Source organism: Streptomyces sp. NPDC041713 (genome assembly GCF_055591085.1).
This window is the reverse complement of the sequence record NZ_JBVIZY010000012.1, coordinates 1-57671: the sequence shown is the minus strand read 5'-3', so window position 1 is coordinate 57671 and position 57671 is coordinate 1. Positions and strand designations below refer to the sequence as shown.

Here is a 57671-nt window from a genome sequence, read left to right as displayed (position 1 = left end):
CCGCTGTACCTCTCCCGCATCGACGTCCACTCGGCGGTCGTCACCACCGCCCTCCTCGACCTGGTCCCCGGCGTCACCGAGCGCGCCGGCTACCACCCCAACGCCCCACTGACGGCCGACGCCCACCACGGGGTGCGCGCCGCCGCCCTCGCCGCGATCACCCCGCTGCAGCGCACCGAGGCCCAGCGCGCCGCGCTCGGGCACGCCGCCTCGCTCGGCATCGGCTCGGTGCACGAGTGCGCGGGCCCGGAGATCTCCGACGAGGACGACTTCACCGGGCTGCTGCGGCTCGCCGCCGAGGAGCCGGGGCCGCGCGTCGTCGGCTACTGGGCCGAACAGAATGTCGAGCGGGCCAGGGAGCTCGGCGCGGCCGGCGCCGCCGGGGACCTCTTCGTCGACGGCGCCCTCGGCTCGCACACCGCCTGCCTGCACGAGCCGTACGCGGACGCCGCGCACACCGGCACCGCCCACCTGGACGCCGCCGCCGTCGCCGCGCACGTCGTGGCGTGCACGGAGGCGGGCCTCCAGGCGGGCTTCCACGCCATCGGGGACGCCGCGGTGGCCTCCGTGGCCGACGGGATGCGCCAAGCCGCCGAGAAGGTCGGCCCGGCCCGCGTCCGCGCCGCGCGCCACCGCGTCGAGCACGCCGAGATGCTCACCCCCGAAACCATCGCCGCCTTCGCCGAGTTCGGCCTCACCGCCTCCGTGCAGCCCGCCTTCGACGCGCTGTGGGGCGGCGAGGACGGCATGTACGTCCAGCGCCTGGGCGCCGAACGCGCCCGCACCCTCAACCCGTTCGCGGCCCTGCTGCGCACCGGCGTGCCCCTCGCCTTCGGCTCCGACAGCCCCGTCACCCCGCTCGACCCCTGGGGCACCGTCCGCGCGGCCGCCTTCCACCGGACCCCGGAGCACCGGGTCTCCGTGCGCGCCGCGTTCACCGCCCACACCCGCGGCGGCTGGCGGGCCGTCGGCCGCGACGACGCCGGCGTCCTGGTGCCGGGCGCGCCCGCGGACTACGCCGTGTGGCGCACCTCCGATCTGGTGGTCCAGGCCCCGGACGACCGCGTGGCCCGCTGGTCGACCGACCCGCGCTCCGGCACGCCGGGCCTGCCCGACCTGTCGCCGGGCGCCGAACTCCCCGTCTGCCTGCGGACGGTGGTGGGCGGCCGGTCGGTGTTCGTGCGGCCACAAGAGTGATGTACCGGCGGTGCGCGGCGCGGATCGCGGCCGGTCACGGGCTCGTACGACCTGGGAATCCTCGGCACTGACCTGGCGGTCCGTGAAGGAGCCGCAGCTCAGCGGGGTATTGACAGAGAGCCGCCGTGGGCCGGTAGGTTCGGCCGGGTCCACCACAGGACGTCCGAGAGGCGAACCTCCACGCGGTCGTCGAACGTCGCTGGGTCACGGGTGGTGTGCCGCACCGGCGCACCACCACTGGGAGCCAGGTCCAGCGCCCGCGACGCGGAGGCGAGGGAACGTATCAGCCGATCGGCAGGTGTGACCCGGGTGGGGCCCGGACGCTCAGTAGACAACGGCTCTCGGTCGACCCGCAGCCAGCGGGTCCCAGGTCGGCCCGAAGGGTGCCGGGCCCCGATCCGCAGTACGTCCGGTACGCCCGACGTCCCCGCCGCCCGGCGGGCCGGCGGGCGGTACCTGGCCGGTACATCCGCCCCTGACCTCCGTGCCGCCGCTGCACCGCAGGCCGGGGCCACTATGGTGGTCCTCTGCGTACGAACGAAGGGGCAGTAGTGAACGACGGCGGTCGGGTCTCCGAAGCAGGGGACCAGGGGAGGCAGTTCGGCTCGCTCGGCACGGCCTTGGTGATCATTCCGACCTACGACGAGGCGGAGAACATCCAGTCCATCGTCGGCCGGGTGCGGGCCTCCGTACCGGACGCGCACATCCTGGTCGCCGACGACAACAGCCCCGACGGCACCGGCAAGATCGCCGATGAGCTCGCGGCCGGCGACGACCACGTCCACGTGCTGCACCGCAAGGGCAAGGAAGGGCTCGGCGCCGCCTACCTCGCGGGCTTCCGCTGGGGCCTCGAGCAGGGCTACGGCGTGCTCGTCGAGATGGACGCCGACGGCTCCCACCAGCCGGAGGAGCTGCCCCGGCTGCTCACCGCGCTGAAGGGCGCCGACCTCGTGCTCGGTTCGCGCTGGGTGCCGGGCGGACGGGTCGTCAACTGGCCCAAGCACCGCGAGTTCATCTCCCGCGGCGGCAGCACGTACTCCCGGCTGCTGCTCGACGTGCCGATCCGCGACGTGACGGGCGGTTACCGCGCCTTCCGCCGCGAGACCCTCGAAGGCCTCGGCCTCGGCGAGGTGGAGTCGCAGGGCTACTGCTTCCAGGTCGACCTGGCGCGCCGCGCGGTCAAGGCGGGCTACCACGTCGTCGAGGTGCCCATCACCTTCGTCGAGCGCGAGCTCGGGGACAGCAAGATGAGCCAGAACATCGTCGTCGAGGCGCTGTGGCGGGTCACCGCCTGGGGTGTGGGGGAGCGCGTCGGCAAGGTCATGGGGCGCAAGCAACCCTGAGCCGGGCCGAGGGCGTTACGCCTTTGCGCCGGGCGGCGATCCCGGGCGGCGCCGTCCGGCGGCCGTCTTGATCATCCCCTTATGCCGGACTGAGGCGCGTCCAGGCACACTGGGACCATGACGAACGGCGCAACGCTCCTCCGCCCCGCCCGGCCCCGGCGCTCCGGCCCCCTCAGGTATCTGCCGCTGGGCATCGCCGCGTGGCTGGTCCTGGAAGTCTGGCTGCTCACCGTCGTGGCGGGCGCCACGAGCGGGCTCGTGGTCTTCCTGCTCCTGGTGGGCGGCCTGGTGCTCGGATCCGCGGTGATCAAGCGTGCGGGCCGCCGTGCCTTCCGCAAGCTCCAGGAGGCGGTGCAACAGCAGCAGAGCGGTGTGACGCCGGAGCGGGAGAGCGGGGGCGGCGGCGCCCTGACGATGCTGGGCGGGCTCCTGATCATCCTGCCCGGGCTGATCTCGGACGCCCTGGGCCTGCTCCTGCTCGTCCCGCCGGTCCAGAAGGCCCTGGGGCGGTACGCGGAGCGGACCTTCGAGCGCAAGGTGCGCGAGGCGACGCCGGGCGGCCTCGGGGACGCCTACCAGCAGGCGCGCATGCACCGCCCCGACGGCAAGGTCGTCCCGGGCGAGGTCATCAGGGACGACGCACCGCACACCCCGCGCCCGGACGACCCGCAGCTGCCCCGCTGAGTCCGCGGGGGCCAGCGCGCGACGAAACGCGACGAAAACCGCACAGGGGTGCGGACGGACACGCAAAGGGCCGGGGCCACTGCTGAGCAGTGGCCCCGGCCCTCTGTGCTGCGTCGTGCGGTGCGGGTGAGCGCGGAAGGTCGCCGTCAGGCGGACTTCCGGCTGTCCCGCGGGTGCACCGCGATGTTCATGGCGCCCGACCGGAGGACCGCGAGACGCTCCTCCAGGACCTCTTCGAGTTCCTCTCGGGTACGGCGCTCCATGAGCATGTCCCAGTGCGTACGCGCCGGCTTGCCCTTCTTCTCCTCAGGTCCGTCGCCGTCTACCAGGAGTGCCTGGGCCCCGCAGACCTTGCACTCCCACTCCGGCGGGATCTCCGCCTCGACCGAGAACGGCATCTCGAAACGATGTCCGTTCTGGCATGCGTACTCCACGGCCTGGCGCGGAGCCAGGTCGATGCCGCGGTCGGTCTCGTAGCTTGTCACCACGAGACGCGTGCCGCGAAGAGCTCGCTCACTCATGAATCGTGCCTCCCGGGCTTGTCGCCCACAGGACAGGTGTCGCTGTCGTCGTCATCCGGTCAACGTCCGGTCGGCGGTAAAGATTCCCGTTCAGGGTCATGCGTCGCCGTCGTATGCCGCCCCTTGTTGTACCCACCAGCGCCCGGTTTGTCACATCTAGTAGCAGATGTCACCCAGCGGTTCTGATTCTTCAGCTCGCAGTAACGGTCCGCCTGGCAGGCCAAACGCGTACACTACCGGCCTTTGGCCTCAGTTGCTAAATCCGATCGGGTACGGGATTGCCCGCGTCGCGCACCGCGCTTCGTACAGGTACCCGCAAAAGCAGGATGAAACCCACCAAAAAGAACGCGACGAGCGAGACGATCGCGTCCCGGTAGCTCCCGGTGAGCTGATAGGTCAGGCCGAAGATCAACGGTCCGAGCCAGGCCATGCCCCGGTCGCTGATCTCGTACGCGGAGAAGTACTCGGCCTCCTTGCCGCTCGGCACCATGTGCGAGAAGAGCGAACGGGAGAGCGCCTGCGTGCCGCCGAGCACCAGGCCGATGCCCGCGGCCAGCACGAAGAACCAGGCGGGTGCGCCCGCGGGCAGGAAGTAGCCGGCCCCGATCGTGACCGCCCAGGCCACCAGCGAGCCGAGTACCACCCGCCGGGCCCCGTACGTCCGGGCGAGCCGCCCCATGGCGAGCGCGCCGGCGACGGCGAGCAGCTGGACGAGCAGCACCGCGACGATCAGCGTGGACTGGCCGAGCCCCAGCTCCTCGGAGCCGTAGACGGAGGCCTGCGAGATCACCGTCTGGACCCCGTCGTTGTAGAGGAGGTACGCCAGCAGGAACGCCAGCGTGTGCGGATGGCGGCGCATGTCCCGCAGCGTCTCCCGCATCTGCCGCCCGCCCCCGCGCGCAGCCGCGTCCGCCGACGGCGGCGTCCCCCGGTCCCGCAGCCGCTTCAGGGGTACGAGGGTGAAGGCGCCCCACCACACGCCCGCCGAGGCCAGACAGATGCGGACCGCGGTCGCCTCCGAGACGCCGAAGCTGTCGTGGGCGAGGAAGAGGACGAGGTTCAGGACCAGGACGAGCGCGCCGGCCGCGTAGCCGAAGGCCCAGCCGCGCGAGGAGACCGCGTCGCGCTCGTGAGGGGGAGCGATCTGCGGCAGATAGGAGTTGTAGAGCACCATCGACACGGCGAGCGAGGCGTTGGCGACGATCAGCAGCAGGCCGCCGAGGAGATAGCGGTCGCCGGACAGGAAGAACATGCCCGCCGTCGCGGCCGCCCCCAGGTACGCGGAGACCGCGAGGAGCGGCTTCTTGCGGCCCGAGCGGTCGGCGGCCGCCGCCGCGAGCGGCATCACGAAGACCGACAGGATCACGGACACGGACACCGTGTACGCGAAGAAGGAACCGGCGCGGACCGAGATGCCCAGCGGGTGCACATAGCCGTCCGGGTCCGCGGCCGTCTTGGCGATCTCCGTGAGATAGGGCCCGAGGAACACGGTCAGGACGCTCGTCGAGTAGACCGAGCACGCCCAGTCGTAGAAGTACCAGCCCCGCTGCTCGTGCCGTCGCGCGGCGGCCGTGTCGTCGGCCGCCGCCTTCAGGGTGTCGGTGCCCACCCGTGACCTCGCTGTTCCCCGTGGTGCGACGCCGTCCCAGGCCGTCAGACCCAGGTCCCCCGGTCCTTCAGCACCCCGCGCAGCGTCTCGATGTGATCGGAAACTATGCCATCCACGCCGAGGTCGAGGAGAGCGCTCATCCGCTCGGCGTCGTTGACGGTCCAGACGTGGACCTGCAGCCCGCGCGCGTGGGCCGCGCGTACGAAGCGGCGGTCGACCACGCGGAGCCTGCCGTGCTTCTCGGGCACCTGGGCGCAGACCGCGGAGCGGCGCAGGGCGGCGGGACCGCCGTAGGAGCGCAGCCGCAGCGCCGCCACACCCCGCGTGCCCAGCGAGGTGGCCAGGCGCGGGCCCGCGAGCCGCTGGGCCCTGGCCACCCGGGCCTCGGAGAACGAACCGACGCAGACGCGGTCCCAGGCGTCGGTGCGGCGGATCAGGTCGAGCAGCGGCCGGAGCGCGGGCTCCGCCTTGACGTCCACGTTCCAGCGCACCTCGGGGAACGCCTCCAGGAGCTCGTCGAAGAGCGGCACCGGTTCGCTGCCCGCCACGCGCGCGCGGCGCACCTTGCTCCACGGCAGGTCGACGATGCGTCCCGCCGCGTCCGTCACGCGGTCCAGCGTCGCGTCGTGGAAGGCGACGAGGCGGCCGTCGGCCGTGGCGTGCACATCGGTCTCGATGTAGCGGTAGCCGAGGCCGACGGCGCGCCGGAAGGCCGCGGCGGTGTTCTCCAGACCGTCCGCCGCGCCGCCGCGGTGGGCGAGGGCGAGGGGGCCGGGGTGGTCGAGATAGGGGTGGCGTACGGGGAGGGTCACCGCTGAAGTATCGCCTGCTCCGAGGGTCCGCCGGAGGCCACGACGGTGGCGGTGCCGGTGGCGGGTGCGGCGGCGGCTTCGGGCGCGGGCAGGGCGAAGAGCCGCAGGAAGAGCTGGGCCAGCGGGCCGATGGCCAGGGCGTAGACGACGGTGCCGATGCCCACGGTGCCGCCGAGCACGAATCCGGTGGCGACCACCACGACTTCGATGAGGGTCCGCATCAACCGCACGGAGCGGCCGGTGCGCTGGTGCAGGCCCGTCATGAGGCCGTCGCGGGGGCCGGGGCCGAAGACGGCCGCGATGTAGAGGCCGGTGGCCGCGCCGTTCAGGAGGATCCCGGCCACCATGAGGGGGACCCGTGCGAGCAGGCCGTGCGCGTCGGGGAGCAGCGCGAGCGCGGCGTCCATGGCGAGGCCGACGACGAAGACGTTCGAGACCGTGCCGAGCCCCGGGCGCTGCCTGAGCGGGATCCACAGCAGCAGGACCGCGGCGCCCACGATGATGGAGACGGCGCCGATCGACAGGCCGCTGAGCTCCGCGAGCCCCTGATGCAGCACGTTCCACGGCTCCAGGCCGAGGCCCGAGACCACCAGGAGCGCGGAGCTCACGCCGTACAGAGTGAGGCCCGCGTACAGCTGTACCAGCCTGCGGGGCAGGTGCCGATGGAGGCGCCGCCGTGGCGTCTCGGGTGTCGTCCTGGACAAGTGGTGCCCCCTGCTGTGGTGGTAGTGGCCTGGTGCGTGACACTCTGTGGCGTGCACGGCGTGGCCAACCATGGCCAATTCAGGGAAGGTGGACCGGTAATCGTGGCCCAGTGGACTTCGGCGATGGGTTCGACGCAGCTCGCCCGTCTTCTCGCCTCACAGCAGGACCGCCCCGCGGGCACCGGCACCCGCCGCCCGCCCGCCTACCGCGCCCTCGCCGACGGCATCCGGCTGCTCGTGCTGGAGGGCCGGGTCCCGGTCGCCGCCCGCCTGCCCGCCGAGCGCGAGCTCGCCCTCGCCCTCGCCGTCAGCCGCACCACCGTCGCCGCCGCCTACGAGGCGCTGCGCACCGAGGGGTTCCTGGAGTCCCGCAGGGGCGCGGGCAGCTGGACCGCCGTACCGGCAGGCAACCCGCTGCCCGCGCGCGGGCTCGAACCGCTGCCGCCCGAGGCACTCGGCTCCATGATCGACCTGGGCTGCGCGGCGCTGCCGGCCCCCGAGCCCTGGCTCACCCGTTCCGTCCAGGGCGCCCTCGAAGCCCTGCCGCCGTACGCCCACACACACGGCGACTATCCCGCGGGCCTGCCCGCCCTGCGCGAGATGCTCGCCGAGCGCTACACCGCGCGCGGCATCCCCACCATGCCCGAACAGATCATGGTGACCACCGGCGCGATGGGCGCCATCGACGCGATCTGCCACCTCTTCGCGGGCCGGGGCGAACGCATCGCCGTGGAGTCCCCCTCGTACGCCAACATCCTCCAGCTGATGCGCGAGGCGGGCGCCCGGCTGGTTCCCGTCGCGATGGCCGAGGGCCTGCGGGGCTGGGACATGGACCGTTGGCGCCAGGTGCTGCGCGACGCCGCGCCCCGGCTGGCGTACGTCGTCGCGGACTTCCACAACCCGACGGGCGCGCTCGCCGACGAGGACCAGCGCAGGCAGCTCGTCGAGGCGGCCCGCTCGGCGGGCACGGTCCTCGTCGTCGACGAGACGATGAGCGAGCTCGGGCTCGACGCCGACCTCGCCATGCCCCGGCCCGTGTGCGGCTTCGACCCCGCGGGATCCACCGTCGTCACCGTCGGCTCGGCCAGCAAGGCCTTCTGGGCGGGCATGCGCATCGGCTGGGTGCGGGCCGCCCCCGATGTGATCCGCAGTCTGGTCGCCGCGCGCGCGTACGCCGACCTCGGCACCCCGGTGCTCGAACAGCTGGCCGTGAACTGGCTCCTGAACACCGGTGGCTGGCAGGCCGCCGTGGACGTGCGCAGGGAGCAGGCCAGGGAGAACCGGGACGCGCTGGTCGCGGCCGTCCGCAGGGAGCTGCCCGACTGGGAGTTCGAGGTGCCGCGCGGCGGGCTCACTCTGTGGGTGCGGACCGGGGGCCTCTCGGGGTCCCGGCTCGCCGAGGTGGGGGAACGCGTCGGGGTGCGGGTGCCGTCGGGGCCGCGGTTCGGCGTCGACGGGGCCTTCGAGGGGTATGTGCGGCTGCCGTTCACCGTCGGGGGAGCGGTGGCCGAGGAGGCGGCGGTGCGGCTCGCCGCGGCGGCCCGCCTCGTGGAGACGGGGGCCGGCACGGGCGCGCAGGCCGCGCACCCGTTCGTCGCCTGACGAAGCGCGGCGCCGCCGCGCTGCCGGCCGCCCTGCCCTCAGCTCTCGGCGGGGACCGGCTGCGCTCCCGCGGTCTCGGGGGCGGGCTCCAGGCGGACCGAATCGGCCTCGGTGGCCGCGGGGATGGTGTCGGCCACAGTGGTGTCCACCCGGCCGGATTCGACGGCGGCGTCCGCCGTGGGCTCCGAGGTGTCCGGCGCAGTGATCCGGTCCGGCAGCAGGTCGAGAACCGCGCGGCGGTGCGCCTCACTGGTCGCCTCGTCGTACGGGTCGGGGGTCGCCGGCACCTGGAGACGGTGCACCGGGCCGGTGCCGAGGCGGGCGTAGCCCCGGCCGGGCGGCACGTCCTGGGTGACCGTCGTGTGCGGCGGCACCCCGAGGACCTCCTCCAGCTGGTCGATCGTGGCGGGCCCGAGCAGCACGCGCGCGCGGGTGTGCTGGTGCACGGCGTCGCTCAGCGAGTCCAGGGTGTCCAGCTGATCGGCGACCACGACGGTCACATTGGCCGCCCTGCCGTGCCGCAGCGGAACCTGCAGCAGTGTCTGCGGGTCACGGCGCCCGTCGGCCGCGGCGAGGTGGCCGAGGGCGCTGGGGCGGTCGAGGAAGATCCACAGGGGGCGCTTGGTGTCCTCGGGCGGTGGGTGGCCCGCCTGCCGGGCCCGGTTCGCCGAGATCAGCCGGCGCTCGGTCTCGTGCGCCGCCCACTCCAGGCTGGCCAGGGCGCCGGTGAGCCCGCACTCGACGGCGAGGACCCCGCCGCGGCCGGTCAGACAGGCGTAGTCGCCGGTGCCGCTGCCCTCGACGATGAGGATGTCGCCGTACTGCAGGGCCTGCAGCGCGATGGAGCGCAGCAGCGTCGTCGTGCCGCTGCCCGGCTGGCCCGCGACGAGCAGATGGGGCTCGGTGGAGCGGATGCCGGTGCGCCAGACGACGGGGGGCACGTCGCGCGGCTCCGCGCCGTCGGTGCCGTCGGTCACCGGGAGGGTGCGCTGGACGCCGGTCTCGTCGGTGAAGCCCAGGACGGTCTCGCCGGGCGCGGTGACGAAGCGCTGGGCGGCGATGTCGGTGGGCAGGGGGGCGAGCACCGAGACGGTGAGCTCGTTGCCCTCCTCGTCCCACGCGAAGTGGTACTCGCGGCCGCGGCCCGACTTGGCGTGCAGCAACTGCTCGATCCGCGCGCGGGCGTCGGGTTCGCCGTCCGTGAAGTACGCGGGGTAGTGCACGACGAGCCGGGAGATGCGCCCGGTGTCGTCGAACTCGTGGTCGGTGAGGGCCTTGTCCCACTCCCCGCCGTGCGCGAAGAGTGGGGCGGGGTCCTCGGGGACCGAGAAGTACGGGACGAGCGCTTCGTAGAGGGACTGCAGCCGCTGCGTCTGCGACTCGTCGGGACCGGTCGGCTCCGGGGCGGAGCGCTCACGGCCCGTCCACGCGGCGGCCGCCATCAGGCAGATGGCGGCGAGCAGCGGCCCGTAGGGGACGAGGGCCACGACCAGGATCACGGAGGCCGCCATGAACAGCAGCGGTCCTCGCTTGTCCTTGGGAGTGTCGGCCCACCTGCGCCGTCCGGCGGCAGCCAGCCGGCGCAGTCCGCGGGTGATCGTGATCAGCGGGTGGAGTACGTCGGTGGCGTTGTCGGCTGCCGACCGTGCCAGCTCCCGGCTCCGGGCGAGGGATGCGGTACCGGTGCTCAGAATGCGGGGGAGGGGGCGCCTGGCCACGTCAGTCTCCTGGAGGTGCGTACGAACGGCGGGGACGTCAGAACTTGATCCCGCCCAGGAGGCTCGCCAGGCTCGCGCTGCCCGCCTTGATGCTCGGGGCGATGGCGGTGCCCGCCATGAAGAAGCCGAAGAGGGCGCAGACCACGGCGTGGGACGCCTTGAGTCCGTCCTTGCGGAAGAAGAGGAAGACGATGATTCCGAGCAGCACGACGCCCGAGATGGAAAGAATCATGACGGTTCTCCTGGTTGGTGGGGACAGTCACCATGAGTTCTTCCAGGTTCACAGCATGTATCCATACGATTAAAGGTGCAAATGGGTTAATTATCGAGGATTTCCCCCGAATGGCGGAGCCCTGTCGGGCCATGCGGGAGCTGGTTCGTGCGGCCCGCCCACCCCGCCGTGATCATTGCCTCGGGTGGGCCGCGTCATGTGCCCGCGGGGGCAGTACCCTGTCGATTCACTCGTACGGCTGCACCGGCAGCGCACCCAGAAAGGCGGACGCCCCCATGAGCGAAGCCCCCGACCCGGAGGTCGTGGAGCTGGCGACCAAGATCTTCGATCTGGCACGTCAGGGCGATGCCCCGACGCTCGCTGCGTACGTCGACGCGGGTGTCCCGGCGAACCTCACGAACGACAGCGGCGACTCGCTGGTGATGCTGGCGGCCTACCACGGGCACGCGGACGCCGTCCGCGTCCTGGTGGAGCGCGGCGCCGACACCAACCGCGCCAACGACCGCGGGCAGACGCCGCTCGCCGGTGCCGTCTTCAAGGGCGAGGACGAGGTGGTCCGGGCGCTCTTGGCGGGCGGCGCGGATCCGGCGGCGGGCATGCCGTCGGCCATTGACACCGCACGGATGTTCGGGAAGGTGGATCTGCTTCAGCTGTTCGGTGCCGCCTAGAGGGGGTACCTGACCAGCAGCAACGGGGGCGCTGGAAATGTGGTCGCGGCGGAGCTGACCGCCGGGTCATCATGACGACGTGATTCACGGACGCGACGGCGGGGCAGGTTTCGCCGCACCGCGCGGACCGTGAGCGGCCCGCCCCCGGACCTCCCGTCCGGGAACCCCTGGGCCATGGACGAGAGGCAGAGGAAGATGGTCTTCGACAAGCAAATGACGGCGGGCGGCCCGACGTGTTGGCGCACGGCCAGGTAATGCGTGATTCCCGGTTGCGTCGACGCTTGATGTGAGGCTGTTTCCCATGTTCGATCCGGTCATAGCGCCCAGCGGTACGCTGCTCGGCCTGCTGCAGAGGGGCCGCGGCGACGGCACGCTGCACGCGCTCACCGCCCCGCGCTCCGAGGCGCTCGCCGCCCTCGACCACTGCGTGCTCCACGATCCCCGCCACGACTGGCAGGTGGAGAACCGCTCGCTGTACTACGCCCGGCTCTACCTCGACCTGCACGGCGGGCTCGGCGAGATCGAGCGCCACCTCTTCGACGCCGAGGACGTCCTCACCACGGACGAGTCGCGCACCGGCCTCGCCCTGGCCGTCCTCGGGCACCTCGCCTCGTACGGCAGGCAGGACGCCCTGGAGCTGCTGCGCAGGTACGCGGCGTTCGGCTCCAACTGGGCGTGGGCCCTGGACGAGCTGGCGCTGCGCGACGACGACGCGGGCCTGCGCGCCCTCGCCGGCCCCGTGCTCGCCCGGTTCACCCCCGACGCCGAGGGCGAGGCCGAGCTGGCCGCCGCCGTCCGCGACGCCTACGAACCGCGGCCCTGGCGCCTGTGGGAAGAGGACCCCCGCGCCGATGTCGGCGGCCGCGTGCGCGCCGCGCGGGAACAGGGCTCCTTCGACCGCTGGCAGCGCCAGATGCGGCCCTCCGGGCCGCGCCCCGGCTGGAGCGTCCAGGCCGTCTTCGACTGGGCGCAGGAAGGCCTGGAGCGGGGCGCCGTGCTGTACGTGCCCGCCGCCCGCTGCCTGACCGCGGTCGCGGGCCCCGAGGACCGCCCCGAGATCATCGAGGCCGCCCGCAGCGGCTCGGACGGAGCGCGCGGCACCGCCCTGCGCTACCTCGCCGACACCCACGACCCCGCCGTGCTCGACCTCATCGAGTACGCCGCGCAGGACCCCTCCCAGGTCGTGGTGGACGCCGCGACCGGCGCCTTCGAACGGATGCGCAGCGTCGCCGCCGTGGAACGCGCCCGACGCTGGGCCCTCAGGCCCGACGCGCTCGGCGCCGCCGCCGGCCGGATGCTCGCCTGCCGGGGCGGCGCGCAGGACAGCAAGCTCGTCCTCGCCGCGCTCCGCGAGGCCGTCCGGGGCGAGGGCCCCGACGCGCCGACGCTGTGGACCCTCGTGGACGGCGCGGGACGCCTCGGCATCGCCTGTGCCGCCCCCGTGCTGCGCCACGTCTACCGCGAGACCGCCTCCTCCCATCTCCGCGGCCGCGCCGCCCGCGCGCTGGCCGCCACCGACCCCTCCTTCGCCGCCGGCTTCGCCGTCGAGTGCCTGTGGGACTGCGAGGAGTCCACCCGCGAGGTCGCCGCACGGCACGCCGAGACCGGTGACGCCCGGGTGGTCAACCGGCTCAGGCGGCTCGCCGCCGACCCCGCCGAAGAGGACGACGTACAGAGCGCGGTGCGCAGCAGGATCGGCCCGGACGCGGCCGTGTAGGGCGGCCGTGTGGCCTGGTCCGGCCGGCCGCGGGGTCAGCGCTGGCCGGCCCCGACGAAGCGCACCGGAGTGCCCGGCCGCGCCTGGGCCGCCGCGGCCAGGTCGGCCTCCCGGACGACCGCGACCACCGGGTAGCCCCCGGTGGTGGGGTGGTCGGCGAGGAAGACGACGGGCCTGCCGTCGGGCGGCACCTGCACGGCGCCCAGCACCATTCCCTCGCTCGGCAGTTCGCCCCGGAACGCGCGCTCCAGGGCGGGGCCCTCGGTGCGCAGGCCGATGCGGTTGCTCGCCGCGGACACCCGGTACGCGCGCGTGGTGAGCGTTTTCAGCGCCGCCGCAGTGAACCAGTCGGACCGCGGCCCGAAGGTCACCCGCAGCGTCAGCTCGTGCGGCGGCGCGGGGAGCGGGACGGCGTCCACGCGCGCGTGCGGGCCGCCCGGGGTTCCCAGGGGCAGCACCTCGCCGTCCGCCAACGGGGGCGGACCGAGTCCGGACAGCAGGTCCGTGGAGCGGCTGCCGAGCACCGGTTCGACGGCGACGCCACCGTCGAACGCGACGTAGCACCGCACTCCGGAGGTCGCGGCGCCGACTTCGAGGAGCGCTCCGGCGGGCACGCACACCGGCGCTCCCCAGGGGCCGGGGCGGCCGTCCACGGTCACGGGGCAGGGCGCGCCGAGGACCGCGACGGTCACCGGGCGGCGTGGGCGCACGGCGACGCCGTCGAGCGTGGTCTCCAGGACGGCGGCGTCGGGCGGATTGCCGACCAGCCGGTTGGCCAGGCGCAGCGTGGACGGGTCGAGGGCCCCCGAGCGCGGCACCCCGAGATGGGCGTGGCCGGGCCGTCCGAGGTCCTGCACGGTGGTCAGCGCCCCGGACCGCACGACGGCGAAGGCACGGGCGGTCATCGCGCCTCCGGTGCGGCGGCCGACGGGGCCTGCCGGTCGGAAGGGGTCTCCGGCCTGCCGAACAAGGTCCCCGGGCTGCCGGACGGGGTCTTCGGTCCGCCCGTCGGCGGGACCGGGACGAAGCGGACGCGTACGCCGGGGGAGAGCGGCGCGGCGGGTTCGCGCGCGGGGTCCCACAGCACGGCGTCCGTCGACCCGATCAGCTGCCAACCGCCGGGGGAGGCGCGGGGGTAGACGCCCGTGTACGGTCCGGCCAGGGCGACGCCGCCCTGCGGGACGGCGGTGCGGGGCGTGGCCCGGCGCGGCACCCCGTAGCGCTCGGGAAGCCCGGTCAGATAGCCGAAGCCGGGCGCGAACCCGCAGAAGGCCACCCGGAATGCGGCCGCCGCGTGGATCCGTGCCACCTCCGCCACGGGCACGCCCCAGTGCGCGGCCACGTCCGCCAGGTCCGGCCCGTCGTACCGCACGGGGATCTCCAGGACGGCGCCCGCGCGCGGGGGCAGCGGCGGGATCTCCCAGGCGGGCAGCTCCGCCCCGACGCGGGCGGGCTCGTCGAGGCCGTCGAGGAGCACCGTGCGGGCGGCGGGGACGATCTCCCGTACCCGCAGCGAGCCGGCCGCGCGTCGGCGGAGCAGTTCGGCGTGCAGGGCCTGGGCCTCGGTTCCGTCGGCGAGTTCGACGAGCAGGGCGCGGTCGCCGACCGGCAGGGCCCTCATGCGAAGGCCTCCACCCGCACGCCCGCCGACTCCAGTGCGGCCCGCACCCGGCGGGCCAGGCCCACGGCCCCCGGGGTGTCGCCGTGCAGGCACAGCGAGCGCGCGCGGACGGCGATCTCGCGGCCGCCGTGCGAGGTGACGCGGCCGGACCTGGCCATGCCGACCGACCGCGCGACGACGCGGTCCGCCTCCGTGACGACCGCTCCTGGGGCGGTCCGGGGAACCAGAGTGCCCGCGTCGGTGTAGGCGCGGTCCGCGAACGCCTCGGTGACGACCGGCAGTCCGGCCTTATCCGCACGCTCCAGGAGGCGCGATCCGGGAAGCCCCAGGAGGGGCAGCGAGGCGTCGGCGAGGAGCACGCCGTCGACGACCGCGCGGGCCTGCTCCTCGTCGTGGACGACGCGGTTGTACAGCGCGCCGTGCGGCTTCACGTACGACACGCGCGTACCGGCCGCCCGCGCGAACACCTCCAAGGCGCCGATCTGGTACGCCACTTCGGCGGCCAGCTCCGCGGCCGGCACGTCCATGGCGCGCCGCCCGAACCCCGCCAGATCGCGGTAGGAGACCTGCGCCCCGATCCGCACCCCGCGCTCGGCGGCGAGGTCGCACACCCGGCGCATGGTGACCGGGTCACCGGCGTGGAACCCGCACGCCACGTTGGCGCTGGTGACGACGGACAACAGTGCGTCGTCGTCGGTCAGGTGCCAGCGGCCGAAGCCCTCGCCGAGGTCGGCGTTGAGGTCGATCGAGGTGGTGCTCATGTACGGAGGTCTCCAGGAGTTGTCGGCGGACTCACGCCACGCGGTACTGGTCGTCCCGGGCGTCGGTGACGAACATCCGGCCCGGCGCGTGCGTGATGGCGAACGGCGGCCGCGACGCCATGACCGCGGCCTGCGGCGTCACCCCGCACGCCCAGAACACCGGGATGTCGTCCGGTCCGGCGGCCACCGGGTCGCCGAAGTCGGGGTGGTCCAGGTCCTCGACGCCGAGGCCCCCGGGGTGGCCGCAGTGCACCGGGCTGCCGTGCACCGCCGGCATCAGGGCGCTCTCCTTGATGGCGTCGGCGAGATGGCGGGGCGGTACGGGGCGCATCGAGACAACCATGGGGCCGTGCAGCCGGCCCGCGGGACGGCAGGGGCGCGTGGTCACGTACATCGGGACGTTGCGGCCCTGCTCGATGTGGCGCAGCGGGACCCCGGCGGCGGCGAGCGCCCACTCGAAGGTGAAGCTGCAGCCGAGGAGGAACGTCACCAGGTCCTCGCGCCAGCGGCCGACGACGTCCGTGGGTTCGTCGGCGAGCTCGCCGCCCTCCCACACGCGGTACAGCGGCAGGTCCGTGCGCAGGTCGGCGTCCGGGGCGAGCGGGGTGGTCCACGCGCCCGCGTCCGTGACGTCGAGCACCGGGCAGGGCTTCGGGTTGCGCTGGCAGAACAGCAGCATCTCGTACGCCCAGTCGGCGGGGACGGAGATGAGGTTGGCCTGCGTGAAGCCCGCCGCCCGGCCGGCGGTGGGGCCCGTCTCGCCCGAACGGAACGCCGCGCGGGCGTCCTTGGCGGCATGGCTCACCGGAGCGGTCACAGGAGTTCCCTCCCCCGTGTCTCGGGCAGGCCGAGGAGCGCCACGACGGCGAGGCCGTAACCGACCGCTCCGAAGACGAGCGCGCCGCCGACGCCCCAGCTGTCGGCGAGGAAGCCGACCAAGGTGGGGAAGACCGCGCCGACCGCGCGGCCGGTGTTGTACGTGAAGCCCTGCCCCGTACCGCGCACGGCGGCCGGGTAGAGCTCGCTGAGGAACGAACCGAACCCGCTGAAGATCGCCGACATGCAGAAGCCCAGCGGGAAACCGAGCACAAGGAGAAGGCCGTCGGCGTCGTCCGGGATGTTGGTGTACGCGAGGACACTGGCCGCGGAGAAGACCGCGAAGAGCGTGATGTTCCGTTTGCGGCCGAGCTTGTCGGTGAGGTAGCCGCCGGTCAGATAGCCGATGAAGGCGCCCGAGATGAGGAAGGTCAGATAGCCGCCGGTGCCGACGACGGTCAGGCCCCGGTCCTCCTTGAGGTAGGTCGGCACCCAGGTGGCCAGCGTGTAGTACCCGCCCTGCACACCCGTGGACAGGAGCACCGCGAAGAGCGTGACGCGCAGCAGCCCCGGCTTGAAGATGGCCGTGAACGACCCCTTGTGGGAGCTCTTGCGGCGCTCCTCGGCGGCCTCCGGGGCGTCGTGCACGTTGCGCCGCACGTAGATCACCAGGAGGGCGGGCAGCGCGCCCGTCCAGAACATCACGCGCCAGGCCACGTCGTCGTCGAGGAACTGGAAGACCAGCGTGTAGACGACGACCGCGAGGCCCCAGCCCACCGCCCAGGAGCTCTGGATCGCGCCCAGTGTGCGGCCCCGGTTCCTGGCCGTGGCGTACTCGGCGACGAGGATCGCCCCGACCGCCCACTCACCGCCGAACCCGAGCCCCTGGAGGGCGCGGAAGAGCAGCAGCGTCTCGTAGTTGGGCGCGAAGCCGCAGGCGACGGTGAAGATCGCGTACGTGACGACGGTGATCATCAGCGCCTTGACGCGGCCGATCCGGTCGGCGACCACGCCCGCGATGGCCCCGCCCACGGCGGAGACGACCAGCGTGACGGTGGTGAAGAGCCCGGTCTGCCCGCTGTCCAGGCCGAAGTACGCGGAGAGCGCCACCATGCTCAGCGGCAGCGTGAAGTAGTCGTAGGAGTCGAGGGCATAGCCCCCGAAGGCGCCCGCGAAAGCACGGCGGCCGCGTGGGCCGAGGGCGCGCAGCCAGCCGAACGCGCCGCTGTCGTCGGGTATTTCAGGTTTGTCCCCGGGCGTGGGATGGGGTCCTGCCGGAGCGGTCCGGGGTGGCGGGGTCGTGCTCATGGGCACCTCGCAGAGGGGGGACGGGGGTGCTGGAGCCTGCGGTTCGGGGAACCGCCGGGGGGAGCCGTGCCCGACAAGGTAGAGGATCGTTGAACGATCCCTCAATACCCGTGTTGTTTCGTTCTTCGCTCTGCGATTGAATCCGGGCATGGCTGAGGCGATGGCTGACGTGAGCGGACTGGCCGACGACCGTGCGCTCCTGGGGCGCACCAGCACCGCCGAGCGGGTCTCGGACATCCTGCGGACCCGTATCGCCGAGGGCTTCTTCCCGCCGGGGACCCGGCTCTCCGAGGACAGCATCGGCGGCGCCCTCGGTGTCTCGCGCAACACCCTGCGGGAGGCCTTCCGGCTGCTCACCCACGAACGGCTCCTGGAGCACCAGCTCAACCGCGGCGTCTTCGTACGGGTCCTCACGGTCGAGGACGTACGGGACATCTACCGCACCCGGCGCCTCGTGGAGTGCGCGGTCGTCCGCGGCCTCGGAGAGCCGCCGTACGCCCTGGACGCCGTGGCCGACGCCGTCGCCGAGGGCGTGCGCGCGGCCGGCGACAAGCGGTGGCGGGGCGTCTCCACCGCCAACATCCACTTCCACCGGGAGCTCGTCGCCCTCGCCGGGAGCGCCCGCACCGACGAGCTCATGCGCAGCGTCCTCGCCGAACTGCGCCTGGCCTTCCACGTGGTGGACGACCCGCGCCGGCTCCACGAGCCCTACCTCGAACGCAACAAGCAGATCCTCGCCGCCCTGCGCTCGGGGGACGCCGGGAAGGCCGAACGGCTGCTCGCCGACTACCTGGAGGACTCCCTCGACGGCCTCGTCGAGGTGTACGGGCGGCGCGTCGGCGCGGGCGGCTGAGCCGGTCGCTTCTGCGCCGTTTCGACCGTTGTCAGACCGAGGACCTAGTCTGTGCACCGTGACTTCGCCTGCCGTTACGGACACTGCTCCGCCCCAGCTCAGCGCGGGACCGCGGCCCGCTCCGGGCCCGGCCGCCGACGAGGGCCTGGCGCGCCGCCTGCGCGCCCTGGCCTGCACGGCTCCGCTGCACGACCTGGACGTGCGCAAGGCCAACCTCGCCGGCGAGTACTCGGTGTACGCGATGGCGGAAGTGGCCCTGTCCGCCATCGACCTCGTCACGCTCACCATGGACTTCGACACCGGCGCCGACCACGACCAGATCGTCTCCCGGCTGCTCCCGCGCGTCGCCGCCCAGGCCCCGCACCGCCCGGCCGGCGAGCACGAGCGGGTGGCCCGCTGGGTCCTGGAGAACCTGATCAACGTCGGCAGCGTCGACCGCGGCTTCCGCGCGGTGTACGGCACCTTCGCGACCGACGGCACCTATGTCCGCAGGGACTACGACTTCAAGCTCCTCGAAGAGGTCCCCGGCTACGGCGGCAGTGTCTACCTGCGCACGACCGACGAAGCGGTCAACGTCCTGGTCGGCGCCCTCGACACCGACGTCACCAGCGCCCAGATCGCCGCCGAGGTGAAGCTGGAGGTCCTGATCAGCCGCGGCAGGCTCGCCGACGCCCAGCTCGCCGCCGAGCAGGCGCGCTACCGCACCGTGCAGTACTCGGAAACCCTCCGCAAGGCCCTCGACGCCACCCGGCGCAACGTCCGCGCGGTGGACTGGCTCCGGGCCGTCCCCGACATGATCGCGGAAGCGCTCGACCACGTGGCCGACCGCTACCGCCACGAGAACGCCATCCTGACCAACATCCGCAAGGCGCGCGACGAATCCGAGGACCCCGAGCAGAAGCGCCGCGCCGCCGAGCTGGTCGACATCGTCAAGGACTGCATCCGGCGCCACACGCAGCTGCAGTCCCGGCTCCTCGAAGCGGGCCCGCTGTTCCGCGCCGAACAGGACCGGCAGGCCTTCGCGGCCCCCACCGCGCGCACCGGCCTCGACCTCTACGGACAGCTGGTCGCCCCCCTCCTGCCGCTCCCCGCCGAGCAGGCGACCCGCGTGACGGATGCCTTCTTCGCGCGCGGGACCGGACTGCGCGCCCCCGTCTCCGTACGCGTGGGTGACCTCGTCGACATACTGCTCACGCCGCCCCAGGAGCGCGAACACCTCGGCGCGGAGATGCCCGAGCCCGACCTCATCGCCACCCCGGACGACAGCCGCTTCAGCGAGGAACAGCTCGCGAGCGCCATGCAACTGCTCGACCTGCCCGCCGACGCGCCGCGCCGGCTCTCCGGGCTCCTCGCCGACGCCCGCCGCCGCGACCCCGAACTGCCCTACCTCGTCGCCCTGTTGGCCGTGCACGCCGCCAGCCCGCCGGTCGGCACCGCCTACCGCCAGGGCGAGGAGAAGCTGCTCTTCGCCGTGGACGACGGAACCCAGCTCGACGACGACGAGTTCGGTGGCGCCGACCTCATCGTCGGTACCGCACTCCTGGACGCCGCCGGCATGGCGGCCGACCGGACGGAGGCGGCCTGACCATGACCGGTACCCTCACGAGCCGCCCCGGCCCCCACCCGCCGCCGCACCACCCCCACCCGCAGCACCACCCCCACAAGGAGCACACGCCGTGACCGACCACCCCGCAGAGCACGCCGCGTGGGGCGAGCCGGACACCACGGCGGCGCCCGCCGCCCCCGCGCCCGTCACCCCGGCCGACGCCGCCGACGCCGCGCGGCTCGTCTCCTTCGGCCTGCAGCCCAAGCTCCAGCCCGCCCGCGACCAGGAGTACGCCGAGCTGCTCCGCCGCTACCGCGAGGACCCGCCCTTCGCCCGGCTCGCCGACGCCGTCGCCACCGGCCTCGGGCTCGTCGTCCTGGAGGTGTCCCCGCGCACGGGGATGGCCGTGACCGCCGAGGAAGGCTCCGTCTTCGCCGTCCGCATGGGCGACTACGCCCGCCGGGCCGCGACCGACTCCACCGACCGCTTCCTGCACGGCCTCGCCCACCTCGCCGTCGCCGCCATGGCGTTCCCGCGCCCCGAGGACCTCGCCGACGACGGCTACATCGGCCGCGTCACGGTCAATGGAGTGGACGCCTTCGTGCGCCAGGCCTGCCACCGCCTGGAGGAGCGCGCCGAGGAGCTCGGCGAGAACACCGACCCCGCCACCGACGCCCCCGGCCTGGAGGCCGCCTGGCGGATCTGGGCGCGCCGCAGCTCCACCGGCGCCACCAAGGACGCCCGCCGGCTCGCCGGATCCACCACCGGCATCGTCGCCAAGGCCGTCGCCTTCCTCACCGACTCCGGCTTCCTGCAGCGCACCGGGGACGACTCCGGAGGCACGTACCGCACGACGGCCCGCTACCAGCTCCAGGTCCGCGACATGGCGGGCAGCGCGGCCATGGCGGAGCTCCTGGAGCTCGGCGTCGTCCCGGTCACCGACGGCTCGGCCACCCTGCTGCCGCCCGAAGACCCCGACGACCTGGAGCTGGCCGCCGACGCGGGGCTGCCCTTCCACTCCTGACACCGCCCCGCACCGGCCCTCGGGTCGCCCGCCCCGCCTCCCTGAACTTCCTGCCGTTCCGCACGACTTACGACGAGAGTCCGCCGCCATGTACGAGCTGTCCCGGGTCCGCCTCTACTCCATCGGCCCCGCCGGCGCGCGCTACGCCGACACCGTGCTCGACCTGCGCGGCGTCGGCGCCGAGGTGCCCGACCCCGCGCCCACCCAGGCGGAGTTCTTCGCGGACGAACCGGTCGGCCCGCCGCGCCGCCCGGCCCCCGCGGGCGTGCTCTTCCTGGAGAACGGCGGCGGCAAGTCCGTCCTGCTCAAGCTGATCTTCTCGGTGATGCTGCCGGGCCACCGCAACACCCTCGGCGGCGCCAGCTCCGGCGTGCTGCGCAAGTTCCTGCTCGCCGACGACTGCGGGCACGTCGCCCTGGAGTGGCAGCACACCCTGACCGGCGAGTGCGTCGTCGTCGGCAAGGTCAGCGAGTGGCGCGGACGCCAGGTCTCCAACGACCCGCGGAAGTTCGCCGAGGCCTGGTACTCCTTCCGGCCCGGGCCCGGCATGAGCCTGGACTCGCTGCCCGTCGCCGAGTCCACCGCCGTGCGGCCCTCGGCGGAGGGGGCGTCCGGCGCGCAGGGGCGCCGCCGCACCATGAAGGGGTTCCGCGACGCCATGACCGAGGCGGTCAAGGCCTACCCGCACCTCGAGGTGCACTGGGAAGAGATCCACGACCGCTGGAACGAACACCTCGGCGACCTCGGCCTCGACCCCGAACTCTTCCGCTACCAGCGCGAGATGAACGCCGACGAAGGCGAGGCCGCGGGACTCTTCGCCGTCAAGAAGGACTCCGACTTCACCGACCTGCTGCTGCGCGCCGTCACCGACACCCGCGACACGGACGGCCTCGCCGACCTCGTCCACGGCTTCGGCAACAAGCTGGGCCGCCGCGCCGAACTGATGGCCGAGCGGGACTTCACCGCGGGCTCCGTCGACCTGCTCGGCCGCATCGTCGACGCCGCCGACGCCCGGGCACGCGCGCGTGACGTGCACGCGGGCGCCGAGCGCCGCACCCGGACCCTGGCCCGCCGGCTCTCCGCCCGCGCCGTCGAGGAGCGCGGCCGCGCCGCCGAACTCGCCGAGCAGGTCACCGCCGCCGCGCACACCGTCACCGAGGCCGAGCAGGCGCGCGGCAGAAGCGCCCTGATCTCCGCCGAACTGGCCTACCGGCACGCCTCGCTGGCGCTCACCGTCGCGGAGAAGTCCGCCGCCGCGCTGCGCCGCGAGCTCGCCGACGCGCGCACCCTGCACTCCGCCTGGCAGGCCGCCGAAGCCGTCCTGCGGCACCGCGCGGCCGCGGACCGCTCCGCGCGGGTGGCCGTCGCGATCCGGGAGGCCGAGCGCGACGCGGCGCCCGCCCTCGCCGCCCGCGCGAAGGCCGCGTCCGACCTCGTCCGCGCCCTGCACACCGCGGCCGAAGGCGCCGAGAACCACGCCAACGAAGAGGAGGAGCGCTCCGCCGTCCTCCAGGAGACCGGCGAGACCGCGCACCGTGACGCGACCGCCGCCGCCACCGAGGCACAGCGCGCCCGCAGCGAGGCGGGACACCTCAAGCAACGCCTCTCCGAGGTCGAGCAGGAGACCGCGGAAGCCGTCCGCGCGGGCTGGCTCGACGACACCGCACCCGACGCCGACCCGGCCCGCGCCGCGCTCGCCGCGAGCGACGCCGAGAAGACCACCGTCGCCGCCTGGGACACCGCCCGCGAGGCCGCCCGCCGCGCCGCCGACCACGCCAAGGAGACGGCCGCCGCCGAGGCCCGCGCCGAACTGACCGCGGCCCGCGCGTCGGACGCCGCGACCGCCGCCGAGACCGCCCACGACGCCGAGCGCCGCGCTGCCGCGTCCCTCGCCCAGAACCAACGGCTCGCCGAACTCCTGAGCCTGCCCACCGAGGACGGCGGGGTGCCGCATCCCCGCCGCGGCGCCGACCCCGCCGCCCCTGCCGAGACCCACGCCGACGCCGACGACACCGGCGGTACGGACGGCGCCCTCTCCGTGGCGGAGCTCGACCGGTCCGCCGATGACCTGCGCGCGCTCCTCGACGAGGGCGTCGCCTCCGCCGAACGGCAGCTCTTCGACCTGCGCACCGCGGCCGCCGACGACTCCCGCATCCTCGGCGCCCTCGGCGACGGCGGGCTGCTGCCGCCCGGCCCCGACGTCCTCGCCACCGTCGAGTTCCTCGGCGAACACGGCATCCCCGCGCTGCCCGGCTGGCGCTACCTCGCGCAGGCCGTCGACCCCGCCGACCACGCGCGCGTGCTCGCCGCCCGCCCTGAGCTGGTCGACGGCGTCGTCATCACCGACCCGGACACCCACGCACGTGCCCGTGAGGCCCTCGCCGACGCCGCGCTGCTGCCCCGCTCCGCCGTCGCCGTCGGGACCGCCGCCGCCCTCCTCGCCCCCACGCCGGGCGAGCGGACGGCCGACAGCGGCGTCTTCCTCGTACCGCCGAACCCGGCCATGCACGACGAGCACGCCGCCGACGAGGAGCGGCAGGCGCTGCGCGCCCGGGCCGCGCGGCGCGACGAGGAGATCCGGGCGCTCGCCGTACGGCTCGGCAAGGACCGCGAGCTCGCCGCGCGCCTGGCCTCCTGGCGGGCCGGCTGCCCGAGCGGCCGCCTCGCCGAGCTCGCCACCGCGGCACACGACGCGCGCGCCTTCGCCGAGGAGGCCGAGGCCGAGCTCGCCGAGGCCCGCACCGCGCGCGCCGAGGCCGACGAGGCGGCGGCCGAGGCGGCACGCGTGCGTGACGAACGCCAGGAGGCCGCCCAGCGTGCCCGGCGTGCCGCCGACGCCCTCGCGGGCCTCGCGTTCCGCCTCCGCGAGCGGGCCGGCTGGCAGGCCAAGCTGCGCGAACTGGCCGACGACGCCGTCGAGTCCGAGGCCCGTGCCCAGACCTGCCTGGACCGCGCCCGCGCCGCCGACGAGGACCGCCGCGCCGCCCAGCGCACCGCCGACGACGCCCGCCGCACCGCCCGCGCGCTGCGCGCCGAGCGCGCCGAGATCGCCGGCGCCCCCGAGGACGTGCCGGACGACAGCGATGCCCCGAAGACGTCCCTGCCCGCCCTGCGCGAGGCCTACCGCGCGGCCTCCCAGCTCTACGAGAAGGTGGGCGTCGGCGCCGACCTGCGCGCCGAGCAGGCCCGCGCCGAGAGCGACGAGAGCGCCGCACTCGCCGAGCTCGACCGGCTCAGCAACAAGGTCCGCACCCGCGCGGCCCTCCTCCTCGAAGGCACCGACGGCTCCGACGGGCCCTCCCGGCAGGCCGCCGCCGCGCGCGCGGAGGCCCAGGTCCAGCTGATCGAGGCTCGCGCGGCCACCGCCAGCGAGCAGCTCGGCCGGCTGCGCGGCGAGGCCGAGCGGCACGCCCCCGAGGACGGCGACGCCCACACCGAGCTCCCCGAGGAGCTCGTCCCCGCCGACGCCGAGCAGGCCCAGGCACTGCTGCGCACCGCCACCGGCGAACTGGCCGCGCACACCGAGGCGTTGAGCCGCGCCAAGGAGGCGCACGCCGCCCTGCTGCACGCCCACCGCGTCACCGAGGACGCGGCCGGCGGCTTCGACGAGACCGCCGCCCTCCTCCGCGACCTGTTGCGCGAACACCAGGAGGAGGACGCCGAAGAGGCCCCCGAGAGCTACCCGGGGTCCATCGAGGAGGCCCGCCAGGCCGCCGCGGAGGCCCGCCGCTCGCTGCGCGGGTGCGCCGCCGACCTGTCGACCGCCGAGTCCGCCGTCCGCGAGGCGAGCGACATCCTCGTGCGCCACGCGAACTCGACCCGGTACGAGCAGGTGCGCACCCCCGCCCGGCAGCAGATCCGCGAGCTGCCCGCCTCGGCGCTGCCCGAGCACGCCAAGAAGTGGGCCGACGCCTTCGCGCCCCGACTGCGCGTCCTGACCGACGAGTTGGAGCAGCTGGAGCGCAACCGCGACTCCATCGTCGACCGTCTGCGCGGCCTCGTGGAGTCCGCGCTCGCGACCCTGCGGTCCGCCCAGCGCCTCTCCCGGCTGCCCGAGGGGCTCGGCGAGTGGTCGGGCCAGGAGTTCCTGCGGGTCCGCTTCGAGGAGCCCGACCAGGCCACGCTCGTCGAGCGGCTCGGCGAGGTCATCGACGAGGCCACCCGCGCCGCCGTCAAGAAGAACTCCGACATGCGGCGCGACGGCATGTCCCTGCTGCTGCGCGGCGTGCAGGCCGCCCTGGAGCCGCGCGGCGTCGCCGTCGAGATCCTCAAGCCGGACGCCGTGCTGCGCGCCGAGCGCGTCCCCGTCGGACAGATGGGCGACGTCTTCTCCGGCGGCCAGCTGCTCACCGCGGCCATCGCCCTGTACTGCACGATGGCCGCGCTGCGCAGCAACGACCGGGGCCGCGACAAGCACCGGCACGCCGGCACGCTCTTCCTGGACAACCCCATCGGCCGCGCCAACGCGACGTACCTCCTGGAGCTCCAGCGGGCCGTCTCGGACGCGCTCGGCGTGCAGCTGCTCTACACGACCGGGCTGTTCGACACCACGGCGCTCGCCGAGTTCCCGCTGGTCATCCGGTTGCGGAATGACGCGGACCTGCGGGCGGGCCTGAAGTACATCAGCGTCGAGGAGCACCTGCGCCCGGGCCTGCCGCAGCGAGACCCCGACGACCCGGCCGGCGAGACGGTGCACGGCGAGATCACCGCGACGCGGATGTACAAGCGGCCGACGGCTGCCGCACCCGTGGTCCCCGCGCAGGCGACCCCCGCGCAGGCGAGCACCCCGGCCCCGGACCCGAAGGCGTCCACTACGTAGTGAGCCGTTTCGTCAGCCACTCGTGGAAGAGCCCGATGTGGTGCTCGGTCGGCACGAGCACCCCGCCCGCGCGGTAGGCGCGTGACGCCATCGCGGGCTGGGTGCGCTCGCAGGCCGCGAAGTCCTGCGCGTTGACCCGGTGGAAGAGTTCCACGGAGTGCGTCAGGTCGGCGCCGGACGCGACGACGTCGGGTGCGTACAGCCAGTCGCACTCGACGACCGTGCGGTCCTCGGCCAGCGGGAACATGCGGTGCAGGATCACGTGGTCGGGGACGAGGTTGACGAACACCGTCGGCTTCACGGTGATCGCGTAGTAGCGGCGATCCTGGTCGCCGGAGACGCCGGGCAGCCGCTCGAAGCCCGCGCCGCCGTCGACGGTGAACCCGCCGACCTCCTCGCCGAACGCGGCGCCGTGCCCCACGTAGTACTGCGCGGCGAACCCGTCCGCGAACTCCGGCAGGACATCGGTCAGTTCGGGGTGGATGGTCGCGCAGTGGTAGCACTCCATGAAGTTCTCGACGATCAGCTTCCAGTTGGCCCGCACGTCGTAGGTGACGCGCTTGCCGAGCGCGAGCCGCTCGGTGCCGTACCGCTCGATGGACGCCGCGTCGCCGAGCCGTTCGACCGCCGCGCCGATGACGGTCTCCTCGAAGGAGGGCGGCTCGTCGGCCAGACACACCCAGGCGTAGCCGAGCCACTCCCGCAGGGCCACCGTCACCAGACCGTAGGCGGCGCGGTCCACGTCCGGCATCTTCACCAGGTTGGGTGCGGCGATCAGCCTGCCGTCCAGGTCGTACGTCCAGGCGTGGTACGGGCATTGCAGGGCGCGGCGCACCTGACCGGACTCCTCGGTGCACAGCCGGGCGCCGCGGTGGCGGCACACGTTGAGGAAGGCGCGCAGCTCGCCGGTGCGGGAGCGGGTGACGAGCACGCTCTCCCGGCCCACCTGCACCGTGCGGAAGGCGCCGGGCCTGTCGAGGTCGGCGGAGCGCACCGCGCAGAACCAGAGCGCCTCGAAGACGCGTTCCTGCTCCTGCCGGAAGATCTCCGGGTCGGTGTAGTAGCGGCCGGGGAGGGTCGCGATGAGACTCGGCGGCAAGGGGGTCGTCGTCACGGTTCTCGTACTCCTCGTGCGGGTCTCGTGTCCCTCAGGCGGGCGCGGCGGCGAGGCGGCTGGGGTCGAAGAGCTCGATGGGGTGCCCGGTGGCTCCGTCCAGGGCCAGGTCGGCGAGGATCTCGCCGACCACGGGCACGAACTTGAAGCCGTGCCCGGAGAAGCCGGCCGCGACGGTGACGGAGCCGGGGTGCGCCGGATGGCGGGCGATGACGAAGTGCTCGTCCGGGCTGTTGGAGTACATGCAGGTGGCGGCCTTGAGGAAGCGCCCGGGAAGGTCCGGGATCAGCCGCCCCACCTGCTCGGCCATCGCCGCGACCTCGTGGTCGTGGACGGTCCGCTCGATGGTCTCCGGCGTGCAGGGGGTGCCCTTGCGGAAGAAGGCGACCTTCGCGCCGAGGCCCGGCCCGTCGAGGGCGGGGAAGCCGTACACCTGGACGCCCTCCGTGTCCTCCCAGATGTAGATCGGATGGTGCTCCGCGCGGAAGCGCTGCTCGTCGCCGGTGGGCCGGAACCAGTACATGACCTGGCGTTCGACGGTGAACGGCACGCCCAGGTCGGTCAGCAGGGCGGGCGCCCACGCGCCGGGGCAGATCACCAGTTGTCCGGCCGTGTAGGTGTTCTCCGCGGTGTGCACGCGCACGCCGTCCCGGTACGGCTCCCACCGCGTCATCGGCTCCTCGAAGTGCAGGTCGGCGCCCTGCCGCGTGGCCAGTTGGAGGTGGGCGGCCACGGTGTTCTCGGGGCGCACGAAGCCCGCCCGCGCCTCGTACAGGGCTACCTCGTCGTCGCGCGGGGTGAGGGTGGGGAAGCGGCGGCGAATCTCCGCGGCGTCGAGCATCTCGTGCGGCAGGTCCCACTGCTCGGCGGAGAGCCGGGAGCCGGAGACCGTGCGGCTGTCGGGGCGGCCGAGCATCACGCCGCCGCACAGGGTCGCGACGTCACGGCCGGTGTCGCGTTCGAGGCGGTCGTAGAGCTCGTAGGTGCGCAGCAGCAGCGGTACGTACGCGGGGTCCTCGAAGTAGGACTGCCGGGTGATGCGCGAACCGCCGTGGCTGGAGCCGCGGTTGTGCACCGGCCCGAACTTCTCCAGGCCGAGGACGCGCACGCCGCGCGCGGAGAGGTGGTGGGCGGCGGCGCTGCCCATGCCGCCGAGGCCGATCACGATCACGTCGTAGGTGGGGGACACCGGTGCCTCCTGGCGGCTAGCGGCGGATGCGGGTCATCTCCGGGTCGAACAGGGGCTCTTCGGCGACCGTCGCGGGAACCTTCTCGCCGAAGTACTCGATGTGCACGCCGGCGCCCGTCTCCAGGGGCGGCAGCCAGGCGTACGCGACGCAGCGGCCCAGGGTGTACCCGTACGAGGCGCTGGTGACGTACCCGGCCGGGACGCCGTCGACGTACACGGGCTCGCTGCCGAGGACGACGGCGGCGGGGTCGTCCAGGAGCAGCGCGGTCAGCTTCCGGGTGGGCTGCCCCAGGCCTTCGAGCGCCGCACGCCCCACGAAGTCGCCCTTGTTCATCCGGACGGCGAAGCCGACGCCCGCCTCGTAGGGGTTGTGTTCGGTGGTCATGTCGTGGCCCCAGGCGCGGTAGCCCTTCTCCAGGCGCAGGCTGTTGAACGCGGACCGCCCCGCGGCGACCACGCCGAGCGCGCGCCCCGCCTCCCACAGCGTGTCCCACAGACGCAGCCCCAGGTCGGCGCTGGTGTAGAGCTCCCAGCCCAGCTCACCGACGTACGACAGACGCATGGCGGTGACCGGGACGTGCCCGACGCAGGTCTCCTTCGCCTTGAAGTAGCCGAATGCCTCGTGCGAGAAGTCGTCGGACGCGAGGGGCTGGACGAGGGCGCGGGCCAGTGGACCCCAGACGCCGACGCAGCAGGTCCCCGAGGTGATGTCCCTGACGTGGACGTCACCGGGCGCGTGCCGGAGCAGCCGGTCGAGGTCGGCGGGGGAGTTGGCGCCCACCTGGAAGCGGTCGGGGGCGAGCCGCGCCACGGTCAGATCGGAACGGATGCCGCCGGCCTCGTCGAGGAGCAGCGTGTAGGTGACCGAACCCGGCTTCTTGGCCAGGTTGTTGGAGGTCATGTACTGCAGGAAGGCGAGAGAGCCGGGGCCGGTGACCTCCAGGCGGCGCAGCGGCGTCATGTCGTACAGGGCGACCCGTTCGCGGGTGGCGCGCGCCTCGGCGGCCGCGATCGGGGACCAGTGCCGGGCGGACCAGGCGTCGCGCCCGGGCACCTCGACGCCCTCGGCCAGCGGGGCGTTGGCCTCGTACCAGTGCGGCCGCTCCCAGCCGCCGCCTTCGAGGAAGACGGCGCCCAGCTCCTGCTGGCGGGCGTAGAAGGGGCTGACCCTTAGGGGGCGCGGCCGGTCCATCGGCTGGAGCGGGTGGATGACGTCGTAGACCTCGACGAACTGCTGCGCACCGCGCTCGGCCACGTACGCGGGGGAGCGTTGCGCGTCCTCGAACCGCGTCAGCTCGCATGCGTGCAGGTCGAGGGAGGGCCGCCCGTCGACCATCCACTCGGCGACCGCCTTGGCGACGCCCGCGGAGTGGGTGACCCAGACGGCCTCGGCCAGCCAGAAGCCGCGCAGCGCACGGGATTCGCCGAGCACCGGCATGCCGTCGGGCGTGAAGGAGAAGACGCCGTTGAAGCCGTCGCCGATCTCCGCCTCCCGGAGCGCGGGAAGCAGCCGGCGGCACTCCTCCCAGCTGGGGGCGAAGTCCTCCTCGGTGAAGGGGTACGAGGACGGCATGTCCGCGGCGTCGTCGTAGGCCGGGACGGCGAACGGGTCCACGGGAAGCGGCCGGTGGGCGTACGACCCGATGCCGATGCGGTCGGTGTGCTCGCGGAAGTAGAGGTCGCGGTCCTGGAAGCGGAGGATCGGCCGGGTGGCTTCCGTGCGTGGGTCGTCGGCTCCCGCGAGCTCGGGCAGGGGCGTCGTCCGCACGTACTGGTGGGCGAGGGGGAGCAGGGGGACGTCGATCCCGGCCATCCGTCCGATCACCGGCCCCCAGAACCCGGCCGCCGAGACGACGTGATCGGCGGGGAAGGTGCCGCGGTCGGTCACGACGGCGGTGACGTGATCGCCCTCCCGCTCGATGCCCGTGACGGTGTGGCGGTCGAGAAATCGTGCGCCACGCGCGCGTGCCCGTTCCATCTGGGCCCGGCAGGCGGGCACGGCACGGGCCAGCCCGTCGTCGGGCGTGTACAGACCGCCGTACACCTGGGAGGCGTCGACGAGGGGCCACAGCTCCTTGCACCGTGCCGGGCCGACGAGTTCGGCGTGGATGCCCCAGGACGCGGCGAGTCCGGCCTTGCGGTGCAGATCGGCCCAGCGCTCGGGGGTGGTGGCGAGCTCCAGGCCGCCGACGGGGTTGAAGCAGGGGAGGCCGTCCACTTCGAGGGCGTTGAACTTCTCCACGGTGTACGCGGCGAACGCCGTCAGCGTCCTGGAGGGGCTGGTGCGGAAGACCAGGCCCGGCGCGTGCGAGGTGGAGCCGCCGGGGGCGGGCAGCGGGCCCTGGTCGAGGACGGTCACGTCGGTCCAGCCGCGGGCGGTCAGCTCGTCCGCGAGCGAGCAGCCGACGATGCCGGCACCGATGACGACGACGCGGGGCCCCGCGGGGCGGCCGGCGCTCACAGGACGACCACCGATCGCAGCACCTCGCCCCGGTGCATCCGCGCGAACGCCTCCTCCACCTGGTCGAGCGTGATCGTCTCGGAGACGAAACCGCCCAGGTCGAGGCGGCGGCTGAGGTACTGGTCGACCAGGATCGGGAAGTCCCGGGTGGGCAGGCAGTCGCCGTACCAGGAGGACTTGAGAGCGCCGCCGCGCGAGAACAGCTCGATCAGCGGCAGCTCGACGGCCATCTCCGGATCGGGCACCCCGACCTGCACGAGCACCCCCGCGTGGTCCCGCATGAAGAAGGCCTGCCGGTACGTCGACGGGGTGCCGACCGCATCGATCGCGACGTCGACGCCGTGGCCGCCGGTCAGTTCGCGCACCGCCGCGACCGGGTCCGTGCCACGGGAGTTGACGGTGTGCGTGGCGCCGAAGCGGATCGCGCCGTCCAGCTTCTTCTCGTCGATGTCGACGGCGATGACCCGGCGGGCCCCGGCCAGCGACGCCCCGGCGACGGCCGCGTTGCCGACGCCGCCGCAGCCGATCACGGCGACGGTGTCCCCGCGGCCGACGCCGCCGGTGTTCACCGCGGCCCCGTACCCCGCCATCACACCGCAGCCGATCAGGGCCACGGCCTCGGGGCGGGCCGCGGGGTCGACCTTCACCGCCTGCCCGGCGGCGACCAGCGTCTTCTCGGCGAAGGCGCCGATGCCGAGCGCGGGGCTCAGCGGGGTGCCGTCCAGGAGCGTCATGGGCTGCGCGGCGTTGCGCGAGTCGAAGCAGTACCAGGGGCGACCGCGCAGACACGAGCGGCAGGCACCGCAGGGCGCACGCCAGGCGATCACCACACAGTCGCCGGGGGCGAGTTCGGTCACGCCCGCGCCGACCGACTCGACGGTGCCGGCCGCCTCATGGCCGAGCAGGAACGGGAAATCGTCGTTGATCGCGCCTTCCCGGTAGTGCAGATCCGTGTGGCAGACCCCGCAGGCCTGGACGGAGACGAGCACCTCTCCCGGACCGGGATCGGGCACGATGATCGGCTGCACCTCGACGGGAGCGCCCTTCTTCGGGGCGACGACGGCACGGACCTCGTGGGGCACGGCCAGACTCCTCTGCTGTTGCGCACGGCGTGGCGGAGTTGTTGCGTACTGCACGTTCGGTTGCGCGATGAGAGACATACTGGGAATGCCATCAAGAGGCCGTCAAGGGGGCGGAGCCAAGCCTTCTCGATTGTCTGGGGGCACCAGGGGGCGCACACGGCACACGAAGGGGCGAGGCCGGAACTCCCGGCCTCACCCCTTCGTGCGCGTACGCTGCGACGCCGCTGCGGCCCCGCCCCTCGCCGGGCCGGGCGCGCGGATCCTTCAGAAGCCGTACCCCATCCGCCGGGAGAGTTCGACGGAGGCCGCGACGGTCCGCTTGGCGAGCTCCGTCAGCCGGTCGTCGGTCAGCCGGTAGACCGGGCCCGACGCGCTGAGCGCGCCGATCACCTTGCCGTCGTGCGCGCGCACCGGCGCCGCGACGGCGGCGAGGCCCACCTCCAACTCCTCGACGGCGACCGCGAAGCCCTGCTCGACCACGGTCTCCAGCTCGCCGCGCAGCGCCGCCGTGCCCGTCACCGTCCGGTCGGTCAGACGCGGCAGGGTGCGCGCCATCAGGCCCTCGCGCAGCGTCGTCGGCAGGTGCGCGAGCAGCACCTTCCCGCTGGACGTGGCGTGCAGCGGGGTGCGCCGGCCCAGCCAGTTCTGCGCGGTCACCGAGGCGGGGCCGCGGGCCTGCATGATGTTGACCGCGGCGTCGTCGTCCAGGACCGCGATGTTGACCGTCTCGCCCAGCTCGTCCGCCAGCTCACGGCAGACCGGGCCGCCCTCCTGCGAGATGTCCATGCGCACTGCCGCCGCCCCCGCGAGGCGGAGTACACCCGCACCCAGGAAGTACTTCCCGCGGTCCTTCGCCTGGCCGACCAGGCCGCGGTTCTCCAGCACCCCGAGCAGTCGGAAGGCCGTCGACTTGTGGACGCCCAACTCGTCGGCGATCTCGGTGACTCCGGCCTCCCCGTGCCGCGCGAGGATCTCCAGAACGCTCACCGCGCGGTCCACGGACTGGACGGATCCGGCCGCCCCCTTCGGCTGCCGCTCGCGGGTTTTCCCGCTCGGCGCCCTCTCCTGATCAGCCTGTTTCCGCTCGCCCGTCATAACTGAACTCTCACCACCTGGCGGCCCGTTGTAGCCGCGTGTTCGGGAAGCCCTTGACGCGCGGGGCACCCCACCCGGATTCTGTTGCGCATAGCGCTCCCTCGTGCGCCATGCGAAACATCATGTTACCGAAGGGTCTTGGTCCCCCAGAGGTCCAGGACCGGGCCGAATGACACCAGAGGGGGGCCCATGATCCCCGTATGCCGCCTTGAAGACCTCCCCGCGGGCGAATCCGTCCGCCTCGACACCACGCCGCCCGTCGCGGTGTTCAACGCCGACGGTGAGCTCTTCGCCATCGACGACACGTGCAGCCACCAGGACGCTTCCCTGTCGGAGGGCTGGCTGGAGGGCTGTCAGGTCGAATGCCCGCTGCACGCCGCGTCATTCGATCTTCGGACCGGCAGGCCCACCTGTCTGCCCGCGCGCCGCCCGGTCCGCACCCACCAGGTGTACGTCGAGGACGGCGTCATCCTCGTACGCCTCGCCACCGACGGGCTGGTCGGCCAGGGCGCCTCGCACGGCCTCACCGCCGAAGCGGGAGCCGCCGAGAAGGGATCCGCGGCATGAGGACCGTCATCGTGGTGGGCGCCTCGCTCGCCGGACTGTACGCCGCGCGGGAACTGCGCGCCCAGGGGTTCGACGGCCGTCTCGTCCTCGTCGGCGCCGAACCGCACCGTCCGTACGACCGGCCGCCCCTGTCCAAGGGGTTCCTGACCGGCGACGCGGACGAGGGGCAGCTCGCCCTCAGCGACGCCGAGGAGACGGCGGAACTCGACGCCACCTGGCTCCTCGGCGCGCGGGCGCGGGCCCTCGACGCGCGCGGCCGCACGGTCGTCCTCGACGACGGCCGCACCCTGGCGGGCGACGGCGTCGTCATCGCCACCGGGGCCTCCGCCCGGCGCCTGGCCGGGGAGTCGCTCGCCGGGGTCCACACGCTGCGCACCCTGGACGACGCCCGCGCCCTGCGGGCGGAGTTGACCCGGGGGCCGCGGCGGGTGGTGGTGATCGGCGGCGGCTTCATCGGGGCCGAGACGGCGTCCTCGTGCGCGGCGCTCGGCCACGAGGTCACGGTCGTCGAGGCCGCGCCGCTGCCTCTCGCGGCGCAGCTCGGGCAGGAGATGGCGCAGGTGTGCGCACGGCTGCACGCCCGCGGCGGGGTGCGGCTCCTGACGGGAGTGGGCGTGGCGGGGCTGCGGGGCGGGTCGGCCACCGGCACCGTCACCGCCGTGGAGCTGTCCGACGGGCGGCGACTCCCCGCCGACGTGGTCGTCGTCGGCATCGGCGCGGTCCCCACCACCGACTGGCTCGCGGGCTCGCCGCTGGCCGTGGACGCCGGCGTGCTGTGCGACGACGGCTGCGTCACCTCGCTGCCCCAGGTCGTCGCGGTGGGCGACGTGGCCCGGGTGGGCGGGGTCCGCGCCGAGCACTGGACGAGCGCGACGGAGCAGCCCCGCGTCGCCGTACGGAACCTGCTCGCCGGGCACACGGTCGAGTCGGTGCGCCCCCTTCCGTACTTCTGGTCCGATCAGTACGGCTCCCGTGTGCAGTTCGCGGGGCGGTGCCGCGAGGGCGACACCGTACGGGTGGTCGAGGGGACGACGGACGTCTCGGACGGGAACGGCTTCCTCGCCGTGTACGAACGCGCGGGCCTGACCACGGCGGTCCTCGCGGTCGACCGTGCCCGGCCGTTCATGAAGGCGCGCAGGGGTCTGGCGGCGGAGCGGCCGCCAGGGTCGGCGGGGGAGCGCGGGGCGGATCTGGTCACCGAGCCCGTCCGGGCCTGACCCCTGACACCAGGGGCGCTCAGACGCTCAGGTGTGCGACAACTGCCCTGCCCCGCTGTGCCCTTGTATTCGGTCCTTGCCGCCCATGCGCTCCTGGCCGCCCGCCGTGCCCCGCGTCTGACGGCGGGCCCGCCGCCGCTCGCGCCGCAGCCGCCGTGCCGTACTGCTCGGCGCCGACACCACGCCGTACCGCTGGTTCCACACCTGGCGGGTCACCCACACGTCGAGCACGCCCCACGTCGCCACGACCGTGCTGGCCACGCTGCTCAGCACCATGGGGAAGGACAGCCAGGAGCCCGCGAGCGCGGCGAGGAAGGCGACCATCGCCTGGACCAGGGTGAGCGCCACTATGATCACGGCCCGCACGGCGGCCGTCCGCACCGGATCCGGCAGCCGCCTCCTGCGGGCGGGCTCCTCGACCCACAATGGCGGCCGCTGCGCCTGCTGTTCCCCGGACGCCCCGTGGCGCTCTGCCGTACCCATCGTGTCGTCACTCCCCCCACTGCTTCGCGGCCGTTCACCACTGGCTGCCCGTTTTGCCGACCGTCATGTCGGCTGTCCAGTGACGGGCGCCCGGTTCCGCGACTCTCTGCCTGAACGACGAACGAGAGATCCGAAAGATTCCCGCTCCGATTCCGTGCAGCGAAGAAAACCGGCCAACTGGCATGTCAGGAACGGTGGATGGGCCCTGGTCGCAGGTACCGCATGCTGGGACGCAATCTCCCGTAATGGAGGGACAACTAGGGATGTCCATTTCGCGTCACGGCTGAAAAGCGTTCGGATGCGCCTTCGAGTTGCTCGTGAGTCAGTAGTAGGCTCGCGCCGTTTGTTGACGCACATGTGTGCCCCTGGCCCGTGCAACGGCCGCAGGGGGCCGATCTGGGGGAGGCCATGCGCTTTCGCGGGAAGTCCATCCGCCGGAAGATCGTGGCGCTGCTGCTCGTGCCGCTGCTCTCCCTCACCGCCATCTGGGCGTTCGCCACCGTCGTCACGGGCCGCGAGGCACTGAGCCTGATCGACACGGTGAACGTCGTCGACAAGCTCGCCTACCCCGTCGAGGACACGGCGCGCGTCATCCAGCAGGAGCGCCGCCAGACCCTCGTCTATCTCGCCGATCCCCGCGCCTCGGACGCCCTCGCCGCGCTGCGCCGCAGCCGCACCGCGACCGACGACATGATCGCCAAGATCCGTACGAACGCCGAGGATCCGGACGTCCGCGACGGCGTCAGCGGCGACTCCCGCAAGCGCCTCGACGAGCTCGTCGAGGCATTCGACGGCATCGGGCCGCTGCGCCAGGGCGTCGAGGAGGGCACCCTCACCCGGGCCGGCGCCCTGAAGATGTACACCAAGCTGATCGACCCCTACTTCGACCTGCTGAGCACGCTCAACGGCTTCTCGGGGCTCGACGACACCGAGTACGACCAGCAGGGCCGCGCCCTCGTCGGCGCCACCCGCGCGCGTGAGCTGCTCTCCCGCGAGGACGCGGTGATCGGGTCGGCGCTCGTCGCGGGCCGGCTCACCAAGGCCGAGGTCCGGCAGGTCACCGAGCTCCGGGCGCAGCGCACCCTGCTCTTCGAGGTGAACTTCCCGCAGCTCTCCGAAGAGGACCGCGGCCGCTACGAGCGCTACTGGAACGGCACCGAGGCCACCCGCCTGAACAAGGCCGAGAACGATGTCATCGAGGCCGGTACCGACGCCCCGCGCGTGGTGACGTCGCGCCAGTGGGACGAGGCGGCGGGCCGGGTCCTCAAACAGCTCTCCGAGAGCAACATCGAGGCGACCGACAGCTTCCAGGACCGCGTCGAACCGGCGGCCGTCCGCGTCGTCGTGCGCGTCATCGCCGCCGGTGTGCTCGGCCTGCTCGCGCTCCTCGTCTCCCTCTTCCTCTCCGTACGCATCGGACGCAGCCTCGTCCGCGACCTGCGCCGCCTGCGCCTGGAGGCCCACGAGGCGTCCGGCGTCCGGCTGCCGGGCGTACTGCGCAGGCTGGCGGCCGGCGAACACGTCGACGTGGAGACCGAGGCGCCCCGCCTGACCTACGGCAAGGACGAGATCGGCCAGGTCGGCCAGGCCCTCAACACCCTGCAGCGCGCCGCCGTCGAGGCCACCGTCAAACAGGCCGACCTGCGCCGCGGCGTCTCCGAGGTGTTCGTCAACCTCGCCCGGCGTAGCCAGGTGCTGCTGCACAAGCAGCTCACCCTCCTCGACACCATGGAGCGCAGGACCGAGGACACCGACGAGCTCGCCGACCTCTTCCGCCTCGACCACCTGACCACGCGCATGCGCCGGCACGCCGAGGGCCTGGTGATCCTCTCCGGCGCCGCCCCCTCACGCCAGTGGCGCAAGCCCGTCCAGCTCATGGACGTCGTTCGCGCGGCCGTCGCCGAGGTCGAGGACTACGAGCGCATCGAGGTGCGCCGGCTGCCCCGCATCGCCGTCACCGGCCCCGCGGTCGCCGACATCACCCACCTGCTCGCCGAACTCCTGGAGAACGCCACGGTGTTCTCGCCCCCGCACACCGGGGTGCAGGTCCTCGGCGAACACGTCGCCAACGGCTTCACCCTGGAGATCCACGACCGCGGCCTCGGCATGACGCCCGACGCGCTCCTGGACGCCAACCTGAGGCTCGCGGAGACCCCCGAGTTCGAACTCTCCGACACTGACCGGCTCGGCCTGTTCGTGGTCAGCCGGCTCGCGCAGCGCCAGCGCGTCCGGGTCTCGCTGCAGCCCTCTCCGTACGGGGGCACCACCGCCGTCGTCTTCATCCCGGAGTCGCTGCTCACCGACGACGTGCCCGACACCGGCGGCTACCGGCTCGACCGGCCGCAGAGCCGCGAGGTCACGGCCGGGCAGGACAAGGCGGCCGACCGCACGGCGGCGCTCTCCCAGGTGCCCGTGCAGCTCCCCGGCCTGCCGGCCTCCGTCCTCGACGGACCCGTCGAACTGGAGGCGCCCGTGGGCCTCGGGGACCTCGACGGCTTCCCCGGCGCGCTCGACGACGAGGACAGCGAACGCGGCGGCCTCTTCCGGCCGCGCCGCAGGGTGGCCGGTGCGCCCGGCGAACAGCACCAGCAGGCCCGCGACGACCGCGAGGCGGGCCGCGCCGAGCCGACCCGCAGAGGCGCCGCCCCCGCCCACCTCGACGACGACCCGGCCGACGACGCGCACGGCGGCCCCGTACCGCTGCCGCGCCGCAGGACCCCCAAGCTGGTCCGCTCGAACGGCCGCCCGGTGACCCACCCCAAGCCCCAGGACAGCCGCTTTCCCGAGGGCAGGACCCAGGACAGCCGCTTCCCCGAGGGCAGGACCCAGGACAGCCGCTTCCCGGAGGGCAGGTCGCAGGACAGCCGGTTCGCCGAAGGCCGCTCCCAGGACAGCCGCTTCCCGGACGACAGGCCGCTCGCTCCCGCCGCCGAGGACGAACTCCCCGAGCGCCCGCAGCCCGCATGGCCGGATCTGGCCCCGCCGCACCGCGACGTCACCGCCCTGGACGACGGGCCCGGCTCCGGGCTCCCGCGCCGTGGCCCCAGAACCGCCACCCAGGACCGGGCCGCCCAGGACCGCGGCCCGCAGAGCCGTGCCGCCCAGGGCCGTGCGTCCCGCACCGAGAACGGACTGCGCCCCGCCGCGGCGCCCGATCCCGCCCCGGCGCGGCCCGCCGCCCCGGGCCGCCGGGACCGCGACACCCCCACGACCGCCCCGGGCGGACTGCCCCGTCGAGTCCGGCAGGCCAGTCTCGCCCCGCAGTTGAAGGCCGGACCCGACCGCCGCCCCGACCGTGCCGAGACCCGGCCGGAGGAGCGGGACGCGGAAGAGGTCCGCAGCCGCATGGCCTCGCTCCAGCGGGGCTGGCAGCGCGGCCGCGACGAGAACGCCGCGGGCGACGACGCCACGCACGGCACAGCACCAGGAACGACACCCGAGGGGGACGGTCGATGACCGCACCGAACGCCGACGCACGCACCACGACCACCGGGGGGCACGGAGAGCTCAACTGGCTCCTCGACGACCTGGTGGAGCGCGTCGCCAGCATCCGCAAGGCGCTCGTGCTCTCCGGGGACGGCCTGCCGACCGGCGTGTCGAAGAACCTCACCCGGGAGGACAGCGAGCACCTCGCCGCCGTCGCCTCCGGCTTCCACAGCCTCGCCAAGGGCGTCGGCCGGCACTTCGAGGCGGGCAGGGTCCGCCAGACCGTGGTCGAGCTCGACGACGCGTTCCTCTTCGTCACCGCCGCGGGCGACGGCAGCTGCCTCGCCGTCCTCGCGGACGCGGACTCCGACGTCGGACTCGTGGCGTACGAGATGACGCTGCTGGTCAAGCGGGTGGGTGTGCATCTGGGTACGGCTCCGCGCACGGATCTGTCCGCCGGGGGGTAGTGGGAGGTCATGAATGACGACGGTCGAGGGACGCAGAGAACGACAGAGGCCGAGCGGACGTTAGCGGGAGCGCAGGAGTCACCCCGCTGGTTCGACGACGATGCCGGGCCCGTGGTGCGCCCGTACGCGATGACGCGCGGCCGCACCACGAGCGCCGGACAGCACCGGCTCGACCTGATCGCGGTCGTCGTCACCGAGGCGTGGGCCTGCGGTGTCCCCGAGGCCGACCAGACGCTCTCCCCGGAGCACGTGGACATCGTCGAGCTCTGCCGCGACACGCCCCAGTCGGTCGCCGAACTGGCGGCCGAGCTCGACCTGCCCATCGGCGTGGTCCGCGTTCTCATCGGCGACCTCGTCGAGGACGAACTGGTGCACGTGACCCGCCCCGTGCCCCCCGCCGAGCTGCCGGACGAGAGTATTCTGCGCGACGTGATCGACGGCCTCCGGGCGCTCTGAACAGCGCGGAAGCGGGAGTGAGAACGTGACTGGCTGGCAGTTCTGGGTCGACAGGGGCGGCACTTTCACCGACATCGTCGCGCGCCACCCGGACGGCAGCCTCCGCACCCACAAGCTCCTCTCGGAGAACCCCGCCCGCTACCGCGACGCGGCGGTCGCCGGCATCCGCGAACTGCTCGCCACGGCAGGCGGCGTGGGCGACGCGAAGACCGAGCGCGGCGAGAGCGACGCGGAGACCGGGCGCGGCGGGGGACAGGCGGGTGGCGGGGACGCCGGCACCGCGACCGCCGACGCCGGCATCGCGACCGTCGACGCCGTCCGCATGGGCACCACCGTCGCCACCAACGCCCTTCTGGAGCGCAAGGGCGAGCCCACCGCCCTGATCATCACCCGCGGCTTCCGCGACGCCCTGCGCATCGCCTACCAGAACCGCCCGCACATCTTCGCCCGCGAGATCGTCCTGCCCGGACTCCTCTACGAGAGGGTCATCGAGGTCGACGAGCGCGTCACCGCCGAGGGCGACGTCCTGCGCGCCCCCGACCTGGACGGCCTCGCGGGCCCGTTGCGCACCGCCTACGCGGACGGGATCCGTTCCGTGGCGGTGGTCTGCATGCACAGCCACCTCCATCCGGCCCACGAACAGGCCATCGGTGACCTCGCCGCCCGCACCGGCTTCCCGCAGGTCTCGCTCTCCAGCGAGGTCAGCCCGCTCATGAAGCTCGTCCCGCGCGGCGACACCGCGGTGGTCGACGCCTATCTGTCCCCCGTCCTGCGCCGCTACGTCCAGCACGTCGCCGACGAACTCCACGGCGTGCGGCTGATGTTCATGCAGTCGAACGGCGGCCTCGCCGAGGCGAGCCAGTTCCGCGGCAAGGACGCGATCCTCTCCGGACCCGCGGGCGGCATCGTCGGCATAGCCCGCATGTCACGGCTGGCCGGCTTCGACCGCGTCATCGGCTTCGACATGGGCGGCACCTCCACCGAGGTCTCGCACTACGCGGGCGAGTACGAGCGGGTGTTCACCACGCAGATCGCCGGCGTCCGGCTGCGCGCCCCGATGCTCGACATCCACACCGTCGCCGCGGGCGGCGGGTCCGTGCTCCACTTCGACGGCAGCCGCTATCGGGTGGGCCCCGACTCGGCGGGCGCCGACCCGGGACCCGCGAGCTACCGGGGCGGCGGCCCGCTCACCGTGACCGACGCCAACGTCGCCCTCGGCCGCGTCCAACCCGACCACTTCCCCCGGGTGTTCGGCCCCGAAGGCGACCAGCCACTCGACGGCGACCTCGTCCGGGAGCGCTTCGCGGCCCTGGCCGACGAGATCCGCGCGGCGACCGGCGACGACCGCACGCCCGAGCAGGTCGCCGAGGGCTACCTCCGGATCGCGGTCGCCAACATCGCGGGCGCCGTCAAACGCATCTCGGTCCAGAAGGGCCACGACGTCACGCGGTACGCCCTCACCACGTTCGGCGGCGCCGGCGGCCAGCACGCCTGCATGGTCGCCGACTCGCTCGGCATCCGCACCGTCCTCGTACCGCCGATGGCCGGGGTGCTCTCCGCTCTCGGCATCGGACTCGCCGACACCACGGCGATGCGCGAACAGTCCGTGGAGACGCCGCTGGAGGCGGCGACGATGGAGCGCGTCCGCACGACCGCCGACGACCTGGAGAGCGCCGCCCGCGACGAACTCCTCGCCGAGGACGTGCCGGCCGACCGTATCCGCGTCACCCGCCGCGCCCAGCTCCGCTACGACGGCACGGACACCGCCCTGACCGTCGAGCTCACCGACCCGGCCACCATGAGCGGCGACTTCGAGGACCGGCACCGCGCCACCTACTCCTTCACCCTGGACCGCCCCCTCGTCGTCGAAGCCCTCTCCGTGGAGGCCACCGGCGTCACCGAACCGCCCGACCTCTCGGCCCTCGCGGACGCCGTCACCCCGGGCGCCCCGCTCCAGGTCCGCCTGCACACTGGCGGCGCCTGGCACGACGTACCGCTGCACCGGCGCGCGCAACTGCCGCCCGGCGAGACCGTCATGGGACCGGGGATCATCGTCGAGGACGGCTCCACGACGGTCGTGGACGACGGCTGGCGGGCGGCGATCACCGGTGACGGGCACCTGGTCATGGAACGCGTCGCGGAGCCGGAGAGTTCCACCGCGAGCACCGCCGCCGACCCCGTCCTCCTCGAAGTCTTCAACAACCTCTTCATGTCCATCGCCGAACAGATGGGCGCCCGCCTGGAGTCCACCTCCCAGTCGGTGAACATCAAGGAGCGGCTCGACTTCTCCTGCGCGCTCTTCGACCCCGAGGGCAACCTCGTCGCCAACGCCCCGCACATCCCCGTGCACCTGGGATCGATGGGCACCAGCGTCAAGGAGGTGATCGCACGCCGCGGCGCCGCCATGCGCCCCGGGGACAGCTACGCCGTCAACGACCCGTACCACGGCGGCACACACCTCCCCGACGTCACCGTCATCACGCCCGTCTTCGACAGGCCGGGGGAGCACGGCACCGCGCGGGAGCGCATCCTCTTCCACGTCGCCTCGCGCGGCCATCACGCCGAGATCGGCGGCATCGCCCCCGGCTCCATGCCCGCGGGCAGCCGCACCATCGACGAGGAGGGCATCCTCTTCGACAACTGGCTCCTCGTCGAAGAGGGCCGCTTCCGCGAGGCCGAGACCCGCGCCCTGCTCACCGACGCCCCGTACCCCTCGCGCAACCCGGACACCAACCTCGCCGACCTGCGCGCCCAGATCGCCGCCAACCAGAAGGGCGTCGACGAGGTCACCCGCATGATCGACGACTTCGGGCTCGACGTGGTCCAGGCCTACATGCGGCACGTCCAGGACAACGCGGAGGAAGCCGTACGACGCGTCATCGACGCCCTGGAGGAGGGCGAGTACGCCTACCGGACCGACGCGGGCGCCACGATCCGGGTGCGCGTCACCGTGGACCGCGCGGAACGCTCGGCGACCATCGACTTCACCGGGACCTCCGCACAGCTCGACACGAACTTCAACGCACCCTTCGCGGTGGTCAACGCCGCCGTCCTGTACGTCTTCCGCACTCTCGTGGACGACGACATCCCGCTCAACGACGGCTGCCTGCGTCCCCTGCGGATCGTCGTGCCGCCCGGCTCGCTGCTCTCGCCCGAGCCGCCCGCGGCCGTCGTCGCCGGCAATGTGGAGACCTCCCAGGCCATCACCGGCGCCCTCTACGCCGCCCTCGGCGTCCAGGCCGAGGGCTCCGGCACGATGAACAACGTCACCTTCGGCAACGACCACCACCAGTACTACGAGACCGTGGCCTCCGGCTCGGGAGCGGGCGACGGCTTCGTCGGGGCGCCCGTCGTGCAGACCCACATGACCAACTCGCGGCTCACCGACCCCGAGGTCCTGGAGTGGCGGTTGCCCGTCCTCCTGGAGGAGTTCGCGGTGCGGCGGGGCAGCGGCGGCGCGGGACGGTGGCGCGGCGGCGACGGAGCCGTGCGCCGCATCCGCTTCCGCGAGCCGATGACGGTCTCCACCCTGTCGCAGCACCGCGCGGTCGCGCCGTACGGCATGGCGGGCGGCGCGAGCGGCGCACTCGGGGCCAACCGCGTGGAGCGCGCGGACGGCTCCGTCGTGGAGCTCGCCGGCAGCGACTCGGCCGACCTCGGCCCCGACGACGTACTCGTGATCGAAACCCCCGGCGGCGGCGGATACGGACCGGCGCCGCGCGACACCACCGATCCAGGAGAAGTGAGCGATGATCTTCAGGCGTTCTGAGCGCGGCAAGGCCCCCGTGGAGCCGGTCACGCTGAAGATCCTCGTGGCGGGCGGCTTCGGCGTCGGCAAGACGACGCTGGTCGGCGCGGTCAGCGAGATCAAACCGCTGCGTACGGAGGAGACCCTCAGCGAGGCCGGGCGGCCCGTCGACGACACGAGCGGCGTCGCGGGCAAGCACACCACCACGGTGGCCATGGACTTCGGGCGCATCACCCTGCGCGAGGACCTCGTCCTGTACCTCTTCGGCACGCCGGGGCAGGACCGCTTCTGGTTCCTCTGGGACGAGTTGGCCACCGGGGCGCTGGGCGCCGTCGTCCTCGCCGACACCCGCCGCCTGGAGGACTGCTTCGCCGCCGTCGACTACTTCGAGCGGCGCTCCATACCCTTCGTCGTCGGCGTCAACTGCTTCGAGGGCGCCTCCCGTTACCCCGCGGACACCGTGCGCCAGGCCCTCGACCTCGACTCCGACGTGCCGGTGGTGCTGTGCGACGCGCGCGACCGCGAGTCCGTCAAGGAAGTCCTCATCGACGTCGTCGAACACGCGATGGCGGCGGCCGCGGCGGCCAGGGAACCCGCCGCGGCGGCCGCGGCGGCCAGGGAACCCGCCACCACGTAGCCGCCCCGCGCGAGCGGCCCGTACCCCCGCCGACCGGGGTACGAGCCGCGGCTCCGCTCGGCTCAGCCCTCGCCGCCCTCCAGCCAGCCGAAGCTCCGCTCCACCGCCTTGTGCCAGTTCTGGAACTCCCGGTCCCGCGACTCGGCGGCCATCTGCGGCGTCCACTCCACGTCCCGCTGCCAGTGCGCCTTGAGCTCGTCGAGGTCGTTCCAGACACCCGTGGCGAGCCCGGCCGCGTACGCCGCGCCCAGACAGGTCGTCTCGGAGACCTTGGGCCGGATCACCGGCACACCCAGGACGTCCGCCTGATGCTGCATCAACAGATTGTTCTTGGTCATGCCGCCGTCCACCTTGAGGTGGGTGAGCCGCACCCCGGAGTCCTGGTACATGGCGTCCACGACCTCGCGGGTCTGCCAGCTGGTCGCCTCCAGCACCGCACGCGCGAGATGCGCCTTCGTCACGTACCGGGTGAGCCCGGTGACGACACCGCGCGCGTCGGAGCGCCAGTACGGGGCGTAGAGGCCGGAGAAGGCCGGCACGATGTACGCCCCGCCGTTGTCCTCCACGCTCGCCGCGAGCGGCTCGATCTCGTCGGCCGAGCGGATGATGCCGAGCTGGTCCCTGAACCACTGCACCAGGGCGCCGGTGATCGCGATGGACCCCTCCAGGCAGTAGACCGCGGCCTCGGAGCCGATCTTGTAGCCCATCGTCGTGAGCAGCCCGTTCTTGGACGGGACGGGACGGTTGCCGGTGTTCAGGAGCAGGAAACTGCCCGTCCCGTACGTGTTCTTGGCCGAGCCGGTGTCGTAGCAGGCCTGCCCGAAGACGGCCGCCTGCTGGTCGCCGAGCGCGGAGGCGACGGGCACCCCGGAGAGCTGGCCCACGGCCGTGCCGTACACCTCGGCCGAGGACCTGATCTCCGGCAGGACCGCCTCGGGGATGTTCATCGCCGACAGGATCGACGGGTCCCACTGGAGCGTCTCCAGGTTCATCAGCATGGTGCGGCCCGCGTTGGTGACGTCGGTGACGTGCTTGCCGCCGTCGGTGCCGCCCGTGAGGTTCCAGATGAGCCAGGAGTCGATGGTGCCGAAGGCGATCTCGCCGCGCTCGGCACGGGCCCTGAGCCCCGGCACGTTGTCGAGCAGCCAGGCCGCCTTGGGCCCGGAGAAGTAGCTCGCCAGCGGCAGTCCGGTCTGCTCGCGGAAGCGGTCCTGCCCGTCCGCGCCGCCCAGTTCGTTGCAGAGCCCCGAGGTGCGGGTGTCCTGCCAGACGATCGCGTTGTGCACCGGCTTGCCGGTGGCGCGGTCCCACAGGACCGTGGTCTCCCGCTGGTTGGTGATGCCGAGCGCGCTGACCTGGTCGGCGCGCAGTCCCGCCTTGGCTATCGCCCCCGCGACCACCGCCTGCACCTTCGACCAGATCTCGGTGGCGTCGTGCTCCACCCAGCCCGGCTTGGGGAAGATCTGGCGGTGTTCGCGCTGGTCGACGGCGACGATCGCGCCGTCCTGGTCGAAGATGATGCAGCGGCTCGACGTGGTGCCCTGGTCGATGGCGGCGACGAATTTCCCGGAGCTGTCCGGCATGGCTACCCCTTGACGAGACGATTCAGAAGGCTGCGTTGTAGATGACGCCCGCGAGGGCCCCGCCGATCAACGGTCCTGCCACCGGCACCCAGGCGTAACTCCAGTCGGATCCGCCCTTGTTGGGGATCGGCAGGAAAGTGTGCACGATGCGCGGGCCGAGGTCGCGCGCCGGGTTGATGGCGTACCCCGTGGGCCCGCCCAGCGAGAGGCCGATGCCGACGACCAGGAAGGACACGATGAGCGTCTGCGTGCCGGACTCGCCGAGCCCCTTGGTCAGGCCGAAGGCGAGGATCGGCAACACCAGCGCCATGGTCGCGATGACCTCGGTGATGATGTTGGCGACCGGGTTCCGGATCTCCGGAATGGTGGAGAAGATGCCGAGCGTCGGCGTCGGCTGGTGCACGCCCTCCACGTCGCCCTTCGCACCGCGCGCGACGTTGGCGTTGAACTGCGCCAGGTAGACGAGGTACGCGAGGACGGCGCCCAGCATCGCGCCGACCATCTGCCCGAGCAGATAGACCCAGACCTGGTCCCAGTCGCCGGTGTCGATGGCGATGCCGAGCGTGACGGCGGGGTTGAGGTGACCGCCGGAGAGCGGCCCCGCGGTGTAGGCCCCGGCGAGCACACCGAAGCCCCAACCGAAGGCGATGACGCCCCATCCGGAGGCCTTCGCCTTCGAGTGGCTGAGCGTGACGGCGGCGCATACGCCGGCGCCGAGAAGAATCAGGATCGCGGTGCCGATGACCTCACCGACGAAGACGTCCCCGTTCGAGTACATGGCGGCTCCTAGGCCCTCGCCCGGGGCGGTGCGCCCCGGTCCTCCGTGCAGGGTGCGGTTCCCACGACCGCTGCCTGGATACGCCCGGCTGCTGCAACCGGAGGCAGGGGTCTCCCGCGCCCCGCCCGGCGTCCATGACGAGCGTGCCGTCGCCGTCGGATCGCCCGGGGGGATGACCTGTTGACCAGGCCCTTCACCGGAACCCGTCGCGCTCAGAGGGTCTGGGCGCCGGGGCCGGGGTATGGCGACGCCGACTGACACCCGGAAGTGTTCACCGGAGGTGATGGAGCGTCAAGGTCGCGGACGGCAACGGTTCACCCGCGCGACACCGGCCCCCGCCGAGCGGGGTCAGCGCACCGCGACGACCGACGAGCCGTGCCCGAACAGGCCCTGGTTCGCGGTGATGCCCACTCGCGCCCCATCGATCTGCCGCGCCCCTGCCGTCCCCCTCAACTGCCAGGTGATCTCGCAGACTTGGGCGATGGCCTGGGCCGGCACGGCCTCCCCGAAGGACGCGAGACCTCCGCTGGTGTTCACCGGCACCCGCCCGCCCGGCGACGTCGCCCCGTCGCGCAGCAGCTTGGCCCCCTCGCCTTCGCCGCACAGTCCGAGGTCCTCGTACCACTGGAGCTCCAGCGCGGTCGACAGGTCGTACACCTCGGCCAGGGATATGTCCTCCGGGCCGATGCCCGCCTCCTCGTACGCCGCGCGCGCGATGGACGCCCGGAAGGTGCCGTCGGCGGGCTCGACGGCCACTGCCGAGTCGGTGGCGATGTCCGGCAGGTCGAGCACGGTGGTGGGGTACGTGGGCGTGACGGTGGACACCGCGCGGATGCGCACCGGGTCCGGCGCCCCGTGCCGCCGCGCGAACTCCATGCTGCAGAGCACCAGGGCCGCCGCCCCGTCCGAGGTCGCGCAGATGTCGAGCAGCCGCAACGGATCGGCGACGACGGCCGACGCGGCGACCTCGTCGGCCGTGACGGGCTTGCGGTAGCGGGCGTTGGCGTTGAGCGCTCCCGCCGCCGCGTTCTTCACCTTGACCTGGGCGAAGTCCTCCAGGGTGTCGCCGTGCACGGCCATGCGGCGGCGTGCGTACAGCCCGAAGTAGGCGGGGTTGGTCGCGCCGAGGACCCGGAAGCGCAGCCAGTCGGGGTCGTCGGCCCGGTCCCCGCCGGCTGGCCGGAAGAACCCCTTGGGCGCCGCGTCGGCGCCCACCACCAGGACCACGTCGGCCAGGCCCGCCAGGATCTGGGTGCGCGCCGTGTTGACGGCCTGGGCGCCGGACGCGCAGGCCGCGTACACGCTCGCCACGCGCGCGCCCTGCCAGCCGAGGGCCTTGGCGAAGGTGGCCCCCGCCACGTACCCGGGATAGCCGCCCCGGACCGTGTCCGCCCCGACGATCGAGCCCACGTCCCGCCAGTCGACCCCCGCGTCCGCGAGCGCCGCGCGCGCGGCCACCACTCCGTACTCGACGAAACCGCGTCCCCACTTGCCCCACGGGTGCATGCCCGCTCCGAGCACCGCCACCTCGCCGTTCACGCGCCCACCCCCACGGGTCGCCAGTGCCATGTCGTCCACGTCGTGTCGTCGTCCTCGTTCAGCACGCCCGGGACGACCTCCATCTCCATGCCGACCGCCAGATCGGCGACACGGACCCCGGGAGCCCCCTGTCCGAGCACCACCATGCGCTCCGCCGCCAGCTCCACAGCGATCAACGTGTAGGGCTGCCACGGAAGTTCCGGGTCGGAGACGTACGGCGCGGGAGGCCGGTAGCGCCCGTCGGTGTACGACCAGACGCGTCCGCGCCGCGAAAGACCCACCTCGGCCAGCTCCCCGCCCGGGCAGCCGGGGTTGCGGCAGAACCCGTCCTCGCGGGGGAAGAAGACGGCGGCGCACGCCGAACAGCGCGTGCCCAGAAGGCGGAAGTCGTCACCCTCCCCGGCGAACCAGTGGGGCACCACGGGTGTGTGCGTACGGGGCAAGGCTCCTCCAGGCACTCGATCTGACGGAACGTCAGAAGTGTGCCACGGGCCACCGGATTACGTCAGGGGGGTGCGCGTCCCGGGAACGGTGAACCGGACAGCCCTCTTTCGCGTCCGAGTATCGGAGAGGTCGTCCGGGGCCGACGGGGGTGGTCCCAGGCGGCCTCTCCTTGTGCCCCCTTGCCGCCGCGCTCACTTGCCGCGCAGCGACCGGGGCGAGACGGGGAAGTCGAAGTAGGTGTCGGGGAACAGCTCGGGCTTGTGGGTGAAGTGCCACCACTCCTCGGGGAGGTTGCTGAACCCCTGCCGGGCGAGCGCCGAGCGCAGCAGGTCACGGTTGGCCCGCTGCTTCCCCTTGATCCGGGGATCGTCCGTGTGCGCCAGCGGGTCGAAGCAGTCGAACCCCGTCCCCATGTCCACGGAGTTGTCGGGGAAGCGCTCACTCCGCGGCCCGAAACAGGGCCTGAGCCGCTCGCCCGGGACGTACGGGCGGGTCGGCAAGGCGGGTAGCCGCACCACGGTCAGATCCACCGTCGAGCCCCGACTGTGCCCGGACTTCTCCGCGATGTAGCCGTCCGCGAAGAGCCGCGACTTGTCGACATGGGGATAGAACTCCGCCTTCATGCGCTCGTCGCCCAGGTCCTTGGCCCAGCGCACGAAGTGATCGACGGCCCGCTGGGGCCGGTAACAGTCGTACACCTTCAGGGAGTAGCCCTTGCGCAGGAGCACCCGCTGCGCCTTGTGCAGCGCCTTCGCGGTGGGCGCGGTGAGGATGCACATCGGCTTGCGGTAGCCGTCGACGGGCTCACCCACGAAGTTGTGCGGCGTGATGTAGCGCATCTCCTGGATGATCGTCGGGTCCACGTCGCGCAGCGCGACGAACTCCGGCGGAGCCTTCGGCTCCGGCTTCGCGTGCGCGGGGGAGGGGGCGGCGGCCACGGCCAGCAGGGCGGCGGCACCGAGGGCGATGTTCCGCAGCGCGGGAACAAGTCGGGTCATGCCCCCTGCGTCTATCAGGCACACGGGGGCCCGCGAAAGACCGGCGCGTCGACGATCGGATACAGTCCGCGGCGTGTCCGCATCCCCACACCAGACCAACTCCCGTCCGCACTCCCACTGTTCGAGCTGTGGAGCCTCCTTCGGAGACCGGCCCGCGGACGGGCCCCGCACCTGCGCCGCCTGCGGCGCCGTCACCTACCGCAATCCGCTGCCCGTGGCGGTGGCCCTCCAGCCCGTGTACGACACCCAGGGCACCGGCCTGGTCGTCGTGACCCGCGCCATCACCCCCGCGCGCGGGGGCATCGCCCTGCCCGGGGGGTTCATCGACGACCGGGAGGACTGGCGCCACGCGGTCGTACGCGAACTCAAGGAGGAGACCGGCGTCGGCGCGGACAGCCGCGACGTCCGCCTGGCCGACGCCATGAGCGCCCCCGACGGGTACCTGCTGCTCTTCGGCCTGCTCCCCGAACGCCCCGCCGCCGACCTGCCGCTCTCCGCGCCGACGGACGAGACCGACGGCTGGAACGTGCTGCGCGGCCCGGACGAGCTCGCCTTCCCGCTGCACACACTGGCGGCCCGGGCGTGGTTCGAGGGCCGCTACTGAGCCCCCTGGCGCCCGCTCAACGCCCTAGCCCGCGCACCCGCACCGGACGCTCCGGTGCGGGCCCGGCGCCGCCGTCCTCCCGCTCCACGACCACACGTCCGCTGTTCCACCGCGTCGTGTACCGCTCCAACTCGCCCTCCTCCCACCCGTCCCCGGCGTCGGCCACCACGAGCCCCCCACCCGAAGCCCCCGCGGCCGGCGCCCACGCCTCCAGCTCCATACCGCCGTCAGCGCCCCGCACCGGCACCACCGAGCCCGCACGCGCCAACACCGGGATGCGCGACAACGGAGCGTCCAACAGCACCTTCCCGGGCCCCTCGTACGCCGCGCCCGTCACCGTGTCGTACCAGCGGCCCCGCGGCAGCTGAACCGTCCGCCGCACCGCCCCGCTCTCGAACACCGGCGCCACCAACAGGCAGTCCCCGAGCAGGAACGCGTCCTCGCAGTCCCGCAACACCCGGTCCTCCGGGGCGCCCCACCACAGGGGCCGCACATAGGGAGCGCCCGTACGCCGCGCCAGATGCGCGAGCGTCACGAAGTACGGCAGCAGCCGCCTGCGCTCCGCGAGCACCCCGCGCGCGTGCCCCAGCACCTCGTCGCCGAACTCCCACGGCTCGCGCCGCCCCGCCGTGATCGCCGCATGCGTACGGAACAACGGGAGATACGCCCCGAGCTGGAACCACCGCAGATACAGCTCCGGCGACGGAGTGCCGTCGAACCCGCCCACATCCGGACCCGAATACGGCACCCCGCACAACCCGAGCCCCAGGACCAGGGAGAGCGACGCCCGCAACCCCGCCCAGCTCGTCGAGACGTCGCCGGACCACGTCCCTCCGTAGCGCTGCATTCCCGCCCAGCCGGAACGCGAGAACAAGAAAGGCCGCTCCTCGGGGTGCAGCCGGCGCAGTGCCTCGTACCCGGCCCGCGCCATCGCCAGGCCGTACACGTTGTGGGCCTCCCTGTGGTCGCCACCCCGCCCCTCCAGGCAGTGCCGCGCCGAACGGGGCAGCGTCGTCTCGCCGAACGCCGCGAACGACACCGGCTCGTTCATGTCGTGCCAGAACCCCGAGAACCCCTGATCGAGGCGCTCCTCATAGAGCCCGCCCCACCACTCCCGCGCGCGCGGGTCGGTGAAATCCGGGTACACCGCCTCTCCGGGCCATACGACACCGCGCACCTGCCGCCCCGCGGCATCCCGCACGAAGGCGTCGGCCGCCACCCCGCCGTCGTACACCGCGACCCCCGGCTCGGCCTTCACCGCGGGGTCGACGATCGAGACGAGCCGGGTGCCCGCCCTGCGCAACTCCCCGGCGAACTGGGGCAGCTTGGGGAAGCGCTCCTTGTCGACCGTGAACACCTTGTGCGCCTCGTAGTGGTCGATGTCCAGGTGCACGGCGTCCAACGGCAGCCCGCGCTCCTGATAGCCCGCGACGACCCGGCGCACCTCCTGCTCGCTGCCGAACCCCCACCGCGCGTGATGGTGCCCGAGAGCCCAGGACGGCGGCAGCGCCGAGGGACCCGTGAGCGACGCCCAGGAGTGCAGCACGCGCGCGGGAGGCCCGACCATCGCCCAGTACCGGAGCGGCCCGCCCCCCATCCGCACCTCGCACGAACCGGCCCGGTCGTGCCCCGACCCGTCACCCACCACCCCCTCGCACACCACGACATCGCCCTCCCACGCGTTGTCGTGGAACACCAGATGCGTGCCGGCGTCGGCCACCACCATCTGCACCGGCATGGTGATGTACAGCGGATCGTCGTCAGGACCGAACGAGCCGCCCGGGTCGGTGTTCCACAGCCGGTACGTCCCGTTCCGCAGCCGGGGCCCGCCGGAGCGCCCCCCGAGGCCGAAGAACCGCGCGTCCGCCGCCACCTCCGACCGCTGCACCCACCGCGCCGCCCCGCCCGCGACCGGCTCCCACCAGCGCGGCGGCAGATCACGCCGCAGCAGCACCCCGCCCGGCGTGTACAGCGCGACGCCCCCGAGCCGCGAGACGACGACGGTGACCCGCTCCGACACGACCCGCCAGCCGCCCTCCTTGTCCGGCTCCATGACGGCCCGCGGATCCGGCTCGGGACTCCGGCCCGACAACGCGTACGACGGCTCGGCCTCCGCACCGTCCCAGCCCAGGAAGACCGCGCCTCCGGCGGTCACCCGCACCCGCAGCTCCGCGCGGGCGAACCGCACCACGCCACCCCCGGACGCCGGCTCGATCGACGTCACGGCACCCGGCACCCGCGCCCGCTCCGCGCCACCCCTGGGCAGCGCCCGCGCGTCCGACCGCCATCTGCGCCACGAGGAGCGCACCGTGCGCAACCCCTGCGCCGTGCCGACCATGCCGACCGCCTTCACCGAACGCACCAGGTCACGACCGTTCATGCTGCTCACCCTGCCACCGAAGAAGCCGCGTGGGTGCCGCGTTCAGCTGCCGTTCACCTGGGGCGACGCCACACTGCGGCGAGGCCGACTGTGTGGGGCCCACCCTGGTGCGGAAGTCGATCACATGGCATCGTCCCTTTCAGCCGTGTTCACGCGCACACCCAGCACGTGCGCACTCCACGCATACGACGCGTACAGTCCGGGAGCCGCCCCATGACGTCCTCAGCGAACCCTGCGCCGCTCTGGCAGCCGAGCCCGGAGAGGATCGCCGCCGCGCAGGTCACCCGGTTCCAGGCCTGGGCGGCCGAGCACCACGGAGCCCCGGCCGACGGGGGATACGCGGCGCTCCACCACTGGTCCGTGACCGAGCTCGAGACGTTCTGGAAAGCCGTCACCGACTGGTTCGACGTCCGCTTCTCCACCCCGTACGCGCGCGTGCTCGGCGACCGCGCCATGCCCGGCGCCGCCTGGTTCCCCGGCGCCACCCTCAACTACGCCGAGCACGCCCTGCGCGCCGCCGACGACCCCACGCGCGCGGACGAGCCCGCCATCCTCCACGTCGACGAGAGCCAGGAACCGCAAGCGGTCACCTGGGCCGAACTGCGCCGCCAGGTCGGCTCGCTCACCGCCGAACTGCGCACCCTCGGCGTCCGCCCCGGAGACCGCGTCAGCGGTTACCTGCCGAACATCCCGCAGGCCGTCGTCGCCCTGCTCGCCACCGCGGCCGTCGGCGGCGTCTGGACGTCCTGCGCCCCGGACTTCGGCGCCCGCAGCGTCCTGGACCGCTTCCAACAGGTCGAACCGGTCGTCCTGTTCACCGTCGACGGCTACCGCTACGGCGGCAAGGAGCACGACCGCCGCGACACCGTCGCCGAACTCCGCTCCGAACTGCCGAGCCTGCGCGCCGTCGTCCACATCCCGCTGCTCGGCACGGACGCCCCCGAAGGCGCCCTGGAATGGTCGGCCCTCACCTCCGCCGACGTGGCCCCCACCTTCGAAGCGGTGCCCTTCGACCACCCCCTGTGGGTGCTCTACTCCTCCGGCACAACCGGCCTGCCCAAGGCGATCGTCCAGTCCCAGGGCGGCATCCTCGTCGAACACCTCAAACAGCTCGGCCTGCACTGCGACCTCGGACCCGACGACCGCTTCTTCTGGTACACCTCGACCGGCTGGATGATGTGGAACTTCCTCGTCTCCGGCCTCCTCACGGGCACCACGATCGTCCTGTACGACGGCAGCCCCGGCCACCCCGACACCGGCGCCCAGTGGCGCATCGCCGAGCGCACCGGAGCCACCCTCTTCGGCACCTCCGCCGCGTACGTCATGGCCTGCCGCAAGGCGGACGTCCACCCCGCCCGCGACTACGACCTCTCCCGCGTCACCTGCGTCGCCACCACCGGCTCCCCACTGCCCCCCGACGGCTTCCGCTGGCTGCACGACGCCTTCGCCGACACCCCCGGCGGCCTGTGGACCGCGTCCGTCAGCGGCGGCACCGACGTCTGCTCCTGCTTCGCCGGCGCGGTCCCCACCCTCCCCGTCCACATCGGCGAGCTCCAGGCCCCCTGCCTCGGCACCGACCTGCAGTCCTGGGACCCCCAGGGCAAGCCGCTCATCGAGGAGGTCGGCGAACTCGTCGTCACCAACCCCATGCCCTCCATGCCGATCCACTTCTGGAACGACCCGGACGGCACCCGCTACCACGACAGCTACTTCGACACCTACCCCGGCGTCTGGCGACACGGCGACTGGATCACCCTCACCTCACGAGGCTCGGTGATCATCCACGGCCGCTCCGACTCCACCCTCAACCGCCAGGGCGTCCGCATGGGTTCGGCCGACATCTACGAGGCCGTCGAACGGCTCCCCGAGATCCGCGAATCCCTCGTCATCGGCGTCGAACAGCCCGACGGCGGCTACTGGATGCCGCTCTTCGTCCACCTCGCCGAAGGCGCCACGCTCGACGACGCCCTGCGTGAGCGCATCAAGCGGACCATCCGCGCCGAGCTCTCCCCGCGCCACGTCCCCGACGAGGTCATCGAGGTCCCCGGCATCCCGCACACCCTCACCGGCAAGCGCATCGAGGTCCCGGTCAAGCGCCTCCTCCAAGGGGCGTCCATGGACAAGGCGGTCAACCGCGGTTCCGTCGACCGCGTCGAACTCCTCGACTTCTACGCCGACCTGGCCCGCGAGCGCGCCTGACGCACACGCCTTTCCCCAGCTCAACACCGGTTGTCAGTGGCTCTGGTTACTGTGAGTGAGCATTGATCGACCGAATGCAGGGGGAAGCATGACGCACGCACGACACGACACGATGCGCCGCGCACTGCGCCGCGAAGTCGCCGGAACCATCGGCCTGCTGGCCGACGAGGAGGACTTCGCGGCCATGCGCCGCTACCGCACCTTCACCTTCGACGACCACCAGACCTACCTCCAGCAGGTCGAAGGCCTCCTCAAGACCTTCGCCTCCCAGGGCAGGCACACCACGGTCGCCCTCTTCGACCCCGAGGACTACGCCCAGTACTGCGCGGAGAGCGGCCTGGACCCGGATGCCCCGGCCAGCCGCAGCCGCTTCACCGCCGAACTGGCGGCAGGCGGCCCCACCGTGCCCTACGAGGGCCAGCCCCTCGCCGACCTCGTCCCCGATCTGGTCGACGAGGCGGTCCGCCAGGCCACCTGGGAGTACGCGACGGTGACCCTCGCCCGCATCGGCACCTGCGCGACCTGCGGAGAAGACATCGGACGAGCCGCCTTCACCCGCGCCTCCCGACTGATCACCCGAGCCCTCGACATCCCCGGCCCTGGCACCCGGCACCTGGTGTGCAGCGTGCCCTCCGACCCCGAGACCCTCCTCGCCGCACTCCACGTCGAGATCGACGCCGAAGGCCGCGCACTGCTCGACGACACCGAAGCCATGGAGTTCGCCACCGTCCTCGCGGTCGGCATCGCCACCCACCGGGCGGCCGGCATGGTGCTGCGCTCCAGCGCCGACGGCACCCGCGACCGCGTCCAGGGCTGGCGGATGGACGGGGGCAGGCTCCAACCCCTCACTGCCGCCGAGGTCTTCGACGCGTACTGCACCGACGCCCTCTCCGGAGAGCTCGTCGCCCCGGAATCCAACGTCGACTACTGCGCGGCACCCGACCTCGACGACGCCCCCGACACCGGACACACCCACTGAACGCACCAGGGGCGCCCCACCGCAGCGGTGGGGCGCCCCTGGGACAGGACAAGCGGACGACTACTCGCCCGACAGCACCGCCTGCGCGGCCTTGCGGGCCTCCTCGGCGCTGTCCGCGGCACGCGCCGCCGACGCGGCACGCTCGCACTGCGCCAGCGTGTACTTGTCGAGCGTCGCACGCACGTAAGGAATGGACGCCGCACCCATCGAGAGCGAGGTGACACCCAGACCGGTCAGCACACAGGCGAGCAGCGGATCCGAAGCGGCCTCACCGCACACGCCACAGCTCTTGCCCTCGGCGCGCGCCGCCTCGGCGGACAGCGACACCAGGTCGAGCAGCGCCGGCTGCCACGGGTCCTGCAGCCGGGACACGGCACCTACCTGCCGGTCGGCGGCGAAGGCGTACTGCGCGAGGTCATTGGTGCCCAGTGACAGGAACTCGACCTCCTGGAGGATCGAGCGCGCCCGCAGCGCGGCCGACGGAATCTCGACCATCGCGCCGAACTTCGCCTGCAGCCCCGCCTCACGGCACGCGTCCGCGAACGCCTTGGCGTCGATGCGGTCCGCCACCATCGGGGCCATGACCTCGAGGTAGACGGGCAGCCCCTCGGCGGCCTTGGCCAGCGCGGTCAGCTGCGTGCGCAGCACGTCGGGGTGGTCGAGCAGCGACCGCAGGCCCCGCACGCCGAGCGCCGGGTTCGGCTCGTCGCCCGGCGTCAGGAAGTCCAGCGGCTTGTCCGCGCCGGCATCCAGCACACGGACGACGACACGCCCCTCGGGGAAGGCCTCGAGCACCTTGCGGTACGCCTCGACCTGCTTCTCCTCGGACGGCGCCTTCGTGCTGTCGTCGAGGAAGAGGAACTCGGTACGGAACAGGCCGACACCCTCGGCACCGGCCTCGACGGCGGCCGGCACGTCGGCGGGACCGCCGACGTTGGCCAGCAGCGGCACCTTGTGCCCGTCGGACGTCGCACCCGGCCCGGTCGCCGCGGCCAGCGCCGCCTTGCGCTCGGCGGCGGCAGCCTCGAGCTGCTCCCGCTTCTCGATGCTCGGGTCCACGAAGATCTCACCGGTGCTGCCGTCGACGGCCACAACCGTGCCCTCGACGAGCTCACCGGCGCCCGGCAGCGCGACGACGGCCGGCACCCCGAGCGCCCGCGCGAGGATCGCGCTGTGGCTGGTGGGCCCACCCTCTTCGGTGACGAAACCGAGCACCAGCGCCGGGTCGAGCAGCGCGGTGTCGGCGGGCGCCAGGTCACGCGCGATCAGCACGTACGGCTGGTCGCTGTCCGGGACACCTGGCATCGGCACGCCCAGCAGGCGCGCGACGATGCGGTTCCGCACGTCGTCGAGGTCGGCGACGCGGCCGGCCATGTACTCACCGGCACCGGCGAGCAGTTCGCGGTAGTGGGAGAACGCGTCGTAGACGGCGCGCTCGGCCGTGCTGCCGACGGTGATGCGCCGGTCGACGTCCGACATCAGCTCCGGGTCCTGAGCGATCATCGCCTGCGCCTCGAGGACCGCCTGGGCCTCGCCACCGGCCAGATTGCCGCGCGCATTCAGGTCGGCCGCCACAGCTTCCACGGCCTGGCGAGCGCGCCCCTGTTCACGCTCGGCCTCCTCCGCGGGAATCTGCTTGGCCGGCGGCTCGAGAACCGCCGTGCCCATGTGCCGAACCTCGCCGATCGCCACACCGTGGCTCACACCGACGCCTCGCAGCGTTGTCTCCATTTCACCCGTCTCCGGTAGTGCGACGGGCCGAGCCGTCGCGGTGGTTGTCGTGCCTGCCGTCAGCGACGGCGATGACGTCACTGCCAGCTGAAGAGCGCGTCGCCGGACTTCACTTCGCCGTCCTCGACGAGATCGGAGAGCGATTCGGCCGTGGCCTCGAGCGCCACGATCGGGCACACCGGGGACTTGCCTGCGGCCTCGACGGCCGACGGGTCCCAGCGCACCACGGCCTGGCCGCGCTGCACGGTGTCGCCCTTGTTCACGAGGAGCTCGAAGCCCTCGCCGTTGAGCTGCACGGTGTCGATACCGAGGTGCGTCAGCACACCGTGACCCTGGTCGTCCACCACCACGAACGCGTGCGGGTGGAGAGAGACGACGATGCCGTCCACGGGAGAGACGGCCTCGGAAGGCTCGCGCACGGGATCGATGGCAGTGCCAGGCCCGACCATCGCGCCCGAGAACACGGGATCAGGTACTGCAGAGAGCCCGATGGCGCGTCCTGCAAGCGGGGACGAAACACTGGTCATGGCATGCCTCCCAGGGGGTGGAGATTCGTAGTCGTCGCCACTACCTGTCCTGGACGACGCACTGTTCAGAAGCGTAAGTCATAAGAAGTCCCGGTTCCGCACGATGGGTCCCGGTTGCGGGACGTAGAGGCAGTGCACAAACGATTTGCGCCCACCGGGGACCCGATGTAGAGTCGGACTCCTGCCTGAGGCCGTGGGACGCGGTAAGCGCCCGGCTTCGGCGGCAACCTTCACGTCAGATCCTATCCCCGGGTCCGCCTCCGCATGTCTGCGGTGGGAGTGGTCAGGGAGCCGAATAAGACCTGATAAAGTCGGAGCCGCCGGAAAGGGAAACGCGAAAGCCGCAAGGCCGGAGCGGGAACCGGAAAGGCACCGAGGAAATCGGACACGAAAGAGTCTGATAGAGTCGGAA

Annotated in this window: 44 protein-coding genes and 1 pseudogene (1 of these 45 running past the window's edge); 20 read left to right on the top strand and 25 right to left on the bottom strand. The window is 73.1% G+C overall.

Annotated elements, in window-relative coordinates; genetic code table 11:
• From ACZ6CV_RS29930 to fxsA, 3 genes are all read left to right on the top strand, one after another.
• Positions 1–1197 carry the 3' portion of an amidohydrolase gene (locus ACZ6CV_RS29930; protein WP_469254049.1) on the top strand. Its footprint begins 447 nt before the window's first position, so 1197 of the gene's 1644 nt are visible here — the last part of the coding sequence; its start codon lies beyond the left edge, outside the window; it ends in the stop codon at positions 1195–1197.
• Positions 1198–1724: 527 nt separating this feature from the next.
• Positions 1725–2540: a polyprenol monophosphomannose synthase gene (locus ACZ6CV_RS29925; protein WP_469254203.1), complete on the top strand. Its 816-nt coding sequence runs from the start codon at positions 1725–1727 to the stop codon at positions 2538–2540.
• Positions 2541–2657: 117 nt separating this feature from the next.
• Positions 2658–3224, top strand: coding sequence for an FxsA family membrane protein (gene fxsA, locus ACZ6CV_RS29920; protein ID WP_469254047.1), 567 nt, complete (start codon positions 2658–2660; stop codon positions 3222–3224).
• 146 nt (positions 3225–3370) lie between these two features.
• On the opposite strand, the gene ACZ6CV_RS29915 is transcribed toward fxsA, so the two are convergent.
• From ACZ6CV_RS29915 to yczE, 4 genes are all read right to left on the bottom strand, one after another.
• The gene (locus ACZ6CV_RS29915) at positions 3371–3745 is read right to left on the bottom strand and encodes an RNA polymerase-binding protein RbpA (RefSeq protein WP_030360404.1); all 375 of its coding nucleotides are present in this window, start codon (positions 3743–3745) and stop codon (positions 3371–3373) included.
• A gap of 256 nt (positions 3746–4001) precedes the next feature.
• Entirely contained in the window at positions 4002–5354 is a 1353-nt protein-coding gene (locus ACZ6CV_RS29910; protein WP_469254045.1) for an MFS transporter, read from the bottom strand.
• 44 nt (positions 5355–5398) lie between these two features.
• Entirely contained in the window at positions 5399–6166 is a 768-nt protein-coding gene (locus tag ACZ6CV_RS29905; protein ID WP_469254043.1) for a glycerophosphodiester phosphodiesterase, read from the bottom strand.
• The gene (yczE, locus tag ACZ6CV_RS29900; RefSeq protein ID WP_469254038.1) at positions 6163–6870 is read right to left on the bottom strand and encodes a membrane protein YczE; all 708 of its coding nucleotides are present in this window, start codon (positions 6868–6870) and stop codon (positions 6163–6165) included. The genes ACZ6CV_RS29905 and yczE overlap by 4 nt, the downstream gene beginning before the upstream one ends.
• A 102-nt stretch (positions 6871–6972) precedes the next feature.
• On the opposite strand from yczE, the gene ACZ6CV_RS29895 reads away from it, so the two are divergent.
• On the top strand, positions 6973–8472 hold the full coding sequence (locus tag ACZ6CV_RS29895) for an SCO1417 family PLP biosynthesis transcription factor (RefSeq protein ID WP_469254033.1): 1500 nt from the start codon (positions 6973–6975) through the stop codon (positions 8470–8472).
• Between the two features lie 38 nt (positions 8473–8510).
• Here the strand turns inward: ACZ6CV_RS29895 and ACZ6CV_RS29890 are convergent, their stop codons facing one another.
• Both ACZ6CV_RS29890 and ACZ6CV_RS29885 read right to left on the bottom strand, forming a co-directional pair.
• The gene (locus ACZ6CV_RS29890) at positions 8511–10190 is read right to left on the bottom strand and encodes a hypothetical protein (protein ID WP_469254031.1); all 1680 of its coding nucleotides are present in this window, start codon (positions 10188–10190) and stop codon (positions 8511–8513) included.
• A 37-nt stretch (positions 10191–10227) separates the two neighbouring features.
• Entirely contained in the window at positions 10228–10422 is a 195-nt protein-coding gene (locus ACZ6CV_RS29885; protein ID WP_160503705.1) for a hypothetical protein, read from the bottom strand.
• Between the two features lie 275 nt (positions 10423–10697).
• Between ACZ6CV_RS29885 and ACZ6CV_RS29880 the strand changes: the two genes are divergently transcribed.
• Both ACZ6CV_RS29880 and ACZ6CV_RS29875 read left to right on the top strand, forming a co-directional pair.
• Positions 10698–11090 carry an ankyrin repeat domain-containing protein gene (locus ACZ6CV_RS29880; RefSeq protein WP_469254029.1) on the top strand — a complete coding sequence of 131 codons (393 nt, stop codon included), beginning with the start codon at positions 10698–10700 and terminating at the stop codon, positions 11088–11090.
• 301 nt (positions 11091–11391) lie between these two features.
• Positions 11392–12807: a HEAT repeat domain-containing protein gene (locus tag ACZ6CV_RS29875; RefSeq protein WP_469254027.1), complete on the top strand. Its 1416-nt coding sequence runs from the start codon at positions 11392–11394 to the stop codon at positions 12805–12807.
• Positions 12808–12842: 35 nt separating this feature from the next.
• On the opposite strand, the gene ACZ6CV_RS29870 is transcribed toward ACZ6CV_RS29875, so the two are convergent.
• The 5 genes from ACZ6CV_RS29870 to ACZ6CV_RS29850 are packed head-to-tail and all read right to left on the bottom strand — an operon-like array spanning position 12843 to position 17313.
• Positions 12843–13712, bottom strand: coding sequence for a 5-oxoprolinase subunit C family protein (locus tag ACZ6CV_RS29870; RefSeq protein WP_469254025.1), 870 nt, complete (start codon positions 13710–13712; stop codon positions 12843–12845).
• The gene (locus ACZ6CV_RS29865; RefSeq protein WP_469254023.1) at positions 13709–14428 is read right to left on the bottom strand and encodes a 5-oxoprolinase subunit B family protein; all 720 of its coding nucleotides are present in this window, start codon (positions 14426–14428) and stop codon (positions 13709–13711) included. The genes ACZ6CV_RS29870 and ACZ6CV_RS29865 overlap by 4 nt, the downstream gene beginning before the upstream one ends.
• Positions 14425–15189: a LamB/YcsF family protein gene (locus ACZ6CV_RS29860; protein ID WP_469254021.1), complete on the bottom strand. Its 765-nt coding sequence runs from the start codon at positions 15187–15189 to the stop codon at positions 14425–14427. The genes ACZ6CV_RS29865 and ACZ6CV_RS29860 overlap by 4 nt, the downstream gene beginning before the upstream one ends.
• 31 nt (positions 15190–15220) lie before the next feature.
• Positions 15221–16006 carry a putative hydro-lyase gene (locus tag ACZ6CV_RS29855; RefSeq protein ID WP_469254020.1) on the bottom strand — a complete coding sequence of 262 codons (786 nt, stop codon included), beginning with the start codon at positions 16004–16006 and terminating at the stop codon, positions 15221–15223.
• Entirely contained in the window at positions 16003–17313 is a 1311-nt protein-coding gene (locus ACZ6CV_RS29850) for an MFS transporter (protein ID WP_469254018.1), read from the bottom strand. Before ACZ6CV_RS29850 ends, ACZ6CV_RS29855 begins: the two co-directional genes overlap by 4 nt.
• A gap of 148 nt (positions 17314–17461) precedes the next feature.
• On the opposite strand from ACZ6CV_RS29850, the gene ACZ6CV_RS29845 reads away from it, so the two are divergent.
• The 4 genes from ACZ6CV_RS29845 (at position 17462) to ACZ6CV_RS29830 (ending at position 25555) form a co-directional block, all read left to right on the top strand.
• A complete protein-coding gene (locus ACZ6CV_RS29845; RefSeq protein ID WP_362371820.1) occupies positions 17462–18166 on the top strand; it encodes a GntR family transcriptional regulator in 705 nt (234 codons plus the stop codon).
• Between the two features lie 58 nt (positions 18167–18224).
• On the top strand, positions 18225–19751 hold the full coding sequence (locus ACZ6CV_RS29840) for a hypothetical protein (protein WP_469254016.1): 1527 nt from the start codon (positions 18225–18227) through the stop codon (positions 19749–19751).
• A 91-nt stretch (positions 19752–19842) separates the two neighbouring features.
• Positions 19843–20736 (top strand): hypothetical protein, encoded by an 894-nt coding sequence (locus ACZ6CV_RS29835; RefSeq protein ID WP_469254015.1) that lies wholly within the window; start codon positions 19843–19845, stop codon positions 20734–20736.
• Positions 20737–20824: 88 nt separating this feature from the next.
• Positions 20825–25555 carry a coiled-coil domain-containing protein gene (locus tag ACZ6CV_RS29830; protein ID WP_469254013.1) on the top strand — a complete coding sequence of 1577 codons (4731 nt, stop codon included), beginning with the start codon at positions 20825–20827 and terminating at the stop codon, positions 25553–25555.
• On the opposite strand, the gene ACZ6CV_RS29825 is transcribed toward ACZ6CV_RS29830, so the two are convergent.
• From ACZ6CV_RS29825 to ACZ6CV_RS29805, 5 genes are all read right to left on the bottom strand, one after another.
• A complete protein-coding gene (locus ACZ6CV_RS29825) occupies positions 25548–26669 on the bottom strand; it encodes an aromatic ring-hydroxylating oxygenase subunit alpha (RefSeq protein ID WP_469254011.1) in 1122 nt (373 codons plus the stop codon). The genes ACZ6CV_RS29830 and ACZ6CV_RS29825 overlap by 8 nt on opposite strands.
• 34 nt (positions 26670–26703) lie before the next feature.
• Complete coding sequence (solA, locus tag ACZ6CV_RS29820) at positions 26704–27858, bottom strand: N-methyl-L-tryptophan oxidase (protein WP_469254009.1); 1155 nt, start codon at positions 27856–27858, stop codon at positions 26704–26706.
• Between the two features lie 16 nt (positions 27859–27874).
• Positions 27875–30319, bottom strand: coding sequence for a GcvT family protein (locus ACZ6CV_RS29815; protein ID WP_469254007.1), 2445 nt, complete (start codon positions 30317–30319; stop codon positions 27875–27877).
• A complete protein-coding gene (locus ACZ6CV_RS29810) occupies positions 30316–31401 on the bottom strand; it encodes an S-(hydroxymethyl)mycothiol dehydrogenase (protein WP_469254005.1) in 1086 nt (361 codons plus the stop codon). The genes ACZ6CV_RS29815 and ACZ6CV_RS29810 overlap by 4 nt, the downstream gene beginning before the upstream one ends.
• A gap of 264 nt (positions 31402–31665) precedes the next feature.
• Positions 31666–32496 carry an IclR family transcriptional regulator gene (locus tag ACZ6CV_RS29805; RefSeq protein ID WP_469254003.1) on the bottom strand — a complete coding sequence of 277 codons (831 nt, stop codon included), beginning with the start codon at positions 32494–32496 and terminating at the stop codon, positions 31666–31668.
• A gap of 189 nt (positions 32497–32685) precedes the next feature.
• On the opposite strand from ACZ6CV_RS29805, the gene ACZ6CV_RS29800 reads away from it, so the two are divergent.
• Together ACZ6CV_RS29800 and ACZ6CV_RS29795 are read left to right on the top strand one after the other, a co-directional pair.
• Entirely contained in the window at positions 32686–33063 is a 378-nt protein-coding gene (locus ACZ6CV_RS29800; protein ID WP_469254001.1) for a bifunctional 3-phenylpropionate/cinnamic acid dioxygenase ferredoxin subunit, read from the top strand.
• Complete coding sequence (locus ACZ6CV_RS29795; RefSeq protein ID WP_469253999.1) at positions 33060–34280, top strand: NAD(P)/FAD-dependent oxidoreductase; 1221 nt, start codon at positions 33060–33062, stop codon at positions 34278–34280. Before ACZ6CV_RS29800 ends, ACZ6CV_RS29795 begins: the two co-directional genes overlap by 4 nt.
• 27 nt (positions 34281–34307) lie before the next feature.
• Here the strand turns inward: ACZ6CV_RS29795 and ACZ6CV_RS29790 are convergent.
• Positions 34308–34811 (bottom strand): annotated as a pseudogene (locus ACZ6CV_RS29790) (hypothetical protein); the annotation flags it as partial.
• Positions 34812–35171: 360 nt separating this feature from the next.
• Here ACZ6CV_RS29790 and ACZ6CV_RS29785 point away from each other — a divergent pair.
• Genes ACZ6CV_RS29785 through ACZ6CV_RS29765 form a run of 5 tightly spaced genes read left to right on the top strand, consistent with a single transcriptional unit; the run spans position 35172 to position 43497 of the window.
• Positions 35172–38219, top strand: coding sequence for a sensor histidine kinase (locus tag ACZ6CV_RS29785; RefSeq protein WP_469253997.1), 3048 nt, complete (start codon positions 35172–35174; stop codon positions 38217–38219).
• Complete coding sequence (locus ACZ6CV_RS29780) at positions 38216–38656, top strand: roadblock/LC7 domain-containing protein (RefSeq protein WP_355819527.1); 441 nt, start codon at positions 38216–38218, stop codon at positions 38654–38656. Before ACZ6CV_RS29785 ends, ACZ6CV_RS29780 begins: the two co-directional genes overlap by 4 nt.
• A gap of 9 nt (positions 38657–38665) precedes the next feature.
• On the top strand, positions 38666–39112 hold the full coding sequence (locus ACZ6CV_RS29775; RefSeq protein WP_469253995.1) for a DUF742 domain-containing protein: 447 nt from the start codon (positions 38666–38668) through the stop codon (positions 39110–39112).
• A gap of 25 nt (positions 39113–39137) precedes the next feature.
• Positions 39138–42881, top strand: a complete 3744-nt coding sequence (locus ACZ6CV_RS29770; protein ID WP_469253994.1) for a hydantoinase B/oxoprolinase family protein — start codon at positions 39138–39140, stop codon at positions 42879–42881.
• Positions 42862–43497 (top strand): GTP-binding protein, encoded by a 636-nt coding sequence (locus tag ACZ6CV_RS29765; protein ID WP_469253992.1) that lies wholly within the window; start codon positions 42862–42864, stop codon positions 43495–43497. Before ACZ6CV_RS29770 ends, ACZ6CV_RS29765 begins: the two co-directional genes overlap by 20 nt.
• 62 nt (positions 43498–43559) lie before the next feature.
• On the opposite strand, the gene glpK is transcribed toward ACZ6CV_RS29765, so the two are convergent.
• The 5 genes from glpK to ACZ6CV_RS29740 form a co-directional block, all read right to left on the bottom strand.
• The gene (glpK, locus tag ACZ6CV_RS29760; RefSeq protein ID WP_362371863.1) at positions 43560–45080 is read right to left on the bottom strand and encodes a glycerol kinase GlpK; all 1521 of its coding nucleotides are present in this window, start codon (positions 45078–45080) and stop codon (positions 43560–43562) included.
• A 22-nt stretch (positions 45081–45102) separates the two neighbouring features.
• The gene (locus tag ACZ6CV_RS29755) at positions 45103–45858 is read right to left on the bottom strand and encodes an MIP/aquaporin family protein (RefSeq protein ID WP_469253990.1); all 756 of its coding nucleotides are present in this window, start codon (positions 45856–45858) and stop codon (positions 45103–45105) included.
• Between the two features lie 348 nt (positions 45859–46206).
• Complete coding sequence (locus ACZ6CV_RS29750; RefSeq protein ID WP_469254202.1) at positions 46207–47397, bottom strand: lipid-transfer protein; 1191 nt, start codon at positions 47395–47397, stop codon at positions 46207–46209.
• Positions 47394–47819 carry a Zn-ribbon domain-containing OB-fold protein gene (locus ACZ6CV_RS29745; RefSeq protein ID WP_469253988.1) on the bottom strand — a complete coding sequence of 142 codons (426 nt, stop codon included), beginning with the start codon at positions 47817–47819 and terminating at the stop codon, positions 47394–47396. Before ACZ6CV_RS29745 ends, ACZ6CV_RS29750 begins: the two co-directional genes overlap by 4 nt.
• Before the next feature lie 213 nt (positions 47820–48032).
• The gene (locus tag ACZ6CV_RS29740; RefSeq protein ID WP_469253986.1) at positions 48033–48839 is read right to left on the bottom strand and encodes a M15 family metallopeptidase; all 807 of its coding nucleotides are present in this window, start codon (positions 48837–48839) and stop codon (positions 48033–48035) included.
• A 73-nt stretch (positions 48840–48912) separates the two neighbouring features.
• Between ACZ6CV_RS29740 and ACZ6CV_RS29735 the strand changes: the two genes are divergently transcribed.
• Entirely contained in the window at positions 48913–49443 is a 531-nt protein-coding gene (locus ACZ6CV_RS29735; RefSeq protein WP_469253984.1) for an NUDIX domain-containing protein, read from the top strand.
• Between the two features lie 16 nt (positions 49444–49459).
• Here the strand turns inward: ACZ6CV_RS29735 and ACZ6CV_RS29730 are convergent, their stop codons facing one another.
• Positions 49460–51823: a glycoside hydrolase family 31 protein gene (locus ACZ6CV_RS29730; RefSeq protein ID WP_469253982.1), complete on the bottom strand. Its 2364-nt coding sequence runs from the start codon at positions 51821–51823 to the stop codon at positions 49460–49462.
• 213 nt (positions 51824–52036) lie between these two features.
• Here ACZ6CV_RS29730 and ACZ6CV_RS29725 point away from each other — a divergent pair, with 213 nt between their 5' ends.
• Both ACZ6CV_RS29725 and ACZ6CV_RS29720 read left to right on the top strand, forming a co-directional pair.
• Positions 52037–54022, top strand: a complete 1986-nt coding sequence (locus ACZ6CV_RS29725) for an acetoacetate--CoA ligase (protein WP_469253981.1) — start codon at positions 52037–52039, stop codon at positions 54020–54022.
• 88 nt (positions 54023–54110) lie between these two features.
• On the top strand, positions 54111–55001 hold the full coding sequence (locus ACZ6CV_RS29720; RefSeq protein WP_469253979.1) for a hypothetical protein: 891 nt from the start codon (positions 54111–54113) through the stop codon (positions 54999–55001).
• A gap of 60 nt (positions 55002–55061) precedes the next feature.
• Here ACZ6CV_RS29720 and ptsP read toward each other — a convergent pair whose 3' ends face one another.
• Positions 55062–56732, bottom strand: a complete 1671-nt coding sequence (gene ptsP / locus ACZ6CV_RS29715) for a phosphoenolpyruvate--protein phosphotransferase (RefSeq protein ID WP_469253977.1) — start codon at positions 56730–56732, stop codon at positions 55062–55064.
• Between the two features lie 77 nt (positions 56733–56809).
• The gene (locus tag ACZ6CV_RS29710) at positions 56810–57259 is read right to left on the bottom strand and encodes a PTS sugar transporter subunit IIA (protein WP_362371890.1); all 450 of its coding nucleotides are present in this window, start codon (positions 57257–57259) and stop codon (positions 56810–56812) included.
• Positions 57260–57671 lie beyond the last annotated feature (412 nt).

What these genes read in the sequence shown, in the direction of transcription:
- fxsA (WP_469254047.1), top strand. Translation starts at nt 2,658, where the DNA reads ATGACGAACGGCGCAACGCTCCTCCGCCCCGCCCGGCCCCGGCGCTCC.
- ACZ6CV_RS29915 (WP_030360404.1), bottom strand. Translation starts at nt 3,745, where the DNA reads ATGAGTGAGCGAGCTCTTCGCGGCACGCGTCTCGTGGTGACAAGCTAC.
- ACZ6CV_RS29885 (WP_160503705.1), bottom strand. Translation starts at nt 10,422, where the DNA reads ATGATTCTTTCCATCTCGGGCGTCGTGCTGCTCGGAATCATCGTCTTC.
- ACZ6CV_RS29880 (WP_469254029.1), top strand. Translation starts at nt 10,698, where the DNA reads ATGAGCGAAGCCCCCGACCCGGAGGTCGTGGAGCTGGCGACCAAGATC.
- ACZ6CV_RS29875 (WP_469254027.1), top strand. Translation starts at nt 11,392, where the DNA reads ATGTTCGATCCGGTCATAGCGCCCAGCGGTACGCTGCTCGGCCTGCTG.
- ACZ6CV_RS29870 (WP_469254025.1), bottom strand. Translation starts at nt 13,712, where the DNA reads ATGACCGCCCGTGCCTTCGCCGTCGTGCGGTCCGGGGCGCTGACCACC.
- ACZ6CV_RS29865 (WP_469254023.1), bottom strand. Translation starts at nt 14,428, where the DNA reads ATGAGGGCCCTGCCGGTCGGCGACCGCGCCCTGCTCGTCGAACTCGCC.
- ACZ6CV_RS29860 (WP_469254021.1), bottom strand. Translation starts at nt 15,189, where the DNA reads ATGAGCACCACCTCGATCGACCTCAACGCCGACCTCGGCGAGGGCTTC.
- ACZ6CV_RS29850 (WP_469254018.1), bottom strand. Translation starts at nt 17,313, where the DNA reads ATGAGCACGACCCCGCCACCCCGGACCGCTCCGGCAGGACCCCATCCC.
- ACZ6CV_RS29845 (WP_362371820.1), top strand. Translation starts at nt 17,462, where the DNA reads ATGGCTGAGGCGATGGCTGACGTGAGCGGACTGGCCGACGACCGTGCG.
- ACZ6CV_RS29830 (WP_469254013.1), top strand. Translation starts at nt 20,825, where the DNA reads ATGTACGAGCTGTCCCGGGTCCGCCTCTACTCCATCGGCCCCGCCGGC.
- ACZ6CV_RS29805 (WP_469254003.1), bottom strand. Translation starts at nt 32,496, where the DNA reads ATGACGGGCGAGCGGAAACAGGCTGATCAGGAGAGGGCGCCGAGCGGG.
- ACZ6CV_RS29800 (WP_469254001.1), top strand. Translation starts at nt 32,686, where the DNA reads ATGATCCCCGTATGCCGCCTTGAAGACCTCCCCGCGGGCGAATCCGTC.
- ACZ6CV_RS29795 (WP_469253999.1), top strand. Translation starts at nt 33,060, where the DNA reads ATGAGGACCGTCATCGTGGTGGGCGCCTCGCTCGCCGGACTGTACGCC.
- ACZ6CV_RS29785 (WP_469253997.1), top strand. Translation starts at nt 35,172, where the DNA reads ATGCGCTTTCGCGGGAAGTCCATCCGCCGGAAGATCGTGGCGCTGCTG.
- ACZ6CV_RS29780 (WP_355819527.1), top strand. Translation starts at nt 38,216, where the DNA reads ATGACCGCACCGAACGCCGACGCACGCACCACGACCACCGGGGGGCAC.
- ACZ6CV_RS29775 (WP_469253995.1), top strand. Translation starts at nt 38,666, where the DNA reads ATGAATGACGACGGTCGAGGGACGCAGAGAACGACAGAGGCCGAGCGG.
- ACZ6CV_RS29765 (WP_469253992.1), top strand. Translation starts at nt 42,862, where the DNA reads ATGATCTTCAGGCGTTCTGAGCGCGGCAAGGCCCCCGTGGAGCCGGTC.
- glpK (WP_362371863.1), bottom strand. Translation starts at nt 45,080, where the DNA reads ATGCCGGACAGCTCCGGGAAATTCGTCGCCGCCATCGACCAGGGCACC.
- ACZ6CV_RS29755 (WP_469253990.1), bottom strand. Translation starts at nt 45,858, where the DNA reads ATGTACTCGAACGGGGACGTCTTCGTCGGTGAGGTCATCGGCACCGCG.
- ACZ6CV_RS29740 (WP_469253986.1), bottom strand. Translation starts at nt 48,839, where the DNA reads ATGACCCGACTTGTTCCCGCGCTGCGGAACATCGCCCTCGGTGCCGCC.
- ACZ6CV_RS29730 (WP_469253982.1), bottom strand. Translation starts at nt 51,823, where the DNA reads ATGAACGGTCGTGACCTGGTGCGTTCGGTGAAGGCGGTCGGCATGGTC.
- ACZ6CV_RS29725 (WP_469253981.1), top strand. Translation starts at nt 52,037, where the DNA reads ATGACGTCCTCAGCGAACCCTGCGCCGCTCTGGCAGCCGAGCCCGGAG.
- ACZ6CV_RS29720 (WP_469253979.1), top strand. Translation starts at nt 54,111, where the DNA reads ATGACGCACGCACGACACGACACGATGCGCCGCGCACTGCGCCGCGAA.
- ptsP (WP_469253977.1), bottom strand. Translation starts at nt 56,732, where the DNA reads ATGGAGACAACGCTGCGAGGCGTCGGTGTGAGCCACGGTGTGGCGATC.
- ACZ6CV_RS29710 (WP_362371890.1), bottom strand. Translation starts at nt 57,259, where the DNA reads ATGACCAGTGTTTCGTCCCCGCTTGCAGGACGCGCCATCGGGCTCTCT.